Annotated in this window: 41 protein-coding genes and 1 other RNA gene (2 of these 42 cut by a window edge); 12 read left to right on the forward strand and 30 right to left on the reverse strand. The window is 72.7% G+C overall.

The annotated features are described in order from the left end of the window. The 9 genes from mycP to ACFYYB_RS12015 form a co-directional block, all read right to left on the reverse strand. Positions 1–967, reverse strand: partial view of a type VII secretion-associated serine protease mycosin gene (gene mycP, locus ACFYYB_RS11975; protein ID WP_389434855.1) — the 5' portion only. Its footprint begins 101 nt before the window's first position; 967 of the gene's 1,068 nt are visible here — the first part of the coding sequence; it begins with the start codon at positions 965–967; the stop codon falls past the left edge of the window. A gap of 132 nt (positions 968–1,099) precedes the next feature. Then, positions 1,100–2,584, reverse strand: a complete 1,485-nt coding sequence (locus ACFYYB_RS11980; RefSeq protein WP_389434856.1) for a WXG100 family type VII secretion target — start codon at positions 2,582–2,584, stop codon at positions 1,100–1,102. Then, positions 2,584–3,084, reverse strand: coding sequence for a hypothetical protein (locus tag ACFYYB_RS11985; protein WP_389434858.1), 501 nt, complete (start codon positions 3,082–3,084; stop codon positions 2,584–2,586). The genes ACFYYB_RS11980 and ACFYYB_RS11985 overlap by 1 nt, the downstream gene beginning before the upstream one ends. Before the next feature lie 146 nt (positions 3,085–3,230). Next, complete coding sequence (locus tag ACFYYB_RS11990) at positions 3,231–5,516, reverse strand: xanthine dehydrogenase family protein molybdopterin-binding subunit (protein ID WP_389435002.1); 2,286 nt, start codon at positions 5,514–5,516, stop codon at positions 3,231–3,233. A gap of 44 nt (positions 5,517–5,560) precedes the next feature. Continuing rightward, positions 5,561–7,513, reverse strand: coding sequence for a 2Fe-2S iron-sulfur cluster-binding protein (locus ACFYYB_RS11995; RefSeq protein WP_389434859.1), 1,953 nt, complete (start codon positions 7,511–7,513; stop codon positions 5,561–5,563). Continuing rightward, a complete protein-coding gene (locus ACFYYB_RS12000) occupies positions 7,510–8,442 on the reverse strand; it encodes an FAD binding domain-containing protein (protein ID WP_389434861.1) in 933 nt (310 codons plus the stop codon). Before ACFYYB_RS12000 ends, ACFYYB_RS11995 begins: the two co-directional genes overlap by 4 nt. A 388-nt stretch (positions 8,443–8,830) precedes the next feature. Further along, entirely contained in the window at positions 8,831–10,480 is a 1,650-nt protein-coding gene (locus ACFYYB_RS12005) for a beta-N-acetylhexosaminidase (RefSeq protein WP_389434862.1), read from the reverse strand. A gap of 153 nt (positions 10,481–10,633) precedes the next feature. Next, on the reverse strand, positions 10,634–10,921 hold the full coding sequence (locus tag ACFYYB_RS12010) for a DUF3039 domain-containing protein (RefSeq protein WP_243337322.1): 288 nt from the start codon (positions 10,919–10,921) through the stop codon (positions 10,634–10,636). A 72-nt stretch (positions 10,922–10,993) separates the two neighbouring features. Next, the gene (locus ACFYYB_RS12015; RefSeq protein ID WP_327306485.1) at positions 10,994–11,554 is read right to left on the reverse strand and encodes a YqgE/AlgH family protein; all 561 of its coding nucleotides are present in this window, start codon (positions 11,552–11,554) and stop codon (positions 10,994–10,996) included. Between the two features lie 273 nt (positions 11,555–11,827). On the opposite strand from ACFYYB_RS12015, the gene murA reads away from it, so the two are divergent. After that, a complete protein-coding gene (murA, locus tag ACFYYB_RS12020) occupies positions 11,828–13,171 on the forward strand; it encodes a UDP-N-acetylglucosamine 1-carboxyvinyltransferase (RefSeq protein WP_327252982.1) in 1,344 nt (447 codons plus the stop codon). Between the two features lie 214 nt (positions 13,172–13,385). On the opposite strand, the gene ACFYYB_RS12025 is transcribed toward murA, so the two are convergent. The 8 genes from ACFYYB_RS12025 to ACFYYB_RS12060 all read right to left on the reverse strand — a co-directional run bounded on the left by ACFYYB_RS12025 (position 13,386) and on the right by ACFYYB_RS12060 (position 23,456). Then, entirely contained in the window at positions 13,386–13,667 is a 282-nt protein-coding gene (locus ACFYYB_RS12025; protein ID WP_007264399.1) for an HU family DNA-binding protein, read from the reverse strand. Between the two features lie 321 nt (positions 13,668–13,988). Beyond that, a complete protein-coding gene (locus ACFYYB_RS12030) occupies positions 13,989–15,413 on the reverse strand; it encodes an NAD-dependent malic enzyme (RefSeq protein ID WP_389434863.1) in 1,425 nt (474 codons plus the stop codon). 480 nt (positions 15,414–15,893) lie between these two features. Then, positions 15,894–18,215, reverse strand: a complete 2,322-nt coding sequence (locus ACFYYB_RS12035; RefSeq protein ID WP_389434865.1) for a HelD family protein — start codon at positions 18,213–18,215, stop codon at positions 15,894–15,896. Between the two features lie 150 nt (positions 18,216–18,365). After that, on the reverse strand, positions 18,366–18,935 hold the full coding sequence (locus ACFYYB_RS12040) for a CGNR zinc finger domain-containing protein (protein ID WP_389435003.1): 570 nt from the start codon (positions 18,933–18,935) through the stop codon (positions 18,366–18,368). Between the two features lie 60 nt (positions 18,936–18,995). After that, positions 18,996–19,541: a GNAT family N-acetyltransferase gene (locus tag ACFYYB_RS12045; RefSeq protein ID WP_389434866.1), complete on the reverse strand. Its 546-nt coding sequence runs from the start codon at positions 19,539–19,541 to the stop codon at positions 18,996–18,998. Positions 19,542–19,588: 47 nt separating this feature from the next. Further along, the gene (locus ACFYYB_RS12050) at positions 19,589–20,785 is read right to left on the reverse strand and encodes a uroporphyrinogen-III synthase (protein ID WP_389434868.1); all 1,197 of its coding nucleotides are present in this window, start codon (positions 20,783–20,785) and stop codon (positions 19,589–19,591) included. Between the two features lie 168 nt (positions 20,786–20,953). After that, positions 20,954–22,324, reverse strand: coding sequence for a nitrate/nitrite transporter (locus ACFYYB_RS12055; RefSeq protein WP_389434869.1), 1,371 nt, complete (start codon positions 22,322–22,324; stop codon positions 20,954–20,956). A 169-nt stretch (positions 22,325–22,493) separates the two neighbouring features. Then, positions 22,494–23,456, reverse strand: a complete 963-nt coding sequence (locus ACFYYB_RS12060; protein WP_389434870.1) for a LysR family transcriptional regulator — start codon at positions 23,454–23,456, stop codon at positions 22,494–22,496. 103 nt (positions 23,457–23,559) lie between these two features. Here ACFYYB_RS12060 and ACFYYB_RS12065 point away from each other — a divergent pair, with 103 nt between their 5' ends. Then, complete coding sequence (locus tag ACFYYB_RS12065; protein ID WP_389434871.1) at positions 23,560–24,906, forward strand: MFS transporter; 1,347 nt, start codon at positions 23,560–23,562, stop codon at positions 24,904–24,906. A gap of 196 nt (positions 24,907–25,102) precedes the next feature. Here ACFYYB_RS12065 and ssrA read toward each other — a convergent pair. From ssrA to ftsE, 5 genes are all read right to left on the reverse strand, one after another. Beyond that, positions 25,103–25,491: a transfer-messenger RNA gene (ssrA, locus tag ACFYYB_RS12070) on the reverse strand. A 127-nt stretch (positions 25,492–25,618) separates the two neighbouring features. Beyond that, entirely contained in the window at positions 25,619–26,104 is a 486-nt protein-coding gene (smpB, locus tag ACFYYB_RS12075) for an SsrA-binding protein SmpB (RefSeq protein ID WP_266908355.1), read from the reverse strand. A gap of 18 nt (positions 26,105–26,122) precedes the next feature. Next, positions 26,123–27,352 carry a S41 family peptidase gene (locus ACFYYB_RS12080; RefSeq protein WP_389434874.1) on the reverse strand — a complete coding sequence of 410 codons (1,230 nt, stop codon included), beginning with the start codon at positions 27,350–27,352 and terminating at the stop codon, positions 26,123–26,125. Positions 27,353–27,419: 67 nt separating this feature from the next. Then, complete coding sequence (gene ftsX / locus ACFYYB_RS12085) at positions 27,420–28,343, reverse strand: permease-like cell division protein FtsX (protein WP_389434875.1); 924 nt, start codon at positions 28,341–28,343, stop codon at positions 27,420–27,422. 17 nt (positions 28,344–28,360) lie between these two features. Further along, on the reverse strand, positions 28,361–29,050 hold the full coding sequence (gene ftsE, locus ACFYYB_RS12090; RefSeq protein ID WP_243337359.1) for a cell division ATP-binding protein FtsE: 690 nt from the start codon (positions 29,048–29,050) through the stop codon (positions 28,361–28,363). Between the two features lie 225 nt (positions 29,051–29,275). Here ftsE and ACFYYB_RS12095 point away from each other — a divergent pair, with 225 nt between their 5' ends. Beyond that, entirely contained in the window at positions 29,276–29,470 is a 195-nt protein-coding gene (locus tag ACFYYB_RS12095; RefSeq protein WP_327306474.1) for a hypothetical protein, read from the forward strand. Between the two features lie 124 nt (positions 29,471–29,594). Here the strand turns inward: ACFYYB_RS12095 and prfB are convergent, their stop codons facing one another. Then, the gene (gene prfB, locus ACFYYB_RS12100) at positions 29,595–30,704 is read right to left on the reverse strand and encodes a peptide chain release factor 2 (protein WP_389434878.1); all 1,110 of its coding nucleotides are present in this window, start codon (positions 30,702–30,704) and stop codon (positions 29,595–29,597) included. A gap of 323 nt (positions 30,705–31,027) precedes the next feature. On the opposite strand from prfB, the gene ACFYYB_RS12105 reads away from it, so the two are divergent. After that, positions 31,028–32,089 (forward strand): isopenicillin N synthase family dioxygenase, encoded by a 1,062-nt coding sequence (locus tag ACFYYB_RS12105; RefSeq protein ID WP_389434879.1) that lies wholly within the window; start codon positions 31,028–31,030, stop codon positions 32,087–32,089. A gap of 64 nt (positions 32,090–32,153) precedes the next feature. Here the strand turns inward: ACFYYB_RS12105 and ACFYYB_RS12110 are convergent, their stop codons facing one another. Then, positions 32,154–33,401, reverse strand: a complete 1,248-nt coding sequence (locus ACFYYB_RS12110; RefSeq protein ID WP_389434881.1) for a serine/threonine-protein kinase — start codon at positions 33,399–33,401, stop codon at positions 32,154–32,156. Between the two features lie 167 nt (positions 33,402–33,568). Further along, on the reverse strand, positions 33,569–35,365 hold the full coding sequence (locus ACFYYB_RS12115; RefSeq protein WP_389434883.1) for a serine/threonine-protein kinase: 1,797 nt from the start codon (positions 35,363–35,365) through the stop codon (positions 33,569–33,571). Positions 35,366–35,871: 506 nt separating this feature from the next. On the opposite strand from ACFYYB_RS12115, the gene ACFYYB_RS12120 reads away from it, so the two are divergent. The 5 genes from ACFYYB_RS12120 to ACFYYB_RS12140 all read left to right on the forward strand — a co-directional run bounded on the left by ACFYYB_RS12120 (position 35,872) and on the right by ACFYYB_RS12140 (position 45,570). After that, positions 35,872–39,363, forward strand: coding sequence for an FtsK/SpoIIIE domain-containing protein (locus ACFYYB_RS12120; protein WP_389435004.1), 3,492 nt, complete (start codon positions 35,872–35,874; stop codon positions 39,361–39,363). A 184-nt stretch (positions 39,364–39,547) separates the two neighbouring features. Further along, a complete protein-coding gene (locus ACFYYB_RS12125; protein WP_389434884.1) occupies positions 39,548–40,927 on the forward strand; it encodes an ABC transporter substrate-binding protein in 1,380 nt (459 codons plus the stop codon). 4 nt (positions 40,928–40,931) lie between these two features. Further along, entirely contained in the window at positions 40,932–42,299 is a 1,368-nt protein-coding gene (locus ACFYYB_RS12130) for a carbohydrate ABC transporter permease (protein ID WP_389434886.1), read from the forward strand. After that, positions 42,296–43,192: a carbohydrate ABC transporter permease gene (locus tag ACFYYB_RS12135; protein ID WP_389434887.1), complete on the forward strand. Its 897-nt coding sequence runs from the start codon at positions 42,296–42,298 to the stop codon at positions 43,190–43,192. Before ACFYYB_RS12130 ends, ACFYYB_RS12135 begins: the two co-directional genes overlap by 4 nt. A 128-nt stretch (positions 43,193–43,320) precedes the next feature. Next, positions 43,321–45,570, forward strand: a complete 2,250-nt coding sequence (locus tag ACFYYB_RS12140) for a CDP-glycerol glycerophosphotransferase family protein (protein WP_389434889.1) — start codon at positions 43,321–43,323, stop codon at positions 45,568–45,570. Positions 45,571–45,828: 258 nt separating this feature from the next. On the opposite strand, the gene ACFYYB_RS12145 is transcribed toward ACFYYB_RS12140, so the two are convergent. Further along, a complete protein-coding gene (locus tag ACFYYB_RS12145) occupies positions 45,829–46,464 on the reverse strand; it encodes a TetR/AcrR family transcriptional regulator (protein WP_389434890.1) in 636 nt (211 codons plus the stop codon). A 148-nt stretch (positions 46,465–46,612) separates the two neighbouring features. Between ACFYYB_RS12145 and ACFYYB_RS12150 the strand changes: the two genes are divergently transcribed. Then, a complete protein-coding gene (locus ACFYYB_RS12150) occupies positions 46,613–47,572 on the forward strand; it encodes an ABC transporter permease (protein ID WP_389434891.1) in 960 nt (319 codons plus the stop codon). Next, positions 47,565–48,383 (forward strand): ABC transporter ATP-binding protein, encoded by an 819-nt coding sequence (locus ACFYYB_RS12155; RefSeq protein ID WP_389434893.1) that lies wholly within the window; start codon positions 47,565–47,567, stop codon positions 48,381–48,383. Before ACFYYB_RS12150 ends, ACFYYB_RS12155 begins: the two co-directional genes overlap by 8 nt. A gap of 92 nt (positions 48,384–48,475) precedes the next feature. On the opposite strand, the gene ACFYYB_RS12160 is transcribed toward ACFYYB_RS12155, so the two are convergent. The 3 genes from ACFYYB_RS12160 to ACFYYB_RS12170 form a co-directional block, all read right to left on the reverse strand. After that, on the reverse strand, positions 48,476–53,458 hold the full coding sequence (locus ACFYYB_RS12160; protein WP_389434894.1) for an NAD-glutamate dehydrogenase: 4,983 nt from the start codon (positions 53,456–53,458) through the stop codon (positions 48,476–48,478). A gap of 396 nt (positions 53,459–53,854) precedes the next feature. Further along, the gene (locus tag ACFYYB_RS12165) at positions 53,855–54,565 is read right to left on the reverse strand and encodes an HAD family hydrolase (protein ID WP_389435006.1); all 711 of its coding nucleotides are present in this window, start codon (positions 54,563–54,565) and stop codon (positions 53,855–53,857) included. A gap of 110 nt (positions 54,566–54,675) precedes the next feature. Next, a complete protein-coding gene (locus ACFYYB_RS12170) occupies positions 54,676–55,176 on the reverse strand; it encodes a DUF6912 family protein (RefSeq protein ID WP_389434896.1) in 501 nt (166 codons plus the stop codon). A gap of 376 nt (positions 55,177–55,552) precedes the next feature. Between ACFYYB_RS12170 and ACFYYB_RS12175 the strand changes: the two genes are divergently transcribed. Further along, positions 55,553–56,242, forward strand: coding sequence for an Rv3235 family protein (locus ACFYYB_RS12175; protein ID WP_389434898.1), 690 nt, complete (start codon positions 55,553–55,555; stop codon positions 56,240–56,242). 97 nt (positions 56,243–56,339) lie between these two features. On the opposite strand, the gene secA is transcribed toward ACFYYB_RS12175, so the two are convergent. Next, positions 56,340–57,671: the 3' end of a preprotein translocase subunit SecA gene (secA, locus tag ACFYYB_RS12180; RefSeq protein ID WP_389434900.1), read on the reverse strand. It continues 1,449 nt past the right edge of the window; 1,332 of the gene's 2,781 nt are visible here — the last part of the coding sequence; the start codon falls outside the window, past its right edge; its stop codon occupies positions 56,340–56,342.

Consider the following 57,671-nt stretch of genomic DNA (forward strand, 5'->3'; position numbering starts at 1 on the left):
CTTCCTTCGCCTCCGCCTGAGGGGCGGGGGCCGCCGCCTGGCCGGAGGGAGCGGTGGAGGACGGCGCCGAGGGGGCCTTGGTCCCGGCACCGCCGCCGGCTGCGGCGAGGTCGGGGAGCGGGTAGACGTCCGCGGGGCCGGGGTCGCCGGGGTTGGGCACGGCGATGCGGGGGCGGACGGTGCCGTACCCAATGAAGTCACTGCGCTCGGCGCCGTCGATGGGCTTGCCGGCGGTGTTCATCATGACCCGGAGTACCTGGTTGTTGGTCCACTCGGGGTGGGCGGACCAGATCAGCGCAGCGGAGGCGGAGGCGAGGGCGGTGGCATTGCTTGTTCCGCTGCCCTTGCAAACTCCAGTCTTGCCAGAACAACCCGTGACGATGTCAGCACCAGGTGCTGTCAGATCAACCTGTGATCCGTGCTCCGACTCCGCAGTCGCTTTGCCCTTGGAGTCGACAGCTCCTACGCCCACCACTCCCGGCGTTGCAGCGGGATAGAGGACTTCGTTCGATCCATCTCCGCGATTTCCTACACCAGCGAAAATCAGCTTCCCCTTGGAGAGGGCATACCTCACCGCATCAAGACGTGCCGGATCTTCTTCACCCGAAGCCAGAGAGATACTGATGATCTTTGCTTCCGAGTCTGCCGCATACCGGATCGCCTCCGTCCAGGCGGCGTTCTTAACGTCGACGCCCTCTGGCACGCGAATCGGAAGGATCTTGGCCCCAGGCGCAAGCCCAAACGCTCCGTCACCGCTCGAGTGCTTCCCGGTCCCAGCAATCAACGCAGCCATCGCTGTGCCGTGTTGATTAGAGTCCGTTCGCTCATCTCCGCTGTACGTCGTGGCAAAGTCCTTGCCTGGGACGACCTGCCCCTCCAGCTCAGGGATGGGTGCTACACCACCGTCGATGACAGCAACAGTGACCCCCGCTCCAGTACTGGTCTTCCAGATCTCTTCGGCCTTCATTGACGTGAGATGCCATTGCCGCGACCTGATGCTCTCCGCGTGCGCGGGAGTCGCAGCAACCCCGGCCAGCAGAAAACTCGCCAAGACCACGCCCGCCTTACGCATACGCATCCCGTGCAACGTCCGCTCCACTCAGTCGATCACCGGCGGAACGACACGACCATCGCCCTGCCACGTCTCTTCGTCCTCAGCCAGGTAGTCAGGGCGCTCCCCCTGCCGACCGTCACTCCGTCGGCCCGGAGCATGCGCACCAGCGCCGCCGTGGCCCATAGGACCGCCTGCCGGAGCAGCGCCAGATCCACCGCGCACCAGTCCAGAGCCGCCTTGGGTAAACGGCTGACCACCAGCGATGGAACGACCACCCGCACCCGTCTGCGCCCCGCCGAACACACCGCCCGGTTCGGTGGCGAGACGGCGACCCGCCATGGGACTACCGAGACCGCCGTGCGCTCCGCCGCCACCCATACCCATGCCGCCGCCCATGCCCATGCCGCGACCACCTGCCTGTCCACCCTCGCCGCCGATGACCGTGCCGCGGGGAAGACTTGTCCCCGGCCCCCCGGGCGTGACCGGCCTACCACCGCTGATCCCGTTGTCGCGCGGGGGCAGCCCGGCAACACCACCTAGTCCGCCGCCCTTCCCGCCAACCCCACCGAGGCCGGGAATGGTCCCGCCGGGACCCAGGCGGCCGGGACCGCCACCGCCGATCGGTTTCGACACACCACCGCTCGGCGGCAGCGTCAGGGGCGGAGCCAATCCACCGGGGACGAGACCCTGACCGCCCCCGCCCGGACTAACCGGATTCGGGCCTCCAGGCACGCCCGGGGCCGGGGGAAGGGTCGTACTGGGAACCGGGCCGACGGTGTCGAGACCAGTGCCGATATTCCGATCAGGAGGAACCGGAACGGGTCCAGGCTGCTGGGGAGCGGGCACAGAACCTGGGCCAGACGACGAACCACTCGGCCCCACCGGTGACGGGGAATTCGACGAGCTACCCGCCCCAATGACACCCTGAGCAGCCCCACCGCTTGCCCCTTGAGAACCCCCTCCATCTCGTTCGAGATCCCCATATCCAGCCACCGGCGGTGGAATGAACGGCTCCGGCAGCTTCGGAAACGTCGGGACCTCCGCCATCTCCATCCCGGTGGCCGAAGCCTCGTATCCCTGCGCCAGCTTCGTCATCTGCTGGATCGCCTGCTGCCGGTCGCCGCTCAGCTTCGAGTGGGCCTGCTGGCCGATCTGCTGCGCGTCCGGGTCGTTGTGGTACTCGCGGGCCGCTTCGAGGTTGGCCGCCGCCGTCGCGTCGTACGTCGGCATGTTGGCCTTGACTTCGATGACGACCTGGCTGGCCTGCGTCAGATGCTTGCCACCCTCGGCGCTGTACTCGCTCAGGCGCAGCGTCGCGTTGCCCGCGCGGCTGACCCAGTCCTGGAAGGCCGTACCCGATTCGCCTTCCCAGCCGGTCACCCGGTGGTCCTTGAGGCTCTCGCCGATCTCCTTGATGGTCGCCGCGGCGTCCGTCAGCTGCGCGCCGCGCTCCTTGAGGGTCTCCGCGTTGGCCGAGGCGAGCATGGCCAGCAACTGCTGGTGCGTGTGGCTCTCGAAGTTCGTCGCCATCAGAAGCCCTCTCCCTGAGTGCCTGCCGACGCACTTCCCTGCGAAGCCGAACTGTGCGGGGGCGGCGGAGCCAACGGGTCACGTTCCGGGACGTAGTTCGCGTCGGCCTGCTTGCTGATCGCCAGCATCCGTCGCTTCGTCTCCTCGTCGACGCCCTCGAAACCGCGGCCGCTCGTCCGGATCGCGATGCTGAGCCCCTCGATCTGCTCAGCCAGCCCCTTGGACAGCGCAAGCAACTGCGTGTGCACCGTCGAGTAGGCCGTGAACAGCCGCTTGGCCTCCGCGAAGCCCTCGCCCAGGGAGTTCTCCGGGAGGGTGCCGTCCGCCAGTTTCTTGTCGCTCGCCGGGGAGCCGTCCAGCTTCTCCAGCAGACCGTCGACCCGCTTCTTGTAGTCCGTCAGCGATTCGTATTCGACCTGGAGCGCGCCCAGAGCCGCCGGCGAGGCCACGCCCACACCGAAGTCCACTCCGAACACGCCTGGCCCATAGTCCACTGCCACGATGGCCTCCCCGACTCCCCGTCGTCCCCGTTCGCACCCGCTTCGCCCGCATTCGCACACGCACGTCGCCAGTGTCCACAAACACTGTATCGAGAGAGTCCGACAGGCCCAAGTTCCGAGTTGCAGGTGCAATCAGGGTCACAAGGTCACGAGTTGGGCGCCGCCACCGCCGCAGATGGCCGGATCGGGAGCCTGTTGACCGGGCGGCCCGTGGCCGCGCGGACCGCCGAGGCCACCGCCGCCGGGGCCGTGACCACCGGGACGGCGCTCGCCGGCTTGGCGCCGAACGGGGCCACCACGTCGCGTTCCTCGACGAGTTTGACGATGCGGACCGTCGGGGCGTCCAGGGAGGTGGGCAGGGCGTAGCCCGTCAGGTCCGGGTGGCGGATCAGGCCCGAGGCCGTGCGGAGGTTCTCCGTCAGGGCCGCGCCCACGCCCTGGATGACGCCCGCTTCGATACGGGCTTCCAGCTGGCGGGGGTTGAGGACGCGGCCGACGTCCTGGGCGACCGCGAGCTCCACGACGCGCACCGAGCCCAGCTCGATGTCCACGTCGACCACCGCGCGGATCGCGCAGAAGGCGAGGCCGACGAAGGCGTCGCCCTGGCCGTCGCCGTCCAGCGGCTCCGTCGGGTGCGGGCGGCACTGGGCCGTGGCCCAGAGTTCCTTGCCCTCCATCGCCTCCGCGACGGTCGTGGAGAACGCGCCGTCGTACGACGTGATCCGGCCATCAGCGATCTGGAGCAGTTCGGTGGACATGCCCAGTTTGTGCGCCATCGGCTGGAGGAGCTGGGTGCGGACCATCTTCGCGGCGCGTTCCACCGCGCCGCCCGAGACCCAGGTGTGGCGGCCGTGGGCCGAGGGGCCCGCCGGCGGCTGGTCAGTGTCGACCGGGGCCGTGACGACCTCGTCGACGCCCAGGGTCTCCTGGACGATCTGGCGGGCGAGCGTGGAGAAGCCCTGGCCGGTGTCGACGGCCGCGCAGATGACCGTCGCAGCGCCGCCGACGATCTTCACCGTGGCCGTGGACACCTCGTCGGTGCCCTCGGCGCCGAGCATGTGGACCATGCCGACCCCGTACCCGACCCCGCGCCGCACCGCGCCCGGCTCGCCCGCGCCCTCCAGGCCGCCGGGGAGCAGCCAGTCCTCCTCCGGGGTGTCCTTGGGGAGGGCGGGCAGCTCGTGGTCCCGGACCGCGCGCAGGAGTTCCGCCACGGGGGCGGGGCAGGTGACCGTCTGGCCGGTCGGGAGCAGGTCGCCGGTGGCCAGGACGTTGCGCAGGCGCAGTTCGGCGCCGTCGATGCCGAGGGCGGCCGCCAGCTTGTCCATCTGGCCCTCGTAGGCCGCGCAGACCTGCATGGCGCCTTCGCCGCGCACGTGGCCCGACGGGGGGTTGTTCGTACGGACCGCCCAGCCCTCCACGAAGGCGTGCGGGACGACGTACGGGCCGCAGGCGAAGGCCACGGCTGCCGCGAGGGACTCCGAGGAGGCGTCGGCGTAGGCGCCGGCGTCCATCAGGATCTGGGCCTCGACCTTGACCAGCCGGCCCTCCTGGTCCGCGTGGTGGCGGTAGCGCAGCAGCGTCGGGTGGCGGTGGGCGTGGCCGAGGAAGGACTCCTCGCGCGTGGCGGCCAGCTTCACGGGGCAGCCGGTGCGCAGGGCCAGCAGGCCGAGCGGGAGCTGGAACGCGGCGTCCTCGCGGTCCGCCGTCGCGCCCGGGACCCCGGTGACCACGACCCGTACGCGGTCCGGTTCGAGCCCGAAGCAGGCGGCGGCCAGGTCGCGGTCGGTGTGCGGGTCGGTGGAGGCGGTGTAGATCTCCACGCCGCCGTCCGGGCGCGGTACGGCCAGCCCGGCCTCGGCGCCGATGGGGGCGGGGTCCTGGCGGCCGATGCGGTAGAGGCCCTCGACCACGACGTCGCCGGTGGCTTCGGGGTCGCCGTAGCGCAGCGGGATGTGCCGGATCAGGTTGCCGTCGGGGTGCAGGTCGGGGGCGCCGAAGGCCTGTTCGGGGTCGGTGACCGGGTCGAGGAGCTCGTACTCGACGGCGATCGCGGCGGCCGCGAGGCGTGCTGTGTCGGGGTGGTCGGCGGCGACGGCGGCGATGGGCTCGCCGTGGTGGCGGACCACGTCGTGCGCGAAGACGGGCCGGTCGGCGATGCGGCGGCCGTGCGTGGTGGCGCCGGGGACGTCGGCGTGGGTGACGACGGCGCGCACGCCGGGCATCTCGGCGGCGGCGGAGGTGTCGATGGAGAGGATGCGGGCGTGGGCGTGCGGGGAGCGCAGCACGGCGGCCCAGAGGAGGCCCTCGGCCCACAGGTCGGCGGCGTAGGGGAAGGTGCCCTCGGTCTTGGCGCGGGTGTCGGTGGCCGGGACGGACGCGCCGATGCCGCGCGGGACCGCCGGCTCCGACGGCTCCGTGCCCTCGGGCAACGGTGTCGTGACGGATACCGGGACCGTCGCCGCGTCGTGGGCGCTCACGCCGTGCCTCCCTCGTGGTTGCCGTGGTTGCCCTGGTGACCCTCGTTGCCCTGCCGGCCCGCGTCGCCCTGCGTCCCGTGGAAGCCGCCCTCGCCCGGCGGGGCCTGGTGCGGGATCCGTGCCTCGGCCGAGGCCGCGGCGGCGGCTTCCGCCGCCGAGCCGCGCTCGGCCACGACCTCGCGGACGGCCTCGATGACGCCCGAGTACCCGGAGCAGCGGCAGAGGTTGCCGCACAGCGCCTGGCGGGTCTCCAGCTCGCTGGGGGCGTGGTTGCCTTCCAGCAGGTCGTGGATGGTCATGGCCATGCCGGGCACGCAGAACCCGCACTGCACCGCACCCGACCTGCACAACGCCTCTTGTACGTCCGACAGTTCCCCGTCGGTCGCGAGACCTTCCACGGTCCGGACCTCACTGCCCGCGGCGGTGGCGGCGGGAACCAGGCAGGAGGCGACGAGCCGGCCGTCGACCTGCACGGCGCAGGCGCCGCATTCGCCCTGCGAGCAGCCGTCCTTGGCGCCGGCGAGGCCGAGGCGCTCGCGCAGCACGTAGAGGAGGGACTCGCCGATCCAGGCGCCGGTGACGGGGCGGTCGGCCCCGTTGACGCGCAGGACGTAGGAGGCCGACGGGTGCTCGTGCTGGGCCACGGCCCCGGCGTCCGCTCCGGACGCCCCCTCGGCGAATTCCTCTTCGTACGTCTCCCCCTCGGCCGGAACCCCTTCGGCCGTCCCCGCCGGAGCCGTCTCGACAGCCAGGTCGGCGTCGTCCGTACTCGGCACGGGCCCGGCCCCGGCTCCGCCCGGGCCCGGCACGCCCGCGCCGAACCCCGGCTCCGCCTCGGCGGCCCCGGCCTCGCCCTCGGCCCCGGCTTCGCCGCCGGGTTCGCCGTCGCTCCCCGGATGCTGCCGCTCCCCCGAGTCCGGAACCTGCGCCGGGCCGTGGGCGGCTTCGATGTCGTGCGGGGCCGGGTGGACCGGCTCCCCCTCCAGCGGGGTCCCGACCCCCGGGCCGCCCAGCACGCGCGGTCCGCGTCCCAGGGCCGGGCCGAAGGGTCCGCCGGCCGGCGCGGAAGCCCCGGGAAGCACCCCGGATCCCAGCGGACCGGAACCCGGCGCATCGGAGCCCAACGGGCCGGAGCCCAGCGGGTCGGAACCCGCCCCGTCCCCGCCCGGCTGCTGCGCCACGTATCCGCGCGCACCCTCGAAGTCCGGATGCGTCGCCCACGGGGCCGCGGCCCCGCCCGGCAGCGTCGCGGGGGCCCGGCTCCAGTCGGCCGCGGCCGCGAGCTGCCCGAAGCTGCCGGTGTCGCCGGCGCCGCCCGGGGTCCACACGTCGCTCGCCGCCGCCTCGGGGAAGTGCCACTCGGCGGTCGACCCCGGCTCGTGCGCGCCGGCCGGGCTCCCCGCGAAGGACTCCCCGGCGGACCCGATGGAGTCCCCGGCGGAGCCCCCGAAGGAGTCCCCGTAGGGCCCCGCGAAGGGCTCGGCGAAAGGCTCCGCGAAGGGCTCGCCGAACGACTCCCCGTAGGGATCCGCGACGGGCTCGGCCACCGGCTCCGCCGCCGGATCCGCGAACGCCGCGGCCACCGAGGCCGGAATCGGCACCGACGCCGGGATCGGCGCCCGCACAGCGGCGCCCGAAGCGCCCGCGTCCGCACCCGTGTCCGCCGGAGCCGCCGCGCCCGCCTCGGGCCACTGCACCGGGATCGTCCAGGTACCCGTGGCCGCGGGGTCCGTGCTCCCCGTGCCCAGCGGCACGATCATCGGCGGCGGCACGTAGCCGTGCCCGGGGGCCGCGAGGGGCTCCCCGGTGCCGAGCGCGTCCAGCATGTCCTGCGGCAGTTTCACGAAGGCCGTGGCGTCGGAGTCGTACTCGCCGCCGTGCGGCACCGGTTCCCAGCCCCAGTGGGGTCCCGTGGAGCCCGCGGCACCCGTGTTGTCGTTCTCACTCATGAGCTCAGCGCCCTCCCCAGGGCCCTCCGTGCCAGCACGGCCACCGTCCGCCGCAAATGCAGTACTGCGGGAGCCACCGGCTCCCCCTGGTCGGGCACGCACGCCGCCGCGACGTACTCGCCGAAGGCCTCGAGCGCCTCGGGGGCCAGACTGCGGTCCCCGTCCCAGTCGATCAACGAAGCAACCCACTGCTCGGCTTCCAGCGGCCGCAGCGGCATCGGGGCGACCGCGCCGATCGCGCAGCGCACGCCCCGGCGCGCGGGGTCCAGTACGAGCCCTACGGACGCCATCGCGCGCCCCGGTCCCGTACGGCCCGTGGCCTTGAGGAACACCTGCGGCGCGTGCAGCAACGGCACCCGCACGAAGCCGATCAGCTCGCCGGGGCGAAGCATCTCCCGGCCGGCGAGCAGGTGCGAGACCGGGATCTCGCGCCGCGATCCGCCGGGTCCGACGATGACGAGCACGGCCTCCAGCGCGGCCAGCACGGGCAGCGCGTCGCCCGTGGGCGCGGCCGTGGCGATGTTGCCGCCGAGCGTGCCGGCGTTGCGGATCTGCGGCGGGCCCGCGGCGCGCGCGGCGGCGGCCAGGGCCGGGATCAGGGCGGCGAAGTCGGGTCGGCCCATGCGCGCGTGCGTGAGGCCGGCGCCGAGCAGCGCGTGGCCGTCCTGGTACTGCCAGCCGCGGATCTCGTTGATCCGGCCGAGGCCCACCAGGGCGGCGGGGCGCAGGAGTCCCGCGTTGACGGCGGCCATGAGGTCGGTGCCGCCCGCGACGGGGACGGCGGCGGGCATGGCCGCGAGCGCCGCCACGGCCTCGTCGAGCGAGGCCGGCAGCGTCACGGACTGCTCCGCGTTCCCCGCCCGCGGGTCGCTGCGGGGCCCCTGGGACGAGTCCCGTGCCTGCGGTGCGTGCGGTGCGTGCGTGGTCAACCCAGCTGCCCCTTCCCGATGTCCCGGTCCCGGCGCTCACGCCTGTCCGCCGTACGGTACGTGCTCACCGCCGGGACGTGGCAACTCTGGCACATCTTCCGGAGCACCGGACGCGAGGGTCCACCGCCCGCGCACCACCGGCGCACCACCCCCGCAAGACCCCGCCCCCGGCCGCGAACACGCCCCCCGCGGGGCCCCCGCACCACCCGCGGCGTTCACCGTGATCCGGCCGCGATCCGACTGCAATCCGACTGCGATCCGGCCGTGATCCGGCCCCGTCCCGGCCCCGCCCCGGGGGCCCTGTCCCGGGCCTCGGAGCGAGGCCGGGGACAGGGGTCGGGACTGCGGCCGGGACGGGGCGCGCTCCGGGGCCCGACCCGCGGGCCCGTCACACGTTCGGGGGCGCTCCCTCGATCGGGCGTCCGAGCACTCCGGGCCGGCGCTGCCACGGCAACGGGCCGCCCGGCGGCCGGTAGTCGACCCCGAGGGCGTCCAGCCGCCGGTAGTGGGCCGCCATCCGCGCCTCGAAGTCCGCGTAGTCCCGCTCCGCGGGCTCCGGCAGCCGGGACCACACCACCTCGGCGAAGGCCGCGAGGCGCGGGAACACCTGGTAGTCGACGCGGCTCTGGTCCTCCATCACCTCGGTCCACACGTTGGCCTGCGCGCCCAGCACGTGGGCGGCGGCCTCTTCGGACAACTTCGGTGGTACCGGCTCGAACCGGTACACATCCTCCAATGTCCGCACGTACCCGATGGGCATCGGCTCGTCCTCGCCGCCCGCCTGACGGTGGTCCAGGTACACCTGCTGCTCGGGGCACATCACCACGTCGTGGCCGGCCTCCGCGGCGGCGATGCCGCCCGCGTAGCCGCGCCAGGAGGACACGGCCGCTCCCGGGGCCAGTCCGCCCTCCAGGATCTCGTCCCAGCCGATGAGCCGGCGGCCGCGCTCCGCGAGCCAGCCGTCGAAGTGCCGGATGAACCAGGACTGCAGACCGTCCTCGCCGTCGACCCCCAGCTCCCGGATCCGCTCCTGCGCCGCCGCGGAGGCCTTCCACTGCGCCTTGGGGCACTCGTCGCCGCCCACGTGCACGAAGGGCGAGACCTCCGCCGGGAAGATCTCCAGCAGCTCCTCGAAGACCCCCTCGTAGAACCGCAGGACGGCCTCGGTGGGCGCGAGCACGTTCTCGTTGACGCCCCAGTCGTCCCACACCTCCAGTGCCGCCGTGTCCACCACGTCGGTGTTCCCGAGCTCCGGGTACGCGGCGATCGCGGCCTGCGAGTGCCCCGGCACGTCGATCTCCGGCACCACCCGCACGTGCCGCTCCGCCGCGTACGCGACGATCTCGCGCAGGTCGTCCTGGGTGTAGAAGCCGCCGTGCGGGGTCTCGTTCCACAGCGGCGAGGCCCGGTGGCCCCACCGGCTGCGGGCCCGCCAGGCGCCGACCTCGGTGAGCCGCGGGTAGCGCTTGATCTCGACCCGCCAGCCCTGGTCGTCCGTCAGGTGCAGGTGCAGCACGTTGAGCTTGTGAGCGGCGAGCAGGTCGATGTACCGCAGCACCCCGTCCTTGGGCATGAAGTGCCGGGCCACGTCGAGCATCAGCCCGCGCCAGCCGAAGCGCGGGCCGTCCAGGAGGTCGCCGACCGGCAGCCGCCACACCGCTCCGGGCAGCGGCGCCCGCCGGTGGGCGTCGGCCCCGAGGAGCTGACGCAGCGTCTGGGCGGCGTAGAAGAGGCCCGCCTCGTCGGCGCCCTCCAGGAGGACGAACCCGGGCGCGACATGGACCTCGTACGACTCGGCGCCGGTCCCCCGCGCGATCTCGGGGCGCAGCGCGAGCCGGATCACCGGGCGCTCGCCGTACGCCTCGCCGCGGACCGGGGACGGCAGCGCCCAGCCGGCGGCCGCGCCGAGTTCGCGGCGCAGCCAGCGGGCGGCGCCCTCGGTGCCGGGTCCGGCATCGAGGAGCGGGTCGGTGAGCTCGACCGTGCCTCCGTCGGGCAGGAATCGCGCGTACCGGGGCTGCGGGATCAACTCGGGCATGGGATCGGCTCCTCCACCGTTGCATCCTGTGCAACGCACGTTTCACATGGCGCTGATGCGGCGACCCTAACCCGCCCCCGGGGCACGGCAAAGGCCCCCGGGCGCACGTATGCGCACCGAGGGCCTTCGTCCCGTTTCAGGAGGGCCGCAGGACTACTTCCCGTCCTTGCCGCCCTTGTCCTTGTCCCCGCCGGGGCCCATGGACTCGTAGATCTCCTTGCACATGGGGCAGACCGGGTACTTCTTCGGGTCCCGGCCCGGCACCCAGACCTTGCCGCAGAGCGCGACGACGGGGGTGCCCCCGAGCGCGCTCTCCATGATCTTGTCCTTCTGGACGTAGTGGGCGAAGCGCTCGTGGTCGCCGTCGCCGTGGGACACCTGCGGCGTCGGCTCTACGAGGGTCCCCGTACCAGTCCCGCGATCGGGCTCAAGAGTGCTCATGACTGCCAGGGTACCGAGTCCCTCGCGCGCGAGGGATCCGCACCGGCCGCCGCGGCCGCCCAGGCCCCGGGGTCAGTTCAGCGACGGGTCGTCCGCGTACGTGGCCACCATGGCCAGCTCGCTGCGCTGGCGCCGCAGCACGGCTCGCCACAGCCGTTCCGGATCCGGGAAGGAGACGTCGCCCGGCTCGGAATCGACCACGTACCAGGCGCCCACGCCCAGTTCCTCCTCCAGCTGCCCCGGGCCCCAGCCCGAGTACCCGGCGAAGATGCGCAGGCCCCCCAGGGCCGCCGCGAGGAGTTCGGGCGGGGCCTCCAGGTCCACCAGACCGATCGCCCCGTGCACCCGGCGCCAGCCGAGCGGACCCTCCTCGCCCGGGATGACCGCCAGCCCCAGCGCCGAGTCCAGCGCCACCGGGCCGCCCTGGAAGACCACTCCGGGGTCCTTGGCCAGCGGAGCCCAGGGCAGCAGGACGTCGCCGACGCCCACCGGGGTGGGGCGGTTGAGGACGACGCCGAGCGAGCCCTGGTCGTCGTGGTCGAGCAGCAGGACGACCGCGCGGTCGAAATTCGGGTCCGCGAGGGCGGGGGTGGCCACGAGCAGCCGCCCTGTGAGGGAGGACACCTCGGTCATGGCCACATGGTCTCGCACATTCGCCCGTGAGGGGGAGTGAGCGGCGCACCGGGATCCTGCGCAGCTCAGGGCGCACGGCGGCAGTTCGGGGCGCGCGGGGCCCTGCGGCCGGCCCCCGGGCGGAAGGAGACACTCCGCCACCTGGCGGGCACCCAGGGTGTTGTGCCGAATTCATGACAGTCCTACGGCCCCGTCAGCCTTACGAACAAGGGGGGCATGCCCCTTACCCTTTTCACTGGCCCCCTGCCCACCCCTCTCCGGAACGCGAGATTCATGACCGGCATCAGTGACGATGTACTGCTTGTCCACGGCGGAACCCCGCTCGAGGGCGAGATCCGTGTCCGCGGCGCGAAGAACCTCGTACCCAAGGCGATGGTCGCCGCCCTGCTCGGCAGTGAGCCCAGCCGGCTGCGCAACGTCCCCGACATCCGGGACGTCCGGGTCGTGCGCGGGCTGCTCCAGCTGCACGGGGTGACCGTCAGGCCCGGCGACGAACCGGGCGAGCTGGTGCTCGACCCCTCGCACGTCGAGAGCGCGAACGTCGCCGACATCGACGCGCACGCGGGGTCCTCGCGGATCCCGATCCTCTTCTGCGGCCCGCTGCTGCACCGCCTCGGCCACGCCTTCATCCCGGGCCTGGGCGGCTGCGACATCGGCGGCCGGCCGATCGACTTCCACTTCGAGGTGCTCCGCCAGTTCGGCGCGACCATCGAGAAGCGCGAGGGCGGTCAGTACCTGGAGGCACCGCAGCGACTGCGCGGCTGCAAGATCCGCCTGCCCTACCCGTCGGTCGGCTCGACCGAGCAGGTGCTGCTGACGGCCGTCCTGGCCGAGGGCGTCACCGAGCTCAGCAACGCCGCCGTCGAACCGGAGATCGAAGACCTCATCTGCGTCCTGCAGAAGATGGGCGCGATCATCTCCGTCGACACCGACCGGACCATCCGGATCACCGGCGTGGACCGCCTCGGCGGCTACAACCACAAGGCGCTCCCGGACCGGCTGGAGGCCGCCTCCTGGGCGTCCGCGGCCCTCGCCACGGGCGGCAACATCTACGTGCGCGGCGCGCAGCAGCGTTCGATGATGACCTTCCTGAACACCTTCCGCCGGGTCGGCGGGGCGTTCGAGATCGACGACGACGGCATCCGCTTCTGGCACCCGGGCGGTCCGCTCAACGCCATCGCGCTGGAGACGGACGTCCACCCCGGCTTCCAGACCGACTGGCAGCAGCCGCTGGTCGTGGCGCTGACCCAGGCCGCCGGCCTGTCGATCGTCCACGAGACGGTCTACGAATCCCGTCTGGGCTTCACCTCCGCGCTCAACCAGATGGGTGCGCACATCCAGCTCTACCGGGAGTGCCTGGGCGGCAGCGCCTGCCGTTTCGGCCAGCGCAACTTCCTGCACTCGGCCGTCGTCTCGGGGCCCACCAAGCTCCAGGGCGCCGACCTGGTCATCCCCGACCTGCGCGGCGGGTTCTCGTACCTGATCGCGGCGCTCGCCGCCGAGGGCACCTCGCGGGTCCACGGCATCGACCTGATCAACCGGGGCTACGAGAACTTCATGGAGAAGCTCGTGGAACTGGGCGCCAAGGTCGAGCTCCCAGGCGGGGACCTCGTCTGACCCGGGCGTAGATCCACCCAGACCGTCCCAGAACGCCCCCACAGGCCCCGTACAGGGCCCGTGGGGGCGTTCTGGCTCCCGGAGGCCACACGCGCTCCGGAAGCGCCAGAGGCGGCCACCCGGTGCCGGGTGGCCGCCTCTGGCGTACTGCTTGATACGTACTACGTACTACTGCCGTCCCGAGGGCCGGTGCGGCCCTCGGCACAAGGGCGGACTACTTGCCCTTGGCGGCTTCCTTGAGCTTGGAGCCCGCGGAGACCTTCACGCTGTAGCCGGCCGGGATCTGGATGGGGTCGCCGGTCTGCGGGTTGCGCGCGGTGCGAGCGGCACGGTGGGTGCGCTCGAAGGTCAGGAAGCCGGGGATGGTGACCTTCTCGTCGCCCTTGGCGACAATCTCGCCGACGGTCTCGGCGAGCGCGGCCAGAACGGCGTCGGCGTCCTTGCGGGTCACCTCGGCGCGCTCGGACAGAGCGGCCACCAGCTCACTGCGGTTCATGTTGTACTCCCGTGTTCAACGTGCCTTAGAGGCGTGAGATCGAAGCCGATGCTGCCAGGGCCCTAGGACAGTCCCCGGACCCGGGTCTGACGTCAGACCCTCTCGCCCGGTTACGCATCCTGCCCCCACCACCGGCGGGAAAGCCAATCCGGCACCCGCCGGGGTCACACGAAAAGCGCCACAGTCACGCCGCGGTGACGCTCCGTCCGCGCCAGAAGGCGTCCGGACGGGTGTCCGGACGACGCGGACCGCGGGCCACGCGGGCATCCCCGCAACCCTATGGGCGGCCCGGGGGGCCCGCATCCCGCGACGCGCCGGGGATCAGACGGAGGTGGGCGCCGTCACCACCGCGGAGGCGGCCTTGCGGACGGCTCCGGCGACCGCGCCGGCGACCTTGTCGTTGAAGACCGACGGGATGATGTAGTTCGCGTTCAGCTCGTCCTCGCCGACCACGTCGGCCAGGGCGCTCGCGGCGGCCAGCATCATGTCGGTGTTCACGGTGCGGGACTGGGCGTCCAGCAGGCCGCGGAAGACGCCCGGGAAGACCAGGACGTTGTTGATCTGGTTCGGGAAGTCGGACCGGCCCGTGGCCACGACGGCCGCGGTCTGGCGGGCGATCGCCGGGTCCACCTCGGGGTCCGGGTTCGCGAGCGCGAACACGATCGCGCCTTCCGCCATGGCGGCCACGTCCTCGCCGGACAGGACGTTGGGGGCCGAGACGCCGATGAACACGTCGGCGCCGACCACGGCCTCCTTCAGAGTGCCCGTGTAGCCCTCGGGGTTGGTGTTGTCGGCGATCCAGCGCAGCGGGGAGTCCGCGGCCGCGTCGACGAGGTCGGGGCGGTCCGCGTGCACGACACCGTGGATGTCGGCGCTGACGGCGTTCTTGACGCCGGCGGCGAGGAGCAGCTTGAGGATCGCGGTACCGGCGGCGCCGGCGCCCGACATGACGACCTTGACGTCGCCAACGGCCTTGCCCACCACGCGCAGTGCGTTGGTGAGGGCGGCGAGGACCACGATGGCGGTGCCGTGCTGGTCGTCGTGGAAGACGGGGATGTCGAGGGCCTCGCGCAGCCGGGCTTCGATCTCGAAGCAGCGCGGCGCGGAGATGTCCTCCAGGTTGATGCCCGCGAAGCCCGGGGCGATGGCCTTGACGACGGCCACGATCTCGTCGGGGTCCTGGGTGTCCAGGCAGATCGGCCAGGCGTCGATGTCGGCGAAGCGCTTGAAGAGGGCCGCCTTGCCCTCCATGACCGGCATGGCGGCCATCGGGCCGATGTTGCCCAGGCCCAGCACGGCGGAGCCGTCCGTCACGACTGCGACGGTGTTGCGCTTGATGGTCAGACGGCGGGCGTCTTCGGGGTTCTCGGCGATCGCCATGCACACGCGGGCCACGCCCGGGGTGTAGATCATCGAGAGGTCGTCGCGGTTGCGGATGGGGTGCTTCGACTGCATCTCGATCTTGCCGCCGAGGTGCATCAGGAAGGTGCGGTCGGAGACCTTGCCGAGGCTGACGCCCTCGATCCCGCGGAGCTTCTCGACGATCTCGTCGGCGTGCGCCGTGGACGTCGCCGCGATGGTGACGTCGATGCGGAGCTTTTCGTGGCCGGATGCGGTCACGTCGAGGCCGGTGACCGAGCCACCGGAGGACTCCACGGCGGTGGTGAGCTGGGAGACCGCGGTTCCGCTCGCGGGCACTTCCAGGCGGACCGTCATCGAGTACGAGACGCTGGGCGCCGTTGCCATGGCCGTGTTCCTCTTCTGTCCCTGGTTCTTCTGTACACAGGGCCCAGCGCTGCTCCGGCCGAAACATGGCAGGTGCGGCAGGACCTGTTGTCCGATCGTCCCACCTACCAGCCGGTACAAGGTAACCAGCTACAAATTTCGGAAGAACTCTTCCACCATACGAGATAACCGGGGTCCGGGGAATGGGTGGCCCATACAAAAAAAGTCCGCGCCCTCCACTGAGTGGAGGACGCGGACCTGGTGCTTCCTACGTCTATGACACCGACCCGCCATGCTCGCCTCGCGGCAAGTGGTCGCTCTAGGCGACGAAGGTTGGGCCCGGGGGCTTGGATCGAGTCGGTGCCGTAACCCAGGCTAACAAAGGTTCGCCCGAAGTGATCCCCCTACCGGCGACCGGTTGTCGGGACCACGCCCTTGGCCGCCGACCAACCGGCCCTACGTCCGTCCCGGGCCCGTCCTGTGCCGGCCCCGGGCCCGCTCCTACGGCTTGAGCAGCGCGGCGACGCCCTCCGCATCCGGCTCGTCCTGGCCGGTGGAGATCACCGTCAGCTGCTGGGTCGCGCGGGTCAGGGCCACGTAGAGCACCCGCAGACCCGCCGGGGACTCGTTCGCGATCTCCGCCGGGGAGACCACGACCGTGGCGTCGTACTCCAAGCCCTTCGCCTCCAGGCTGCCCAGGGCGACCGCCCGCTCCCCCAGGTCCGCGAGCCATCCCGCGGCCTCCGCGCGCCGGTCCATGGCCACGACCACGCCGACCGTGCCGTCCACCTGCTCCAGCAGGCGCCGGGTCTCCTCCACGACGGTGGAGCGCAGGTCCTCGCGCACCGCCGTGAAGCGGGGCCGCAGGCCCGTGGAACGCACGGCCGTCGGCGGCTCCGTGCCCGGCGCCGCCAGCTTCAGCACCCGCGAAGCGACCTCGGCGACCTCGGCCGGGTTGCGGTAGTTCACCGTCAGGGTGAACTTGCGCCGCGGCCGCGTGCCCAGCGCCTCGTCGCGCGCGGCGGCGGCCTCCTCGGGATCGGTCCACGAGGACTGCGCCGGGTCACCGACCACCGTCCACGTGCCGCCCCGGCCGCGGCGGCCGACCATCCGCCACTGCATCGGCGTCAGGTCCTGCGCCTCGTCGACGATGACGTGCGCGTACTCGGTGCGCTCCGCCGCGAGCCGCTCGGCCCGCTCCCACTGGGTCTCCTCGCGGGTCGGCATCAGCTCCTCCAGCCCGCTCAGCTGGTCCAGCGGGTTCAGCTCGCGCTTCCGCTTGGGCCGCGCGGGCGCGCCCAGCAGCTGCTGGAGCTCGTCGAGCAGCGCCACGTCGTGCACCGACAGGGCGCCCTTGCCGTCCGGGCCGACCCGGCGCAGGGAGCGTGCCACCTGCCGGGTCTCGCGCGGGTTCAGGTCCCGGCGCGACCAGCGCGACAGGCGCCGCTCGTCCGCCATGGAGGCCAGCACCCCGCGCGGGGTGAGCTCGGGCCACCAGGCGTTCATGAACTCGATGAACGCGTCCTCCGTGGAGATGTCCTCGTCGAAGGCGGAGCGCAGCTCGGCGGCGAGCTCCGGGTCGCTGTGCCGGCCGGCCCCGCCGGACTTGGAGTACAGCGCGTCCAGCAGGAGCTTGCGGGCGCGCGGGCGCAGCAGGTTGACCGGGGCGGTGCCGGACAGGACGTTCTGCCGGATCCGGTCGAGGTCGGGGGCCTCCAGCTCCTGGCGGCGGCCGAAGGCCACCACCCGCAGCCGGTCGGGGGCGGGTGCCCCGCCGGGGCCGCCGAACTCCAGGGCGCCCCGTACGGCCTTGCGCAGCACCTTCAGCATCCGGGACGAGCCCTTGATGCGTGCCGTGGACGGATCGTCGTACGTGGTCGCCTCGGCGCCGTCGACGAGCGAGCCGAGCGCCCGGATGGCGACCTGGCCCTCCTCGCCGAGGGAGGGCAGGACGCCCTCGGTGTAGGCGACCAGGAGCGGGGTCGGGGAGACGATCAGGATGCCGCCCGAGTAGCGCCGGCGGTCCTGGTAAAGCAGGTAGGCGGCGCGGTGCAGGGCCACGGCGGTCTTGCCGGTGCCCGGTCCGCCCGCGACCTCGGCGACCGAGGCGGCGGGCGCCCGGATGACGAGGTCCTGCTCGGCCTGGATGGAGGAGACGATGTCGCGCATCGAGTGGGTACGGGCCCGCCCGAGGGCGGCCATCAGGGCGCCGTCGCCGATGACGGGCAGCTCGTTCCCGTCGAGGAAGGCGGTCACCTCGGGGCGCATCAGGTCGTCCTCGACGCCGAGCACCTTGCGGCCCTTGGAGCGGATGACCCGGCGGCGCACGACGCGGCCGGGCTCCTTGGGGGTGGAGCGGTAGAAGGGCGCGGCCGCGGGGGCCCGCCAGTCGATGACGAGCGGCGCGTAGTCGGAGTCGAGGACTCCTATGCGGCCGATGTGGAGCGTCTCGGCGATATCGGCCGTGAGGTCGGTGCGGATCGCGTCGTCGGCGGGCTCGACGGAGGTGAAGGCGCCGTCGGGGCCCCGCTCCCCGTCCTTGCCGAGGACCAGGTCGATGCGGCCGAACAGGAAGTCCTCGAACTCGTTGTTGAGACGGTTGAGGTGGATCCCGGCCCGGAACACCTGTGCGTCCCGCTCCGCGAGGGCGCCCGGCGTGCCGACCTGGCCACGCTTGGCGGCGTCGTTCATCAGGAACTCCGCCTCGTGGATCTTCTCCTCAAGGCGTCGGTACACGTGATCGAGATGCGTCTGCTCGACCGCGATCTCCCGATCGCGGACGGAATCCGCCGTGCTGTCGACAGCGGCATTCTGCGCGGCCACCAAGGCCCCTTTCTGACGTGCATGGGCAGCCGTCAACCGTACGCCAAGGGACCCGCCCGCGCACGCCCCTTCCGGGACGGCTCGCGGATCAGGACGAAGATCACGCCCCGCGGCCGCCCCCCGGCCGCCCCGCGACGGCCCGGGACCGGGTCAGCCGGGGCGGGATTCGAGGACGCGGCGCCGGTGCCGGGCCACGCGCTCGCGGTTGCCGCAGAGCTCGCTGGAGCACCAACGGCGGCGGTGTCCGCGCGAGGTGTCGAGGTAGACCCGGGCGCAGCCGTCGCCCTCGCAGGCCCGCAGCAGGTCCCGTTCGCCGGGGTCGGTGAGCAGTTCGACGGCGTCCCGGGCCACGGAGGCGAGCAGCCCGGCGCATTCGACTCCGCCGCACAACTCCCGTACGAGGTGACCTTCTTGGTCCTGTACTGCACACAGTCCCGGGGGTGGACCGGCGGCCGCCGCGTTGACCCGGGCCAGAGCGGCCTCGGGCGGCGAGGCTCCGGCCAGCTCGGCCCGTACGAGGCTCTCGACGTCGGCGCGCAGCACCCGGAAGGCGTGCACCCAGTCGTCCCCGACCAGGGCGAGCGGCGTCCGGTCGGGCACCAGCCCGGCTCCGGTGAGCCACAGCCGCAGCCCGTCGCCGTCCCGGATGCCCTCGGTGTGCGCGAGGGGAGAAAAAGTAGCCACCAGGTCCAGGCAGACCCGCCCGGAGTCGAACCACATACCCGTCACCGCCTCCCTCTCGGGGCGTGCCCCCAGAGTGCCCGTCGCGCGGGCACTCGGCTAGAGGGCGGGCGGCTCGTCGTTCAGGAGGAGCTGGAAGAGGCGGTGGTCCTGCCAGTCCCCGCCGACGTGCAGCAAGCGGGGCGCGAGCCCGTACGGCTCGAAGCCGGCCTTCTCCAGCACCCGCTGCGAGGGCAGGTTGTCGACCCTCGTGCCCGCCTCGACCCGGTGGAGCCGCTCCTCGTCGCGGGCGATCCGGCAGAGCTCCCGCAGCGCGGCGGTGGCCAGTCCCTTGCCGGTCCAGGCCTGGTCGATCCAGTAGCCGACGGAGGCGCTGAGCATCGGCCCGCGCACGATGTTCTGGAGGTTGATCCCCCCGACCTGCGTGCCGTCGGCGGCGACCAGCACGAAGGTCCGCGCGCGGCCGCCCTCCTGCTCCGCGAGGAGCCCTTGGAGCCGGGCCCGCTGGCCTGCCTCGGTGTAGAAGTCCTCGTCCCGCCAGGGCTCGTAGGGCGCCATGTACGCCCGGTTGCGCGCCAGTGTCTCGGCCCTCCCGGCGGCGTCTTCCAGCCGCAGGGCCCGCATCTCCACACCGTCAATGATCATCCGGGCACGCTAACGGACGGCCCGGCCCCCGGCCAGACCCGTGTTCCTCAGGTGTCCGCGTACTTCGTGTCGGCGGCCATGTCCAGGGACAGCCGGTAGCCGCGCTTGACGACGGTCTGGATGAGGTTCGGTGCGCCCAGGGCCACGCGCAGGCGGGCCATCGCCGTTTCCACCGCGTGCTCGTCGCGGCCCGCGCCCGGCAGGACGCGCAGGAGTTCGGAGCGGGCCACGACCCAGCCCGGGCGCCGGGACAAGGCCCTGAGCAGGGCCATGCCGGCCGGTGGGACGGGGCGCAGCTCGCTGTCGAGGAGGACCGCGTGGCCGCGCAGCTCCAGCCGGTGTCCGGCCACCGGGAGGACCCGGGCCCGGCCGGGGAGTTCCTGGCACAGGAGCTGCACGAGGGGTCCGAGCCGGAAGCGCTCGGGCTGCACCGTGGGCACGCCCTCCGCCTGCAGCGGCAGGGCCGTCACCGGCCCCACGCAGGCGGAGAGCACCGACCCGCCGGTCAGCGCCCCGAGCACCTGGTCCCGTACGCCCCGCTCCGCGGCCCGGGTCAGCAGCGAGGCCGCGGCCGGGGCGGAGGTGAAGCTCACGGCGTCCACCCCGCCCGCGGCCACCGCGTCGAGCAGCCGGTCCAGCGGCCCGAGGTCCTCCGGCGCCATCCACCGGTAGACGGGTACGCCGACCACCTCGGCCCCGCCGGCCCGCAGCGCCTCGATGAACCCGGGCAGCGGCTCCCCGTGCAGCTGGAGGGCGATGCGCCGGCCGGCCACCCCGGCCGTGAGCAGCCGGTCCAGTACCTCGGCGAGGGATTCCGACCGCGGGGACCAGGTCTCCACGAGCCCGGCGGCCCGGATCGCGCCCTTCACCTTCGGTCCGCGCGCGAGCAGTTCGGTCTCCCGCAGCCGCCCGAGCAGCTCCTCGCCGAGCCCCCATCCGTCGGCGGCCTCGATCCAGCCGCGGAAGCCGATGGCGGTGGTCGCCACCACCACGTCGGGCGCGCAGCCGATCAGCTCCTTGGTGGCGGACAGCAGTTCGGCGTCGTCGGCGAGCGGCACGATCCGCAGGGCGGGCGCGTGCAGCACGGTGGCCCCGCGGCGGCGCAGCAGGGCGATGAGCTCGTCGGCCCGGCGGGCGGCGGTGACTCCGACGGTGAATCCGGCGAGCGGACCGGCCGGAGGACCGGCGGGCGGACCGGCGGGCGGGCTGAGGGGCGGACCGGTGGGGGTGTCCTGGTCGTGCATGGTGACCTGCCTCGCGCAGTGGTCGGGTCCGGTGTCGGGGTCCGATATCGGGGTCCGGTGTCGCGGTCACACGCAGTCGTGACGCTCGCGTGAACCGAGCCTGCCCCCGTGGCGTATCAGGCTCGGTTCACGCGTATTTCGGTGCCGTTAACCGGCGTGTGCCCTGCGTTACACCGAGGTGAGCTGCGGCTTCGCCTCCGCCCCGGCCGTGGGGATCACCGCCTGGGCGGGCCGGCGAAGGTATACCGCCCAGGTGACGGCGCAGCACACCGCGTAGAAGCCGAGGAAAGTGACGAAGGCCGCCGTGCCCGAGCCGGAGCTCAGGAACGCCTCGCGGAAGACCAGGTTGATGGCGAGTCCGCCGAGCGCGCCGACCGCGCCGATGAGTCCCATGGAGGCGCCGGACAGTCGGCGCCCGTACGCGGCCGCGTCCTCGCCGCTCATCCCGCGGGCCAGCGCCTTCGCCTGGAAGATGCCGGGGATCATCTTGTAGGTGGAGCCGTTGCCGAGCCCGCTGAGGACGAACAGCCCCACGAAGCCGACCAGGAACACCGGCAGGGACTCCCGTACGGAGGCCAGGATCACCACTCCGGTGGCCGCGGCCATCGACACGAAGGTGCCCAGGGTGATCCAGGCGCCGCCGAAGCGGTCCGCGAGGGCCCCGCCGACCGGCCGGATCAGCGAGCCGAGCAGCGGTCCGATGAAGGTGAGCGAGGCCGCCTGGAGCGGGGTGCGGCCGAACTGCGTCTGGAGCACCAGGCCGAAGGCGAAGCTGTAGCCGATGAAGGAGCCGAAGGTGCCGATGTACAGGAACGCCATGATCCAGGTGTGCGCGTCGCGGGCCGCTTCCCGTACGGCTCCGGTGTCGTTGCGGACGGGCGCCAGGTTGTCCATGCGCAGCGCGGCGAGCGCCGCCGCGAGCACGATGAGCGGGATGTAGGCGCCGAGCAGCAGCCGCGGGTGGCCGGCCCCGGCCGTACCGATGACCAGCAGGGCGGCGAGCTGGACGACGGGGACGCCGATGTTGCCGCCGCCCGCGTTGAGGCCGAGCGCCCAGCCCTTCTTGCGCAGCGGGAAGAAGGCGTTGATGTTCGTCATCGACGAGGCGAAGTTGCCGCCGCCGACCCCGGTCAGCGCGGCCACCAGCAGGAAGGTGCCGTACGAGGTCCCGGGCTCCATCACGATCCAGGCGGCGACCGTCGGCGCGAGCAGCAGCAGGGCGCTGACGACCGTCCAGTTGCGGCCGCCGAAGCGGGCCACGGCGAAGGTGTACGGGACGCGGACCAGGGCGCCCACGCAGGTGGCGGTGGCGATGAGGAAGAACTTCCCGGCGGGGTCGATCCCGTACTTCGGGCCCATGAAGAGCACCATCACGGACCACAGGGACCAGATCGAGAACCCGATGTGCTCGGAGAGCACGGAGAAGACCAGGTTGCGGCGGGCGGTCTTCTCGCCCGTCTCCCGCCAGAAGGTCTCGTCCTCGGGTTCCCACCGCTCGATCCAGCGGCCACCCTTGCGCGGTGCGGTCGTACTGGTCATCACACGCCTCCACAGCTGCTGCGATCACGTCGCGCTCGTCGGCCGCCCCGGGCCTTGCCGGGTCTTGCCGGTCGTGCCGGGCTCGTCGCGTCCCGTCCGTGGTGACGACCCTAGGAAGGGCTCGTTTCGGCCCCGGTCCCCGCCGGATGACCGGCGGGAAACCTTGCACTCACCCGCCGCCGGGGCCCGGTGTGAGCGCGGGCAGCCAGCTGTCCGGGGGCACCTCCAGCCAGCCGCGCCCGGCTCCGAGCTCCGCGGCGGCGCGGCGCAGCGCGTCGAGCCCGGGATGGCTCATTCCCTTCCTCCACACCATGGAGAGCGGCGACAGCGGCACCGGGGCGGTCAGGGGCCGCTTGACGCAGCCGGGCATGTCGAGGAAGCCCACCGTGGCCAGGACCGGGCGGCCGGTCTTGACCATGACCCGGCGGAACTCCTCCTTGCCCACCGCCACCGGCGCGGGCGGCGCGGGTTCGATGCCCCGCCCGGCGAACAGCTCGCGCGCCAGCCCGGTCCACTCCGCCGTCCGCGGGTTCCCGGCCCCGGTGTACACCGACTCGCCGCGCAGCGCGTCCAGCGGTACGGCGTCCAGCGCGGCCAGCGCGTGCCCCTCGGGCAGCAGCACGGCGAGCGGCTCGTACCGTACGGGCGTCCGCACGAGGCGGGCCCGCAGCGCCGGGTCGAGGCCGTCGGCGTACCCGAAGGAGACGTCGAGGCGGCCCGCGGCGATCTCGGCGGCGGCATGGGTGAGCCCGGACTCGAAGCGGGCCATCAGCTCGCAGTCGGGGGCGAGTTCGCGGGCCCGGTCCAGGACGCTGCGGGCGGTGCCGGGGCCGTCGGTGTTGAGGTCGACGAGCAGCGGCCGGGGCCCCGCGAACGCCCCGGCCAGCTCCTCGTGCGCCCGCAGCACGCCCCGGGCCAGGGGCAGCAGCCGCTCCCCGTCCGGGGTCAGCTCCACGGCGCGGGTGGTGCGGAGGAACAGGGCCGTGCCCAGGGTCTGCTCGAGCCGGCGCACGTCCCGGCTGAGGGCCTGCTGGGCCACGTAGAGCCGGGCGGCGGCACGGGTGAAGTGCAGTTCCTCGGCCACGGCGAGGAAGGCGCGCAGCAGGCGGGGTTCCACGTCTCGGGGCGTCACCTGCGGAGACTAGACAACGGTGGGCGGACTGACAACGCAGAGCGGTGAATCGCTCCCGAACAGGTGTTGGACCGCTGACGGCCCCCGGCCCGAGCCTTGATCCATGCCCACCACCCCGCCGTCCGCTGCCCCTGCCCCGTCCGCTGCCCCTGCCATCGGCACCGCGCGCCGCGCCGCCGCCCCGGCCGCGAGCGGCCCGCTCATGGCCGTCTCCGGCAGCACGCTGGTGCTCGCCGCCGCCCCGGCGCGGCAGGAGCACCGGGCTCGCCCGGCGCGGCCGGCCCGCGCTCCGGGCCCGTACCGCCGGCTCTTCGCGCTCCCCGGCACCCGCGGGTTCACCACCGGGAACCTCATCGCCCGGCTCCCCATGGGCATGTTCGGGATCAGCGCCGTCATGATGATCGCGGGCCAGCGCGGTTCCTACGCCCTCGCCGGCGCGGTCGTCGCGGCCGGTCTGGCGGCCACCGCGGTCGTGGCCCCCTGGACGGCCCGGCTGGTCGACCGGCACGGGCAGGCCCGCGTCGCCGTCCCCGCCACCCTGATCGCCGTACTCGGCTCGCTCTCGCTCGTCGCGTGCGTCCGTACCGGGGCGCCCGACTGGACCCTCTTCGCCTCCTACGCCGCCACCGCGACCACCCCCAACATCGGCGGCATGTCGCGCGCCCGCTGGACGCACCTGCTGGAGGGAGAGCCCGCGGCGCACCACACCGCGATGTCCTTCGAACAGGCCGCGGACGAGCTGGCATTCATGCTCGGGCCGGTGGTCGCCGCGTTCCTCTGCACCACCGCCTTCCCGGAAGCGGGCACGCTCGCCGGCGCCGCACTGCTCCTGACCGGGATGCTGGTCTTCACGGCCCACCGCGCCACGGAGCCCCCGCCGACGGCGCCGGTCCGCGGCAAGTCCCCGCTGCGGAGCCTGGGACGGCTGCTGCCGCTCTTCTTCATCCTCGGCACGATGTTCGGCTCGTTGGAGATCACCTCCGTCGCCCACCTCGGCGGCCACGGCCTCGGCGCGCTCTCGGGCCCGGTCATCGCCCTCCAAGCGGCGGGCTCCTGCGTGGCCGGTCTGCTCTACGGCACCCTGCGCCCGCGCGGGTTGCCGGCCTGCCTGGCCGTCCTGGCCGGGGCGATGGCACTGCCCTGGGCGGCCGCGGCCACCGGCTCGGTCCCGGCCCTCGCGGCGGCGCTGCTCGCGGCCGGCATGGCCACGGCCCCGGTCATGGTCACCGCCATGTCCCGGATCCACGCGGTGATCCCGCCGGGCCGGCTCAACGAAGGAATGACCCTGGCCGTCACCGCGATCTTCGCGGGCATCTCGGTGGGCTCGGCAACCGCCGGCTCCGCGATCGACCACCTGGGCACGATCGCCCCGTACGCCCTCCCGGCAGCGGCAGCCCTGCTGGCCCTCCTGTCTAACTCCTCCGGTCGCCGGAGAACGCGAAGCGCCTGATGGAAGCGGTCGCCCGCGACCGCGAGGGCACAACCACCGTCGCCAGGCCACTGGACGAGCTGAAGGAGACGGCCGGGGGCGAGGAGTAGGGAGCGTCCACTTCGACCCCGCGGCCTGGGAGCCCGCTACCCCTACTGACGGGCACGGCAAAGGCCCCGCAGCCTGATGGCCGCGGGGCCTTCGCTCAACATGGGGGTTGTGGAGATGGCGGGAATCGAACCCGCGTCCAACGGTGCAGAAGTAGGGCTTCTCCGAGCGCATTCCGCTGCGCTTTTCTCAGCCCCGGAGATCACACGGACAAGTCTCCGACGGGCTCAGTCACTGTTTGATTTCCCTCTATCCCCCGTGACCGGAGTTAGAGGTTTAGATCCCTAATTGACGCCAGGATCCGGACCGGGACCACTTCCGGGCTGACGCTCCTCACAGAGGCTTCAGCTCACTGTTATTAGGCAGCGAGGGTGAAGCGGGAGTTATCGCTCTTGGAGTTGGCGATTATTGTTTGCGACATATGGTTAACGAGATCATTGCCGCTTTCTCGGCTCGCTTCCCCTACATCGACATCCGCTGTCGAAACCGATCATCCCCATGTTTCACGCTGTTCAGTTATGAAATCCAGCAGGCGCTCTCCATGCGTCCCGCTCGACCGGCGCCACCCGCAAGCGCGTGGTGCTGACGCCATCGTACGCGAAGTGGACCACCGTGTGCCAGGAGGTTAAAGCTGGCCGCGCTCCTTGCGCTTCACGGCCGAGATCACCCGGTTCGTCTCGCGCGTGTCCTGCTTCTCGCGCAGCGACTGCCGCTTGTCGTACTCCTTCTTGCCCTTCGCCAGCGCGATCTCGATCTTCGCCCGGCCGTCCTTGAAGTACAGGGCGAGCGGCACGATCGTGTTGCCGGTCTCCCCCGTCTTCGAGTCCAGCTTGTCGATCTCCTCGCGGTGCAGCAGGAGCTTGCGCTTGCGCCGCGCGCTGTGGTTGGTCCAGGTGCCCTGGCTGTACTCCGGCACGTGCACGTTGTAGAGCCAGGCCTCGCCGCTCTCCACCGACACGAAGCCGTCCACCAGCGAGGCACGGCCCTGACGCAGGGACTTGACCTCGGTACCCGTGAGCACGAGGCCGCACTCGTAGGTGTCGATGATCGTGTAGTCGTGCCGCGCCTTCTTGTTCTGGGCGATCAGCTTGCGCCCTGTTTCCTTAGCCATAGTGCGGTCATTTTCGCACTACGGACCCACCCCGATGCCACCCAATACCGTGCGGGCCCGTTCTTCGACCCCGTCCGCCGCCGCCAGGTCCGGGGTGATGCCCGTGCCGTCCAGACCGCGGCCCGCCGGAGTGCGGTACGTCCCCACCGTCAGCTCCGCCACCGATCCGTCCGGCAGCTCCGTGGGCATCTGCACCGAGCCCTTGCCGAAGGTGCGGGTGCCGACCACCACCGCGCGGCCGCGGTCCTGGAGGGCTCCGGTGACCAGTTCGGCCGCGCTCATCGTGCCGCCGTCGATCAGCGCCACCAGCGGGCGGGCCGTGTCGCCGCCCGGGGCCGCGTAGAGGGCCCGCTGCTCGCCGCGCACGTCGTACGTCGCCACCAGCCCGCCGTCCAGGAAGGCGGAGGCGGCCGTCACCGCCTCGGTGACCAGGCCTCCGGTGTTGCCGCGCAGGTCGAGCATGACCCCGCCGCCGGCCGGGGCGGCCCGGACCGCGGAGCGGACCCGGTCGCCGGACCCCCGGGTGAAGGAGGCGACCTTGATGACCGTGATCCCGCCGGCGAGCGACCGTACCGTCACCGGCTCGCTGCGCAGCTCCTCGCGCCGCACCGTCTGCGTGAGGTCGGTCCCGCCGCGGGTCAGCTTCAGCTCCACGGGGGTACCGGCCGCGCCGCGCAGCAGGGACACCACCTCGGCCACCCGGAGCCCGGTCACGCCCTGCCCGTCGATGCTGAGCAGCCGGTCCCCGGCCCGCATCCCGGCCCGCGCCGCGGGGCTGCCGGGCTGGACCCGGTCGATCTCGATGCGGCCGTCGCGCAGCCGCCCGGCCCACAGGCCCACGCCCGTCCAGTGGCCGTCCAGGTCGTCGGCGAAGGCCTCGTACTCGCCCTGGTCGTACACCACGGCCCAGCGGTCCCCGCTGCGGCTGACCACGTCCTGGGCCGCCGACTTGGCGGACTTGCCCTCGGCGACCGCCTCGGCGGCCGCGCGGGCCACCGCGTCCCGGTCGGCGGTGGCCGCCGCGCGGGGCGCCTGCGCGGGGACCCTCGGCCCGGGCGGGGCGGCGTCGGGTTCCGTACCCACCACCAGCGCGGCGGCCCCCGCGGAGTCGGCGGAGCCGCCGTGGCCCCAGCTCCCGGTGCCCGCTCCGACCCCCACGGCGGCGAGGAAGAGCAACGTCACAACAGCCCCGCGACGCACGTCGCGGGGCTGGAGACAGAAGGCGGGAATACTCGGCAGGCCCGGCATGGCGCCGAGTCTAGGACAAGGCCCCGCGCGGTACGGGTGGTTGGCCGTACCGCTCGCGGGGCGCTCGTCACACCTTGAGGTACTTGCGCAAGGCGATGAAGGCCGCCAGCGAGGGCATCAGCAGACCGATGACCAGGACGAGCGGCAGCTTGGTCAGGACCGAGTCCCAGCCGATGAAGTTGATGAGCTCCATCTTCTCGCGCAGCGCGGCACCGTGGTCGATCACGAAGTACTGGCCCGCGCCGAGCATCCCGCAGGCGAGCAGCGCGCCGATCAGGCCGGCGAAGGCCGCCTCCATGATGAACGGCACCTGGATGTAGAAGCTGGAGGCGCCCACCAGCCGCATGATCCCGGTTTCGCGCCGACGGCTGAAGGCCGAGACGCGCACCGTGTTGACGATCAGCAGCAGCGCCACGACCAGCATGATCAGCATGATGCCGAGGGCGGCCCAGTTGAGGTAGCCGAGGAGCTTGAAGAGGTTGTCCGTCACACTGCGCTGGTCCTCGACGGACTGGACCCCGTCACGGCCGGAGAAGGAGGTCGTGATGACCTTGTACTTCTCGGGCTGCTTCAGCTTCACCCGGAAGGATTCCTGCATCTGGTCCGGGGTGATGGAGGCGGCCAGGGCGGTCTTGCCGAACTGCTCCTGATAGTGCTTGAAGGCCTCGTCGGCGGACTCGTAGGTGACCCCCTTGACGAGGTCCATGCCCTTGAGCTCGGCCTCCAGGGCCGTCTTCTGCTCCGGGGTCACCGCCCCCTTGGAACAGGCGGATCCGCCCGTCGCCTCGGCATCGTTCTTGTTGCAGAGGTAGATGGAGACGTTGGCCTTGTCGTACCAGTACCCCTTCATCTTGCTCACCTGGTCGCGCATGAGCAGGGAACCGCCGAACAGGGCCAGCGACAAGGACACGGAAATGATGACCGCGAAGGTCATGGTCAGGTTACGGCGGAGACCGACCCCGATCTCCGACATGACGAACTGGGCGCGCATCGCGTCTCAGGAGCCTTTCAGTGCTGGTAGCCGTAGACGCCGCGCGACTGGTCGCGGACGAGACGGCCCTGCTCGAGTTCGATGACGCGCTTGCGCATCTGGTCGACGATCTGCTGGTCGTGGGTCGCCATGATCACGGTGGTGCCGGTCCGGTTGATCCGGTCCAGCAGCTTCATGATGCCGACGGAGGTCTGGGGGTCCAGGTTGCCGGTGGGCTCGTCCGCGATCAGCAGCGCCGGCCGGTTGACGAAGGCACGGGCGATGGCCACGCGCTGCTGCTCACCACCGGAGAGCTCGCCGGGCATCCGGTCCTCTTTGCCGCCGAGGCCGACGAGTTCCAGGACCTGGGGAACGGCCTTCTTGATCTCGCCGCGAGGTCTGCCGATGACCTCCTGGGCGAAGGCCACGTTGTCGGCCACCGACTTGTTGGGCAGGAGACGGAAGTCCTGGAAGACGGTCCCCAGCTGGCGCCGCATCTGCGGAACCTTCCAGTTGGAGAGCTTGGCGAGGTCCTTGCCCAGGACGTGCACCTGGCCGTGGCTCGCCCGCTCCTCGCGCAGGATGAGCCGCATGAAGGTGGACTTGCCGGAGCCGGAGGAGCCGACCAGGAAGACGAACTCGCCCTTCGCGATGTCCAGGGAGACATCCCTGAGTGCGGGGCGGCTCTGCTTCGGGTAGGACTTGGAGACGTTGTCGAATCGGATCACGGGTGCACCACGGTCGCCGGGAGTAGGTGTCCGTGACCATACGCGAACAGGCGCGAGGTGTGGACCCGGCGTCCGGAGTTGCCCGATATATCCCCTGGTCCGAGAGGTGCGCGACCGCGATTGCCCGGAGGGGCCGCGCCGAATGTCATCGAAGCTGGCACAGTGGGAGGGGGAACGGACCGGTTCCCGCGACCGTTGTAACCGAGGGGACGAGAGGAGGAGCGCATGACATATGACCGGCTCGTGTGCGCGAACTGCGCCGGACCCGTCAGCCAGGGCCGCTGCCGTGTGTGCCGGGCGAACCGGGAGCGCCTCCAGCAGGAGGGCCCCTTCTCCGGTGGTGTGAACCCGGTGGCGCTCGTCGCGCTGCTGGTGATCCTGGTGACCGCGCTGGCACTGGTGGCTCAGCAGACGGCGTAGCTCCTCAGCCGCCACGTCCCGATCAGACGTAGAAGACGCAGCATGAGCAAGAGCGGAAGGGCCCGGACACCGTAGAGGTGTCCGGGCCCTTCCGTGCGTACACGGGTACGCGCGTACGCGCCGACTAAGCGGTCTGCTCCTGCTGCTTGCGCCAGCGGATCCCGGCCTCCAGGAAGCCGTCGATCTCGCCGTCGAGCACCGCCTGCGGGTTGCCGACCTCGAACTCCGTCCGGAGGTCCTTGACCATCTGGTACGGGTGCAGGACGTAGGACCGCATCTGGTTGCCCCAGGAGCTTCCGCCGTCCTTGAGGGCGTCCATCTTGTCCTTCTCCTCCTGGCGGCGCCGCTCGAGCAGCTTGGCCTGGAGGACGTTCATCGCGCTGGCCTTGTTCTGGATCTGCGAGCGCTCGTTCTGGCACGAGACCACGATGCCGGTCGGCAGGTGCGTGATGCGCACCGCGGAGTCGGTCGTGTTGACGCCCTGGCCGCCGGGGCCCGAGGCGCGGTACACGTCCACGCGCAGCTCGCCCTCGTCGATCTCGACGTGGTCGCTGGACTCGACGACCGGCAGCACCTCGACGCCCGCGAAGGAGGTCTGGCGGCGGCCCTGGTTGTCGAAGGGCGAGATGCGGACGAGGCGGTGGGTGCCCTGCTCGACGGAGAGGGTGCCGTAGGCGTACGGGGCCTTGACCACGAAGGTGGTCGACTTGATGCCGGCCTCTTCCGCGTAGGAGGTCTCGTAGATCTCGGTCGGGTAGCCGTGCCGCTCGGCCCAGCGCAGGTACATGCGCTGCAGGCGCTCGGCGAAGTCGGAGGCGTCCACGCCGCCGGCCTCGGCACGGATGTTGACCAGCGCCTCGCGCTCGGCGTACTCGCCGGAGAGCAGGGTGCGGACCTCCATCTCGTCCAGGGCCTTGCGCACGGAGACCAGCTCGGTCTCCGCCTCGGCGAGGGTGTCCGCGTCGTCCATCTCCTGGGCGAGGTCGAACAGCACCGCCAGGTCGTCGATGCGCCCGCGCAGGTTCTCGGTCTTGCGGACCTCCGCCTGGAGGTGCGAAAGCTTGCTCGTGATCTTCTGAGCGGCCTCCGGGTCGTCCCACAGGGACGGCGCGGCGGCCTGCTCCTCGAGCACGGCGATTTCTGCCCTCAGCTTGTCGAGGTCCAGGACGGCCTCGATCGACCCCATGGTCGAGGAGAGGGACTTCAGCTCTTCGGAAACATCGACGACTGCCACGGGTCCAGCGTAGCCGGTCCCCGGGGGCCGCTCTCCGGCCGCTCTCCGGCCAGGCCGAATCCCCCGTACTAATGACGGGTCGTACGGGCGTACGCTCACGATATGACCGTCTTCCTCGTCAAGCGCCGCCATGTGGACCACATGCGTGTCACGACGACGAGCTGTCTGCCGCCGGACCATCCCCAAGCCTGATCCACCCCGATCCGACTTGGTCCTGTACGCGGCCCCGCGGCCCCGGCGCCAACCCTGCCGGCGGCCCTCCCCAGCCGCGGCCCCCGCCACCCCTGGGGACAGGACCCCGTGACATCCGAAACGGAGCCGTCATGCCGTCCGCGCACCCTTCTCCCGCTTCCCCCTCTTCTTCGCCTTCCCCCTCCGCTTCGCCCGAGGCGCACTCGCTTCCGGTCCTGGACCTGTCCCAGGCCGATGATCCGGCGCTGCGCGACGCCTTCCGCAAGGAACTGCACGCGGCCGCCCGGGACAGCGGTTTCCTGCACCTCACCGGGCACGGGATCACCGCCGCCGAGACCGCTCGCATCCTGGCCCTGACCAGGGCGTTCTTCGCCCTCCCGGAGGCGGACCGGCTGGCCGTGAGCAATCTCAACTCCCCGCACTTCCGGGGGTACACCCGCATCGGGCACGAGCTGACCGGCGGCGCTTCCGACTGGCGCGACCAGCTCGACGTGGGAGCGGAGCGTCCGGCGCGGGACGTGGGACCGCAGGACCCGGCGTACCTGTGGCTGGAGGGTCCCAACCAGTGGCCCGCGGCGCTTCCGGAACTGCGGGACGCGGTGCTGGAGTGGCAGTCCCGGCTGGCGGCGGTGGCCCACCGCCTGCTCCAGGAGCTGCTCGCCTCGATCGGCGCCCCGGCGGACTTCTTCGACGCGGCCTTCGCGGACCGGCCCCACCTGCACACGAAGCTGATCCGCTACCCGGGATCCGCCCCGACGGGCACCGACCAGGGGGTCGGGGCCCACAAGGACTACGGCTTCCTCACCCTGCTCCTCCAGGACTCGGTGGGCGGGCTCCAGGTGGTCCGGGACGGGGCCTTCCTGGACGTCCCCCCGATGCCGGGGGCCTTCGTGGTCAACCTGGGCGAGCTGCTGGAGATCGCCACGGAGGGGTACCTGACGGCCACGGACCACCGCGTGGTGAGCCCGGCGGGGGCCGTGGAGCGGTTCTCGGTGCCGTTCTTCTACAACCCGCGCCTGGACGCCGTCATCGAGACGGTCCCGGGCGCCTACCTGGACGCGGCGCCGGGGATAGCGCACGACGCGTCGAACCCGCTGCACGCGGAGTACGGCCGCAACGAGCTGAAGGGCTGGGTCCGGGCCCACCCCGCGGTGGCGCGGCGCTGGCACCCGGAGCTGGCCGGCGGCGCGTAGCCCGGCCCGGGAGCCCGGCGGGGCTGACCCAGCCCCGCGGGGCCGAGCCGACCGCACCCCCGTACTACGGGGCCGTGGAGCCCGACTGCTTGTTGTCCTGCGGCGGCGCCGAGTCGGAGGAGACGGCCAGCCAGCTGCCGACGCCCACCGCGGCGGCCAGCGCGACCGCGGCGGCCGACAGCGCGAGCCGGCGCTTGCGGACGGTCTCCGCCCGGTGCCGCGCGGAGCCCGGCCGGTGCCCGCCGGCGGGGCGCGGAACCCGGGCCGTGCCCAGCGCACCCCCCGCGAGCTCGTCCGGCCCCGGCACCCGCATCGAGGTGTGGGTGTCCCGGTTGGAGTCGGTGGAGGAGCCGGGGACCAGCGGAACCACACCCCGGCGCCGCACCGGATCGGCGGTGGCGGCCTCCGGTTCCGGGAAGTCCGCCTGCTCCGGCTCGTCCGGCTCGTCCACGTCCAGCGGCGGCATCCCCGCGAGCAGCGGCAGCAGGTCCCGCAGCCGCAGGGAGAGTTCCGAGGCCCGCAGCCGCGAGGCGGGGGCCTTGGCCAGGCACTGGACCATGAGCTGCCACAGCTCGTCGGGGATGCCCGGCAGCGGGACGACGGTCTCCGTCACGTGGCGCCGGAGCACCGCCCCGGGATGGCCGCCGCCGAACGGCGTGAAGCCGGCGAGCAGTTCGTACAGCACGGTGGCCAGGGCGTAGATGTCCACCGCCGCGCGCGGCGGCAGTCCCTCCACTATCTCCGGCGCCAGGTAGTCGGGCGTGCCGATGATCCGGGTGGTCGGGGCCGAGGCCCGTCCGCCGGTGGAGCGCCGCGGCGAGTCGATGAGTTTGGCCACGCCGAAGTCGGTGAGCAGCGCCGGGTGCGCGCCGCCCGGGCCGAGGGGGCCCTGCATGTCGAGCAGGACGTTCTCCGGCTTCACGTCCCGGTGTACGACCCCGGCCGCGTGCGCCGCGGCCAGCGCGTCGGCGACGTCGGCGACGATCGCGACGGCCGCCTCGGGGGCGAGCCGCCGCTCGCGGTCGAGGCGCGTGCGCAGGTCCGTACCGCGGACGAGGTCCATGACGAGGGCGAGGTCGTTGCCGTCCACGACGAGGTCACGGACGCAGACGACGTGCGGGTGCTCCAGGCCCAGGAGCGCGCTGCGCTCCTGGACGAACCGTCCGACGAGTTCCTGGTCGGACGCGAGGTCCTCGCGCAGCAGTTTGACGGCGACGGGGCCGTCAGGCCCCTCGCCCAGCCACACCGTGCCCGCGCTGCCGCGTCCCAGGATCTGGTGCGCGGTGTACCGGCTGCCGATCTTCCGTGCCACAACTGCTCCCTCAGCGGCTGGCGTACGCACCAAAGCTACGCGGCCGGATGGGTGTTGGAGTCCACGGATCGCGGCGACCTTCACTTCTGCGGGCGAAATCACGTCCCGGAAGTCGACAAATCCACGAAGTCACCGGTACAAGGCCCGGTTCGGGCGGATTGTGTCGATCAGGGGGTCGTGCCGCCGCCCGTGGAGTCTCCGATCGCGGTGACCCAGTCCACGGCGTCCGAGCCCCAGGTCCACACCTGGTCCCACCAGCCGCGGCCGGTGCCGACCCATTCCTGGAGGGGGGTCAACTCCCAGATCAGCCAGCCCGCGACGAAGAACACCAGGATCATCACCAGGCAGCCCTTGAGGCAGCCCAGCCCCGGGATCTTCACCGGATTCGCACTGCGGCGCGGCTCGCGGGGCTCGCGCCGCTCCGGCTGGCGGCCCGGCGGCGGACCCTGCGGGGGCTGCTGCTGGGGCTGCTGGGGCTGGCGGTACTGGGGCTGCCCCTGCGGCTGCTGGTACTGCTGGGGCTGCTGCGGCTGATAGTGCTGCGGCGGGGGCTGCGGCGCGTACTGCTGCTGCTGGTACTGCTGAGGCTGCTGGTACTGCTGCGGCGGCGGGGCCTGCCGGTACGGCTGCTGCTGCGGAGGCTGCTGCGGTCGCTGCGGCTGCTGCGGCTGCTGCCGGGGCGGCTGCTGGTACTGCTGCTGCGGCGGCGGCGCCTGACGCTGCGGCCGCCGGCGCAGGGGGTCCTCGCTCGGGTCCAGGTACTGCATCTGCGTCTGCTCGTTGCGGTCGCGGGCCGCCTGCAGCTGCGACTGCCACGGGTGCGGCTGGTCCGGCCGCTGCACGGGCGGCATCACGGAGGTCGCGTCGGCGCCGGGCGCCCCCGTGCTCGGGAGCACGGACGTGGCGTCGGCCCCGCCGACCGGCGGCATCACGCTGGTCATGGCGTTGGGGTCGTAGGCCCCCATCGGGGAGGCGCCGGCGGACCCGGCCGATCCCCCGGGCAGCATCTGCGTCGCGTCCGCGGCACCCGGGGTCGCGGGCACCGGCGCGGGCGAGGGGTCGGGCGCCAGGAGCGCGCCGACGCCGAGGGCGGCCTCGACCTCCGCGGCCGTGGAGTGCACGCCGATGCCGGAGGCGACCACGCGCAGGCCGCGCGCCAGGGTCTCCGCGCTCGGGCGCTCGTAGGGCTCCTTGCGCATGCAGCGCTCGATGACCGTCCACAGCGGCTCGGGCACGTTCGGCGGGCGCTGCGGCTCCTCGCTGAGGTGGCGGTGCAGCACCTCCAGCGCGGTGCCGCCGGCGAAGGGCGGCCGGCCGGTGAGGAGCTCGTAGAGCAGGATGCCGGCGCCGTAGATGTCGACGGCGGAGGTCTGCGGGCGGCCCTCGGCGGATTCGGGGGCCACGTAGGCCGGGGTGCCGACGAACTCGTGCGTGCGCGTCAGGCCCGGGGAGTCCGCCAGGCGCGCGATGCCGAAGTCGGTGAGCATCGGCTTCATCTGGCCGTCGCGCTCGTCGACCAGGACGTTGGCGGGCTTCAGGTCGCGGTGGACCACGCCGTCGGCGTGGCTGGCGGCGAGCGCGTCCGCGATCTGGGCGGTGAGCAGGCTCGCGGCGACCGGGCTGAAGGGGCCGTTCTCGCGGAGGTACCGGTGCAGGTCGGGACCGTCGATGAGGTCCATGACGAGGGCGAGGAGATCGCCCTCGACGACGAGGTCGCGGGTGCGGACGATGTTGGGGTGCGTCAGGCGCAGCAGGACCGAGCGCTCGCGCAGGAAGCGCATGACGATGTCCGGGTCCTGGGCCAGCTCCTCCTTGAGGACCTTGATGGCCACGGTCTCGCCGGGGTGGCCGGCCACCGCCGCCTCCGCACCGGCCGCCTCACGCTGGCGGGCGCGCCAGACGGTGCCCGTGGCGCCGCGCCCGAGCGGCTCCTCGAGCAGGTACTTGCTGCCGACTGGCCGCACGTCACGCGCTCCCTGCTGTCGTCGATTCCGGCGAGGTGGTCCCCGTGCCGCACACTCGATGCACGCTCGATCCACGCCTGATCTGCGCAATGGTTTTCCGGCCCACTCTAGGGCTTGTCCCGAAGGAAGACGCGGGGTGAGGGAGGTTGGTTGCCGCACATATGCGCGAAGGGTGATGTTTGCGGCGTATGCCGGGGGCGATTTTCCCGGCCATCCTGTCGATATCCGATCGGCCCGCCCGCAGGTCCGGTGCCGGTCCGCGACCGATCAAGATCAATTGCCGGTGGGTGGCGGGCGTGTCGATGACGACAGGTGCGAGGATGCACCCGTACGGAACGGCCGGGACGGGAGCCCCGCCTTCCGGGCAGACCTGACCGGACGACGCGTCCGTGCCGGGTGGGGGCGGACGGACGGGCACCGCGTGCGAACGGCACCGGGTGATCCGTCCCACAGGTCCCTGCCGGGCGCACGCACCGCGCACCGCGCAGAAGGGACCGCTGACGGCGATGCAGATCCGGCTGACCGTCCTCGGGTCGGGGTCGCGCAGCGGCCACCAGACCGCCACCGCGAGCGCCTCCGGCGGAGGTACCGGCGGGGGAGGCACCCCGGCGAGCTGTGACGTGCTCGTCACCGCACCCGCCGGAACGGCGCTGTCCGCGGTGGCCTCCGGGCTCGCGGCGACTGTCGGCGGCCCCGACACCGGTGGCACGGTCGTGCTGTACGCCGGTACGGAGCGCCTGGACCCCGCGCGGGCCGCGCTCGGCGAGCCGCCGCTGGTGGACGGGGCGGTGCTGTCGCTGAACGTGCCCGGCCCCGACGTCCGCACGGACGGGACCGCGGCGGCCCTCGGCGACGGGCCGCAGCTGCACGTCGTGGCCGGGCCGGACGCCGGCGGGGTGCACCTGCTGCACCCGGGGGCGATCCGGATCGGGCGCTCGGCCGACGCGGACGTCCCGCTGGACGATCCGGACGTCTCGCGCCTGCACTGCACCGTGACGGTGCTCCCCGACGGGCGGGTGGCGGTGGCCGACCTCGGGTCGACGAACGGTACGACGCTGGACGGCGCGGCGGTCGGCGCGGAGCGGGTGGCGCTCGCGCCCGGCGCGCTGCTGCGGGTCGGCGAGTCCACGCTCCGCCTGGCCGTGGGCCCTGCGTCCTCCCCCCTCCCCCTCACCCCGGACCTGGAGGGCCACCTCGCCGTCTCCCTCCCGGGCCACCCCGATGCCGACCCCCCAACGGGGTCGCACCCCGAAGGCGACGGATCCCGGGCAGCCGCTACGCCGGGCACCGCGGCCGGGTCGCACCCCGCCGGCGGAGCCTGGGCCGGAGCCGCGCCCGGCACCGCGGCCGGGTCGCACTCCGCGGGCGGAGCCTGGGCCGGAGGCGCCCATCCCGACGCGGGGAGCCGGGGCGCGCAAGCGCAGATCCCCCACCCCGCCCCTTCCCGGGACGGCGGTGCCGGAGCGGTGCCCGCCGCCCGGGGCTCCGAACACCACACCGGAGGCGGCCGGGCCGCGTCCGGCCCCGCTGCCGCGGCCCCCTGGCCGTACGGCGAGGCCGGCCAGGGCGGCGACGCCGACCCCCACCGCGCCGGCCTCATCGCCCGACCCGGGTCACCCGGCGCCGGACAGTACGGCGGAGCGTCCCACCAGGCCGGACCGGCGCACCCGGCCCCGCACCCGCACGGCGGAGCAGCGCACCTGGGCGGTACGTCGGACCCGTACGCGGAACCGCCGTACCCCGGCCGCCACGCGGGAGCACCCGCCGCGGACCCGTACTCCGGCCCCCACGGCCACGACGTCCCGGCGGCGGCGCAGCACACCGGGGTCGAGCATCACGGTGCCGGCGGCTGGGAGGAGTCCGAGGCGGCCCGTGAGTCCGAGCCCCGGCGTGCGGGGCGTCGCGGTATCGGGGCCTGGGCCCGCAAGTGGGTGCGCGGGGCGGAGGCCGCCGAGGTGGAGGTGGTCGCCGAGACGGCGGCCGCCGTCACCGTGCGGCCCGGCTCCGACGATCCCGCGGCCCTGCTGCTCACCGCCCTCGGGCCGGCCCCGCGGCTGTGGGCCGGGCCCGCCGGGCTGGACGTCACGCTCGGCGCGGGCAGCGAGGTCGCGCTCCGCGAGACCGGCGCGCTCGGCATCGCGGGGCCCCGGGCCCGGCTGACCGGTGTGGCCCGCTCCGTCATCGCACGGCTGGCGGCGCTGCACGCCCCCGGCCAGCGTCTGGAGATCGTGCTGGTCTCCACCGACCGGGCCCGCCCGCTCGCCGAACGCCGCCGCGACTGGGGCTGGCTCGGCTGGCTGCCCCACGTGCGCCCCGCGCACGGGCAGGACTGCCGGCTGCTGCTCGCGTACGACCGCGATCAGGCGGCCGCCCGCGCCGGGGAGCTGACCCGGCGGCTCGACGACGGCCCCCTGGGCACCCACTGGGCCGCCGCGGGCCCGGACGCGGTGCGCGAGGCCTCGTACGCCTATCGGGGCCCCTACACCCTCCTGGTGCTCGACGGGGACCCCGGTCCCGGGGCGCTGCGGGACATCACCAGCCGGCTGGCCTCGCACGGGCCGGCCGCCGGGATCCACGTGCTGGCCCTGGCCGAGGCTCCGGCGGCGACGCCCGCCTCGCCCGTCGCCGAGACCTACGAGGCGGCCTGCGCGGCCGCCCCCGCCTTCCGCGACTGTTCGACCGCCGCCCTGCTCAGCGGTGACGTGGCCACGACCGTACGGACCTTCGCGGTCTCCGGCGGCAAACCGGCCGCCTCCGGCGGGACGGCGACGGCGGACGCCGTTTCGGCGGCCTGGGCGGAGCGTTTCGCCCGTGCCCTGGCCCCCCTCAAGGCCGACTCCCCCGCGACCGAGGGCGGTTACCGCCCGGCCGCCGCACAGCTGCCCCAGACCGCCCGGCTGCTGGACGAGTTGGGGCTCGCCCGGGCCACCCCGGCCTCCCTGATGGCCCGTTGGGCCGCCGCCACCGACCAGGGCCAGCGCGTCGGCGGGCTCGCGGAGATAGTCCTCGGCACCGGGCGGCGCGGGCCGGTGGGCGCCGAACTGGTCACCGACGGGCCGCACATGCTGATCGAGGGGCCCGCCGGCAGCGGCCGTACCGAACTGCTGCGTTCCGTGGCGGCCTCCCTGGCGGCGGCCGCCCGGCCCGACCGGCTCGGCCTGGTCCTGCTGGACGGGGCCGGCGGCGAGCGCGGCGACGGCCTGCTGCCCTGTACGGAGCTGCCGCACGTCTCGGCGCACCTGGTCGCCTCGGACCCGCTGCGGATGCGGGAGTTCGCTCAGGCGCTGGGCGCGGAGCTCAAGCGGCGGGCCGAGCTGCTGGACGGGGTGCCGTTCTCCGAGTGGCACGCCGTGCGCGAGGTCTCCGACCGGATGGTCTCCCCCCGCCAGCCCACCCCGGGCGAGCTGCGCGGCGATCTCGAACCCCAGCGGTCCGGCACCCTGCGGCTGCGTTCCTCGGCCACCCGGACCGATCCGGCGGCCGGGCCCAGCCCGCTGCCGCGCCTGGTCGTGCTCGTGGACGACTTCGACGCGCTGGTCGCGCCGGGCCTGGGCAGCACGGGCCGGCCCGCCGCCGGTTCGGTGGTCCGCGCGCTGGAGGCGGTGGCCCGCGAGGGAGCCCGGCTCGGGGTGCACCTGGTGGCCACCACCGCCCGCCCGGACCGGACGGCCGACACCGAGCTGGCCCGCCTCACGACCCTGCGCGTGGAGCTCGACGCCCCCGACCAGCCGGGTCCCGGCCGGGGCGTACTCCGGTACGCCGACGGGCGCGCGGTCCCGTTCCAGGGCGGCCGGGTCACCGGACGGATCCCCCGGACGGCGACGCTGCGGCCGACGGTGGTGCCGGTGGAGTGGGAGCGGATGGGCGATCCGCCGGCCCGTCGCCCGGTCCGCGAGCTGGGCAACGGCCCGACCGACCTGGCGCTGCTGGCCAGCGCCCTGGACCGGGCCTCGCACCTGGTGTCGGCGGTACCGGTGCTGTTCCCGCCGGCCCCGTGACCGCCGCTCGACCGGCCCCTTGAACGCCCCTCGACAGGCCCCGCCACCGCTACTCGAGCGGCCCGCCGAGTAGCCCTCCGCGCACCCCCGTACCCCGCGAGGCGGTATTGCGGGGGTGCCCGGGGCGGCGTAGACCTTGTGGCACGGGACACACCATCGCCAGCGAGGCATCGGGGGCACCGCCATGCGCAAGCAGGGAACGAGCCGCACGACAGCTCTTCGTACGCACCACACGTGGGCCGCTCTGGCCGTGGCCGGCGCGCTCGCGCTCAGCGCGTGCGGCGGCGACGGCAAGGAGCCGGCGAAGGGCCCGGACGGCCCCGACGCCTCGGGCGGGCCGTCCGTCGCGTTACCCCGACTCGACGGGGAGAAGCTGGAGGTCGCCGCCGTCTGGACGGGGGCGGAGCAGGCGAACTTCGTCAAGGTGCTCAAGGAGTTCGAGCGGCGGACGGGCGCCACCGTCACCTTCGTCCCCGCGCAGGACCCGATCGTCACCTTCCTCGGCTCGAAGATCGCGGGCGGCGCCCCGCCGGACGTGGCGCTGCTCCCGCAGGTCGGGGCGCTGGTCTCGGCGGTGAAGAACAAGTGGGCGCAGCCGGTCGGCGCCGAGGCGAAGGCCCAGCTCGACAAGAACTACTCGCCCGGCTGGAAGACGCTGGGCGCGGTCGACGGCACCCAGTACGGCGTCTACTACAAGGCCGCCAACAAGTCGCTGATCTGGTACAACGCGAAGGCCTTCGAGGCGGCGGGCGTGACGCCCCCGAAGACCTGGAAGGAACTGCTCACCGCGGCCGACACCCTGTCCGCGTCCGGCACTCCGGCGGTTTCGGTGGCCGGGGCCGACGGCTGGACCCTGACCGACTGGTTCGAGAACGTCTACCTCTCGCAGGCGGGCCCGGAGAAGTACGACCAGTTGGCGAAGCACGAGATCAAGTGGACGGACGACAGCGTCAAGCAGGCGCTGACCTCCCTCGCCGAACTGTTCGGCCGCAAGGACTTCCTGGCGGGCGGCCAGAGCGGGGCGCTGGCGACCGAGTTCCCGAAGTCGGTGACGCAGACCTTCACCGGCGGCGACCGGCCGGCGGCCGCGATGGTCTACGAGGGCGACTTCGTGGCGGTGAACATCGCGCAGACCGAGGCGAAGGTGGGCACGGACGCGCTGGTCTTCCCCTTCCCGGCGGTCGGCGCCACGGCCCCGGTGGTCTCGGGCGGGGACGTGGCGGTCGCGCTGAAGGCCTCCAAGGGCGCGCAGGCGCTGCTGACGTTCCTGGCCTCGCCGGACTCGGCGCGGATCCAGGCCCGTGAGGGCGGATTCCTCTCCCCGAACAAGGCCTTGGAGCCGGACGCGTACCCGAACGACATCCAGCGCGGCATGGCCGAGGCCCTGATCGCGGCGGGCGACCGCTTCCGCTTCGACATGTCGGACCAGGCCCCGGCGGCCTTCGGCGGCACGCCGGGCGCGGGCGAGTGGAAGGCGCTCCAGGACTTCCTGGCGAACCCGGCCGACGTGGCGGGAACCCAGGCGAGGCTGGAGGCGGACGCGGCCAAGGCCTACGGGAACTGACCCCGTGCCCGCCGCAGCCTCCCCCACGGGATCGCCCGCCTCCCCCACCGAACCAACCGCCCCGCCCACCAGCTCCCCCAAGAACAGGGAGACCCGGCGCCGCCGGCTGACGGCCGCGGCGTTCCTCCTGCCCTCCCTCGTCCTGCTCGGCGCGCTCGTCGTGCACCCCATCGGCTACTCGCTGTACCGCAGCTTCTTCGACCGCTCCGGCGAGGAGTTCGTGGGCGCCGGGAACTACGGGGAGATCCTGCGCGACGACACGATCCGCACCGCGCTGGGCAATACGGCGCTCTGGGTGGTGCTGGCCCCGGTCAGCGCCACCGCGCTCGGTCTGCTCTTCGCCGTGCTGACCGAACGGGTGCGCTGGGGAACGGCGTTCAAGCTGATCGTCTTCATGCCGATGGCCATTTCGATGCTCGCGGCGGGCATCATCTTCCGGCTCGTCTACGACGCCGACCCCGACCGGGGCGTCGCCAACGCCGTCTGGGTCGGCGTCCACGACACCTTCGCCGAGTCCTCCGCCTTCCCCAAGGCCCGCCCCGGCCGGGATTCGCCGCTGGTCCCGGCCGACGGGGGCGCGTACGTGACCCGCGATCCGGTACGGGCGGGCGTGCCCGCGCCGCTCCCGCTGGTCGGCATCGCGCCCGACGCCCTTCCCCCGGGGACGGGGACGGCGCGGCCGGCCGCCGGGGAGCCCGGGAAGGTCACCGGCACCGCCTGGCAGGACTTCACCCGGGGCGGGGGCGGTACGACGAACACCGTCGACCCCACCGAGTCCGCACTGTCGGGGCTGCGCGTCGAGGCGGTCAAGGACGGCCGGGTGGTCGACTCGGCGCGGACCCGGGCCGACGGCACCTTCACCCTGTCCGCCGCCGCGGACGGCGCGCTGCTGCGGCTGCCCGCCTCGAACTTCCGGGAGGCGTACGCGGGCGTCGAGTGGCTCGGCCCGACCCTGGTGACCCCGGCGGTGATCGGGGCCTACGTGTGGATGTGGGCCGGGTTCGCGATGGTGCTGATCGGGGCCGGGCTGGCCGCCGTACCGCGCGAGCTGCTGGAGGCGGCGCGGGTGGACGGGGCGAGCGAGTGGCAGGTGCTGCGGCGGATCACGGTGCCGCTGCTGGCGCCCGTCCTGGCCGTCGTGCTGGTGACCCTCGTCATCAACGTGATGAAGGTCTTCGACCTGGTCTTCGTGATCGCGCCGGGCGCGGTGCAGGACGACGCGAACGTCCTGGCGCTCCAGCTGTACCGGACCTCCTTCGGCACGGACGCCGATCCGGGGCTGGGCAGCGCCATCGCGGTGCTGCTGCTGGTGCTGGTGGCTCCCGTCATGGCCTACAACATCCGCCGGATGCGCCGGGAGGCCCGCCGATGAGCACACCGCCGCGCACACGGTCCCGTACGCCGTCCCCGACCGCGGCCGCCTCCGCGCGGTCCCTGGCCGCCCGGGCCGCCGGCGGGGCGCTGCGCGTCTTCCTGGTCCTCGCGGGTCTGTTCTGGCTGCTGCCCACGCTCGGACTGCTGGTCTCCTCCTTCCTCTCGCCCACCGCGCTGAACGACGGCGGCTGGTGGCGGGCGCTGACGGCGCCCTCCCGGCTGACGGCCGGCAACTACGAGCGGCTGCTGGCCAACGAGACCGTCACGGGCTCGCTGATCGACACGGCGGCCATCGCGATCCCGGCGACCCTGCTCGTCCTGGCGCTGGGCTCCTTCGCCGGATACGCCTTCGCCTGGCTGGAGTTCCCCGGCCGCGACTGGCTGTTCCTGCTCGTGGTCGCGCTGCTCGTCGTCCCCGTCCAGGTGGCGCTGATCCCGGTCTCCGAACTCTTCGGCTCCATCGGCCTGTTCGAGACAACGGCGGGCGTGGTCCTCTTCCACACCGCCTTCGGGCTGCCGTTCGCCGTGTTCCTGCTGCGCAACTTCTTCGCGGAGATCCCGCGCGAGCTGCTGGAGGCGGCCCGGCTCGACGGGGCGGGCGAACTGCGGCTGTTCGCACGGGTGGTGCTGCCGCTGGGCGGTCCGGCGATCGCCTCGCTCGGCATCTTCCAGTTCCTGTGGGTGTGGAACGACATGCTGGTCGCCCTGGTCTTCGCGGACTCGGCGCACCCGCCCGTCACGGTCGCGCTCCAGCAGCAGGTACGGCAGTTCGGGAACAACATCGACGTGCTGGCGCCCGGCGCCTTCCTGTCGATGGTGGTGCCGCTCGTCGTCTTCTTCGCCTTCCAGCGGCAGTTCGTCTCGGGGGTGATGGCGGGAGCGATCAAGTAGAGCGGTGTGGATCACGGTGTTGACGTGCGTGGTTGACGCTCCGTAACCCGAATGCCGCACCCTGCGTAACCCGATCACCACGCCGGGGGTTCCTGGGCCATATGTCCGCGCCGACCCCTGGATGTGCCGTGCCCCGGTTCAGCGTCATCGTGCCCGCGTACAAGGTCCAGGCGTACCTCCAGGAGAGTCTGGACTCGGTCCTGACCCAGTCGTACCCGGATCTCGAACTGATCGCGGTCGACGACGCCTCCCCGGACGCCTGCGGTTCGATCATTGACGACTACGCGGCCCGGGACCCCCGGGTCACCGCCGTGCACCTGGCGCACAACCTCGGCCTGGGACCGGCCCGCAACGCGGGCCTGTCCCGGGCCACCGGCGACTACGTCCTCTTCCTCGACGGCGACGACACCCTGGCCCCCGGCGCCCTCCAGGCCGTCACCGACCGGCTGAAGGCCACCGGCTCCCCGGACGTGCTCGTCTACGACTACGCGCGCACCTACTGGACCGGTGAACTGGTCCGCAACAGCCAGTCCTACCGCCTCTCCGAGGAGGGCCCGGCCAGCTTCCGCCTCGCCGACCGCCCCGCCCTCCTCGGCATGCTGATGGTCGTGTGGAACAAGGCCTACCGCCGCGAGTACGTGGAGCGCGAGGGCCTCTCCTTCCCGCCCGGCTTCTACGAGGACACCCCCTGGACCTACCCGGCGCTCCTGGCGGCGGAGTCGGTCGCCGTCCTCGACCGGGTCTGCGTGCACTACCGCCAGCGCCGCACGGGCTCGATCCTGACCACGTCCACCCGACGCCACCTGGACGTCTTCGACCAGTACGACCGCGTCTTCGGCTACCTCGCCACCCGCCCCGAGCTGGAGCGCTGGCGGCCCGCCGTGCACCGGCGGATGGCCGAGCACTTCTGCGCCCTGTACGCCGACCCGCGCCGGCTCCCGCGCGCCGCCCGGGCCGAGTTCTTCGCCCGGGCCTCGGCCCTGCTGCGCCGCTACCGGGTGCCGGGCCCCCGGCCGCTGTCCCTGAGCCGGACGGACCGCACCCGCCACCTCCTGATGCGGCTGGGCACCAGGCGCGCGTACCGCGTCCTGTCCGTGCTCCGCTCGGCCTCGCTCGCGGCGGGCCGCGCCGGGATCACCCTGGGCCGGGGCCTCGGCGAAACCGCCCTGCGCCTGCACTACCGCGCCCAGCGCATGCTCCCGCTCCGGCCGGAGCTGGCGGTCTTCTCCGCGTACTGGCACGGGGGTTACGCCTGCAACCCGGCGGCGATCGAGGCCAAGCTGCGCGAACTCGCCCCGCGCATGCGGACGGCGTGGATCTGCGACCCGGCGCACGCCTCGACCGTGCCCCGCGGCACCACCCCGCTCCGCCCGGGCTCGGCGGCGTACTGGACGGCCCTGGCCCGCGCCACGTACCTCGTCACGAACGTCAACTTCGACCGCACCCTCGTCAAGCGCCCGGGCCAGATCCTCCTCCAGACCCAGCACGGCACCCCGCTCAAGCGCGTCGGCCTCGACCTCCAGGACCGCCCGGCGGCCACCCCCACGACGGACTTCGCGGGGCTGCTGCGCGGCGCGGACCAGTGGGACTACCTGCTCTCCTCCAACCGCCACTCCACCCTGGTCTGGGAGAAGGCGGTCCCGTCCTCCTACACGACGCTCGAGTACGGCTACCCCCGCAACGACGTGTTCCACCGGGCCACCCAGGCGGAGGTCCTGGAACTGCGCGAACGCCTCGGCATCCCGCCGGGCTCCACGGCGATCCTGTACGCGCCGACCCACCGCGACTACCGCCGCAGCCGCCCCGCGCAGCCGGACTTCGACCGCATCCTGCGCGACCTGGGCCCGCGCTACACGATCCTGACCCGCACCCACCTCACGTACGCGGGCTCACCCGCCCCCGACCCCCACCCGCGCCTCCTCGACGTCTCCTCGCACCCCTCCGTCGAGGAACTCTGCCTGGCCTCGGACGCGTTGGTGACGGACTACTCGTCCCTGATGTTCGACTACGCGTCCCTGGACCGCCCGATCGTCATCCACGCGGACGACTGGGAGGCGTACGAGGCCTCCCGCGGCACGTACTTCGACCTGCGGGCCTTCCCCCCGGGAGCGATCGCCCGCACGGAGGACGAGCTGGTGGACATCTTCGCGACCGGCCACTGGCAGGGCTCCCGCTCGGCGCAGCTCCGCGCGTCCTTCCGGACCCGGTTCTGCACGCACGACGACGGCCAGGCGGCGGAACGCGTGGTCCGCCGCGTCTTCCTGAGCCAGCCGACCGCCCCCATCACCCCCCTGGAAGACCGCCGCCCCACCCCGGCGGCCCCCTCCGCCACCCCGGAACCCACCCTGGCCCACCTGACCACGGGCCGCTGGCCGTAGTCCTTCGCAGCCGCTTTCAGCCGTCCGGCACTTGAGGACCGGTCTGGGGCGGAGCCCCAGGAGCGGTCCGGGCGCAGCCCGGTACCCCTGCCCTTCAGCCCGTCCGGCGCTTGAGGACCGGGGTCCGGGGCGGAGCCCCAGGAGGGGTCCGGGCCCAGCCCGGGGAACGATGGAAGGGCGGGTAGGGGACTTCGCCCCGCAGGGCAGCCCAGCCGCACCCGGGGCGCAGAGGGACGGGCCCGCGCGCAGCGCATGCCCTCAGGCGGCCGGCCCGGCCGTGAGCCCGGCCACGACGGACCGCGCGAGGTCGTCCAGGTAGCCCCGCGACACCGCGTCCCGTACGACCACCTGCCGCCAGTACAACGGCCCGATCGCCAGATCGAGCGCCCTCCCCGCGTCAACCCCCACGGGCAGCTCGCCCCGCGAGACCGCCTCGGAGATGATCCCCTCCGCCATCCGCCGCTGCCCCTCCAGCAGCGCGCCCCGCACCGCGTCCGCGATCTCCGGGTTCCGCGCCGCCTCCACCAGTAGGTCGGGGATCACCGCCGAGGCCACCGGATGCCGCAGCACGTGTGACATCACCTCCAGCAGCGCCCGTACGTCCCCGTAGAGGGACCCCGTCGACGGCACCGGCAGGCCGTCCGTGGCGAAGGCGCCCACCAGGTCGAGCACCAAGTGCAGCTTCGACTTCCACCGGCGGTACACGGCCGTCTTCCCGACGCCCGCCCGCCGCGCGATGCCCTCGATCGACATCCGCGCGAACCCGACCGTCGCCAGCTCCTCCACGACGGCCGTCCGGATCGCCTCGGTCACGTCCTCGCGGAGGACGGCGGCCCCCGCGGGGGCTCTGCGGGCGGCGGAGGGAGCGGTGGCGGCAGGGGGCTCAGGCGTCATAAGCAGAGCATAACCCGCGACGACGATACGGTTGCGTTTCGACGATGCACGACCTAACCTCACCGTAGCGACGATACGGACCCGTCCCATCGATACGGACCCGTCCCACCGATCGCCCGACGCCCCGCCCCCGTCGAAAGCGACCCTCGTGACAGTGACCACCGCGCCACCGCCCGCCCCCTCGCACCGCAAGGGCCGCACCACGGGCAAGGGCAAGGACAAGGACAGGACCCAGGCTCCGGACCCCGTCGCCGAGCTGGCGGCGGCCCACGACCTGACCCTCAGCGGAGCCCGCCCCAGCCTCCCCCGCTACATCGCGCAGCTCTGGGGCCGGCGTCACTTCGTGACCGCGTACGCCACCGCCCGGATGCACGCCCAGTACAGCCAGGCCAGCCTCGGCCAGGTCTGGCACCTGATGACCCCGCTGCTCAACGCGGCCGTCTACTACTTCATCTTCGGCGTCGTGATGCACGCCCAGAAGGCCGTACCGGACTACATCGCGTTCCTGATCACGGGCGTCTTCGTCTGGGACTTCATCGGAAGCTGCTTCAACGCCTCCACGCGCGCCGTCCAGGCCAACCTGGGCCTGGTCCGCGCCCTGCACTTCCCGCGCGCCTCGCTGCCGCTGTCCACCGTCGTCCAGCTCTTCCAGCAGCTCATGATCACCATGGGCGCGCTGGTCATCCTGCTGCTCATCTACGGCCAGACCCCGGACCTGAGCTGGCTGCTCGCCGCGCCCACCCTGGTCCTCATGGCCGTCTTCTGCGCCGGCTGCGCCATGTTCATGGCGCGGATCGGCGCGAAGAGCCCCGACATCAGCCAGCTGATGCCGTTCATCCTGCGGACCTGGATGTACGGCTCGGGCGTCATGTGGTCGATCGACGCGATGCTGAAGTCGGACCACCTGCCGACCTGGGTCTCGATGGCCCTCAAGCTGAACCCCGCCGCCGTCTTCATCGACCTGATGCGCTTCGCGCTCATCGACTCGTACAAGGCGAGCCAGCTCCCGCCGCACGTCTGGCTGGTCGCCCTGGGCTGGGCCCTGCTCGCCGGCATCGGCGGGTTCGTTTTCTTCTGGAAGGCAGAGGAGGAGTACGGCCGTGGCTAAGACCGCACACGCACCCACACCCGCGCCCACACGCGCACCCGCACCCGAGACCCGCACCCCGACCGTCATCGCCGACGACGTCCACGTGATCTACAAGGTCCAGGGCTCGGGCGGCCGCAAGGGCGGCGCGACCGCGGCCCTGAGCCGGATCTTCTCCCGCAAGCCCGCCCCCGGCATCCGCGAGGTGCACGCCGTCAAGGGCGTCAGCTTCACCGCGTACAAGGGCGAGGCCATCGGCCTGATCGGCACCAACGGCTCGGGCAAGTCCACGCTGCTGTCCGCCATCGCCGGCCTCCAGCCGGTCGCGCGCGGCCGGATCTTCTCGCACGGCCAGCCGTCGCTGCTCGGCGTGAACGCCGCCCTGATGAACGACCTGACCGGCGAGCGCAACGTGGTCCTCGGCGGCCTCGCCATGGGGATGACCAAGCAGCAGATCCGCCAGCGCTACCAGGAGATCGTCGACTTCTCGGGCATCAACGAGAAGGGCGACTTCATCAACCTGCCCATGCGCACCTACTCCTCCGGCATGGGCGCCCGGCTGCGGTTCTCCATCGCCGCCGCCAAGGACCACGACGTCCTGATGATCGACGAGGCCCTGGCCACCGGCGACGCCGCCTTCCAGCGCCGCAGCCAGGCCCGCATCGAAGAACTCCGCGAACACGCCGGCACCGTCTTCCTCGTCAGCCACGGCATCGGCACGGTCCGCGAGACCTGCGACCGCGCGATCTGGCTCGAATCGGGCGTCCTGCGCATGGACGGCCCCTCCGACGAGGTATGCGACGCGTACGAGGCGTTCACCAAGAAGCGCTGACCACCAGGCACCACGAACGCGGGCCGGGCCCGGAACCCCCAGAGGGTCCCGGGCCCGGCCCGTACGCGTACGCGTACCGCTGCCCGTCAGGGCTACGCGTGCGCCCTCAGCAGCGAGCGCATCGTCCGCATGGCGACGGACAGGTTCGCCAGATCGAAGTCGTCCGACCCCTGGATCTCGTCCAGGGTCGTCCGCGCACGCCCGATGATCGCCGCGTTCTTCTCCTCCCACGCCTTGAAGCGCTCCTCGGGAGTCGAAGTGCCGTTCCCGACCGCCAGCACGTCCGCGGTCAGCGCCGCGTGCGCCGAGAACAGGTCCTCGCGGATGGACGCGCGGGCCATCGACTGCCAGCGGTCGGCCCGCGGCAGCTCGATGATCCGGTCCATCAGCTGGGTGATGTCCAGCCGGTCGGCGAGGTCGTAGTACACCTCGGCGACGGCCAGCGGCTCGACACCCGTGCGGTCCGCGATGGCGACGATGTCCAGCGTCGGGAAGGCGGAGGAGAACCCGGCCACCTTGGCCGCCAGTTCCTCCGGGACGCCCTCGCCGATCAGCTCGGCCATGACCGCCTCGTACCACTCCAGGTCCGCGCCGCGCACCAGCTTCGGCAGGTCCGACCAGACCCGCTCCACCCGCTCGGTGAAGAGCTCGATGGTCTCGGTGATCTGGAGCGGCTGCGGCCGGTTGTTCAGCAGCCAGCGCGTACCGCGCTCGACCAGGCGCCGCGAGTGCAGCCGGATCCGGGTCTGGACGTCGGCGGCGACCTCGTTGTCGAGGGCCTCGACCCTGTCCCACACCTCGGCCAGGCCGAAGATCTCGCGGGCCGCGAGCTGCGCCCGGACGATCTCCTCCAGGGAGGCTCCGGTCTCCTCGCGCAGGCGGTGCAGGAAGGTCGAGCCACCGCTGTTGACGGTGTCGTTGACCAGCACCGTGGTGATGATCTCGCGGCGCAGCGCGTGCCCGTCGACCTGCTCGGGGAACTTCGCGAGCAGCGCGCCCGGGAAGTAGGCGTGCAGCAGGCGGGCCAGGTACGGGTCGTCCGGCAGCTCGGTGTGGATGAGCTCGTCCGCCACCGTGATCTTGGTGTAGGCGAACAGGACGGCCAGCTCCGGCTGGGTCAGGCCCTTGCCGTTGTTCAGCAGCTCGCGGATCTGCCGGTCGTTGGGCAGGAACTCCAGCTCCCGGTTGAGCAGGCCCTCACGGCCCAGGCGGCGCATGAAGCGCTGCTGGGCGTGGAGCAGGCTGGGGGCCTGGGCGGCGCCGTTGGCCAGCGCCACGTTCTGCGCGTAGTTGTTGCGCAGCACCAGCCGGCCGACCTCGTCGGTCATCTCGGCGAGGAACTTGTTGCGCTGCTTGACGGTCAGGTCCCCGTCGGCGACCACCGAGTTCAGCAGGATCTTGATGTTCACCTCGTGGTCGGAGGTGTCCACGCCCGCACTGTTGTCGATGGCGTCGGTGTTGACCTTGCCGCCCTCGCCGCCCGCGCCGATACGGGCGAACTCGATGCGGCCGAGCTGGGTCAGGCCCAGGTTGCCGCCCTCGCCGATGACCCTGGCCCGCACGTCGGCGCCGTCGACGCGGATCGCGTCGTTGGCCTTGTCGCCGACGTCCGCGTGCGTCTCGGCCGTCGCCTTGACGTACGTACCGATGCCGCCGTTCCACAGCAGGTCCACCGGGGAGTGGAGGATCGCCTTCATCAGGTCGGCCGGGGTCATCTTCGTGACGCCCGCCTCGATGCCGAGGGCCTCGCGGACCTGCGCGTTGACCGGGATGGCCTTCGCGCTGCGCGGGTGGATCCCGCCGCCGGCGGACAGCAGGGAGCTGTCGTAGTCCGCCCACGAGGAGCGCGGCAGCTCGAACAGGCGCCGGCGCTCGGCGTAGGAGGTCGCCGCGTCCGGGTTCGGGTCGATGAAGATGTGCCGGTGATCGAAGGCCGCCACCAGGCGGATGTGCTCGGAGAGCAGCATGCCGTTGCCGAAGACGTCACCGGACATGTCGCCGACGCCGACGACCGTGAAGTCCTGCGTCTGGGTATCGTGCCCGAGCTCGCGGAAGTGCCGCTTGACGGACTCCCAGGCGCCGCGGGCGGTGATGCCCATGCCCTTGTGGTCGTAGCCGGCCGAGCCGCCGGAGGCGAAGGCGTCGCCGAGCCAGAACCCGTAGGACTCCGCGACCCCGTTGGCGATGTCGGAGAAGGTCGCGGTGCCCTTGTCGGCGGCGACGACGAGGTAGGTGTCGTCCTCGTCGTGGCGGACCACGCCCTTGGGCCGCACGACCTCGCCGCCGACCATGTTGTCGGTGATGTCGAGCAGCGCCGAGATGAAGATCTTGTACGAGGCGATGCCCTCGGCGAGCCAGGCGTCGCGGTCCACCGACGGGTCGGGGAGGTTCTTGGCGACGAAGCCGCCCTTGGCGCCGACGGGCACGATGACGGTGTTCTTGACCATCTGCGCCTTGACCAGGCCGAGGATCTCCGTACGGAAGTCCTCGCGGCGGTCGGACCAGCGCAGGCCGCCGCGGGCGACCTTGCCGAAGCGCAGGTGGACGCCCTCGACGCGCGGGGAGTAGACCCAGATCTCGAAGGCCGGACGCGGCGCCGGCAGATCGGGGATGGCCTGCGGGTCGAACTTCATCGACACGTAGGAGTGCTGCTCGCCCGCGGAGTTGAGCTGGAAGAAGTTCGTCCGCAGCGTCGCCTTGATGAGGGTGAGGAAGGAGCGCAGGATGCGGTCCTCGTCCAGCGAGGCGACCTGGTCCAGGGCCCCGTCCAGCTCCTCCAGCATCGCGTCGACGAGCTCGGTGCCCGCGGACTGGCGGCCGGGCGACATCCGGGCCTCGAAGAGGGAGACCAGCAGCCGGGTGGTGTGGACGTTGTTGCGGAGGGTGTCCTCCATGTAGTCCTGGCTGAAGGTGGCACCGGCCTGGCGCAGGTACTTGGCGTACGCGCGCAGGACCACGGCCTGGCGCCAGGTCAGTCCGGCGCCCAGCACCAGGGTGTTGAAGTTGTCGTTCTCGGCGTCGCCCCGCCAGACCGCGGAGAAGGCGTCCTGGAACCGCTCGCGGGCGTCGTCGCCGAGGTAGTTCGCGTTCCCGGCGGCGTCCGCGCCACCGCTGGGGAGCGGCATCCGCAGACCGAAGTCGTAGATCCACGCGTTGGTGCGGTCGGTGCAGCGCAGCTCGTACGGCCGCTCGTCGGTGACCTCGACGCCCAGGCGCTGCAGGACCGGCAGGACCGCGGAGAGCGAGACCTGCTCGCCCGTGCGGTAGATCTTGAACCGGCGTTCGCCGGGGCCCGCGCCGACCGGCTCGTACAGCGACAGCGCGAACTCGCGGTCGCTGGCGTTCAGCCGCTCCAGGTGGCACAGGTCCGCCACGGCCGAGCGCGGCGAGTGGTCGGCCTTGTAGCCCTCGGGGAAGGAGTTGGAGTACTTGCGCAGCAGCTCGGCGGCGCGCTCCTCGCCCAGCTCCGCGACGAGCGCCTCGCCGAAGCCGTCGGCCCAGGAGCGGGCGGCCTCCACCAGGCGGCCCTCGATCCGCTCGACGTCGGCGTCGGTCAGCACGGGCAGCTCGGTGCCCTGCGGGACGCGGACGACGAAGTGGATGCGGGAGAGGATCGACTCGGTGTTCCAGGCGGTGAAGTCGACGCTGATGCCGTCGAGCTCCTCCTGCAGGATCGCGATCAGCCGCAGCCGCACGCCGGTGGTGTAGCGGTCGCGCGGGAGGTAGACCAGCGCGGAGTAGTAGCGCCCGTACTCGTCCTGGCGCAGGTACAGCCGCAGCCGGCGGCGCTCCTGGAGGTAGAGCACGGAGGTGGCGATGGCCTGGAGCTGGTCGACCGGGGTCTGGAACAGCTCGTCGCGCGGGTACGTCTCCAGGATCTGGAGCAGGTCGCGGCCGTCGTGGCTGGACGGGGCGAAGCCCGCGCCTTCCAGGACCTCGGCGACCTTGCGGCGGATGACCGGGACCCGGCGGACCGACTCGGTGTACGCGGCGGAGGAGAACAGGCCGAGGAAGCGGCGCTCGCCGACGACGTTGCCCTCGGCGTCGAACTTCTTCACGCCGACGTAGTCGAGGTACGACGGGCGGTGGACGGTGGAGCGGCTGTTGGCCTTGGTCAGCACCAGCAGGCGGTGCTCGCGGGCCTTGGCGCGGGCGTCGGCCGGCAGCCGGTTGAAGGACGGGGAGACGGGGTGCGCCTCGTCCTGGCCGAGGTGCAGCGGGTCGGAGCGCAGGATGCCGAGGCCGGTGCCGGGCACGGCGGACAGGGAGTCGCCGTCGACGAGGTTGTACTCGCGGTAGCCGAGGAAGGTGAAGTGGTCGTCGGCGAGCCAGCGCAGCAGCTCGCGGGCCTCTTCGAGCTCGTACTCGCGCAGGTCCGGGGCGGTCGGCTCCTCGGGCAGCTCCTGCGCGATGCGCAGCGCCGCGTCGCGCATCTTCTCCCAGTCCTCGACGGACTCGCGCACGTCGGACAGGACGCGCTGCAGATCGGCGGTGATCTGCTTGAGGTCGGCCTTGTCGGTCTCGCGGTCGATCTCGACGTGGATCCAGGACTCGACGAGCGAGTCGTGGGGGCGCGCGGTGCGGGGACCGTGCGCGTCGCAGTCGGGGCCGAGGATCTCGATCAGCTTGCCGGTGACGTCGCGGCGGACGACGACCTGCGGGTGGATCACGACGTGGATGCCGCGCCCGTGGCGGGACAGCTCGTTCGTCACCGAGTCCACGAGGAAGGGCATGTCGTCGGTGACCACCTCGACGACGGAGTGGCTGGAGGTCCAGCCGTTCTCCTCCACCGTGGGCGTGTGCACCCGCACGTTCGCCTTGCCCTGCGGACGCTTCTCCGCGAGCCGGTAGTGCGAGAGCGCGGCCCCGAACACGTCCACCGGGTCCCGGTCGAGCAGGTCCTCCGGGGCCGTGTGCAGGTAGTACCGCTGGAGGTAGGCGAGGGTCGTGTCCCGGTCGGGACGCTCCCCCGGTTCGGACCCAGTCGGAAGTAGCCCCCCGGCCGGGCTGTTCTCAGCTACCCGTGCCGCCCGCGCGAGCAGCTCGGCCTTTGCTTCGTCCAGCTTGGTCTGCATGTCCTCTGGCTCCTGTCGCGCGCCATTGCGTGACGTAGGTGAAGGAAGGAATGGCATAGCACCGCGAGGCGGGGATTCGTTGTCCGTCCGGGATCGACGCTATGCCGTCGAGAGAGCCCACCGGGAGGAAATCGGCCAAGATCGGCTGGACGTCCCGGGGGCGGAGATCAGCGACGGCCCGGGCACGTATGTGCGCCGGGCGCCGGGCGGAGGCTTCAGTGCCTCCGAGAACTATCGCGCTGATCACGGGTACCAGGCTATCTCGCTCCACCCCCGGCTCGTCATGAGCTGTATGTGTACAAAAGAGGGGGGGTAACTTTGACACTCTGGACAGGGCCCGGCCCGGCCGGGCGTGCCAGACCGGTGCGCGGTCGCTCTCCGCTCATGCGCCGGTCGCTATCCGGCCAGCTCGCGAGCAGTGCGGACGGCCTCCGCCAGGCTGTCCACGACGGGGACACCGGCTGATTCCAGACTGCCCCGGCTGTGCGAACCGCCCGTATAGAGCACGGCCCGCGCGCCCACGTGCGCGGCGGCCAGCGCGTCGTCCACGGCGTCTCCGATGAGGACCGTACGCCCGGCCGTCACTCCCGTCCCGTCCAGAGCCGCCAAGTGACGTACGAGGTGTCCCGCCTTGGTGGTGTGGGAGGGCCCGGTACGGCCGTCGACGCGCAGGAAGTGCGTGTCGATCCCGTGCGCCCGGACGAGCGGCACGAGCTTGTCGTGGGGCGCGAGGGACAGCAGGGACTGCGTGAGCCCGCCCTCCTGCCAGTCCCGCAGGAGCTCGCGGGCCCCCTCGGCGAGCCCGGCGTCCTCGGCGGCCGCCCAGTAGTGGCGGTGGAAGGCCTCGTCCATGACCAGCCACTCGGCGTCCGTGGGGAGCCGGCCCATGAGGCGCTCGTAGAACTTCGGCACCGGTACGACGTACAGCTCGCGGTACCGCTCCAGGGTGATCGGAGCGAGGCCGAGCTCGGCGAAGGAGGCGTTGGTGGCGGCTATCACGGCGTCGATGTCGTGGAGCAGCGTGCCGTTCCAGTCCCAGACGATGTGCGGGGCCGCGGACGCCGGGCCCGGGGCTGCCGGGCGCGCGGACGCGGTGGCCGCGGGCACGGCGGCAGCCCGGGCCGGCACCGCGAGCGCGGGGCCCTCGGGCGTCGGGACCACGGCTGCGGGGGCCTCGGGTGCGGGGGCCTCGGGTGCGGGGTTCCGGGGTGCGGCGCTCACTTCAGCAGCCCCGGAATCTCCTGGACCCCGAACCACAGCAGCTCGTGCTCCTCGGCATCGTCCACGGTGGAGCGCGCGGCCTCGTCGCCCCCGTCCGCGGCCGCGACGGCCGCCACGGCGGCGCTCACGTCCTCCAGGGCCTCTTCGGCGTCCACGTGCACCGCGGCCGCCACGGAGAGCCGTACGGCCCCGGCGAGCGCCACCTGGCCGAGCGCGGCCTCGTCGGTGCCGGGGACGGCGGTGGCGGCCTTGTCGTCCACGTCGACGGCCACCACGACCCGCTTGCGGGGCGCGGCCCCGTCCTCGGCGATCATCCGCAGCGAGGCGGCGGCGGCCCGGGTCAGGGCGGCGTACTCCAGCTCCTCGATGTCGTCCGACACGAACCACTCGCGCAGCCCGGGCGTGACGGCGTACGCCGTCAGCGGAGCCGGGCCCAGCTCACCCGCCTGGTGCGCCTCGGCGAGCCCGGGCAGGGTCAGGGGGACGTACACGCGCATGGCCGGCTGCTTTCGGTAGTCGGAAACGCCCCCAGGATACGACCGGGACCCGCCCCGCATCCCCCGCCGCCCCCCCCTCACACGCATCGGCCCCAGGGCCCTCCGCGACTCCGCCGGACCACACCGGACTCCGTCCGGTGACGGCCCGCGTCCCCCTTCGGGGTGCGGCGCCGGGGCCGTGCGGCGTCCACCTTCCGCCCCGCGGAACCGGGGGCCGGGCCCGGGGGCGGCCGGGGACCGACCCGGATAGGTGAAGGCGGGCCGGAGGCGGGGCACCCCCGCGGCGTCGTTGCGGAGCGTGTTCGCGGCCCCGTAGAAGTCCCCTACCAAGTTACCGCCCGGTACCACGCCGGGCCCGACCCCGGGGACGACCGCCATGACCACCAGCACACCCCGCACCACGGGAACCACCCCCGGAACCACCGCCATGGAGCCCACCGGAAACCTCCGCGTGCCCGTGCCCACCGGTATCCCCCGCGCCCCCGGGCCCACCGGGAGCACCGGACCCAAGACCGCGCGGCCGAACCGCAGCGCCGAAACGACCCCGCCCACCGGGACCGGGACCGGGCCCGCCCGGCGCCCCGGGAGCGGCGGCCCCCGCACCGCTGCCGGGGGCGGCGCCGGCACCGGTCCCGGCCGGGGCTCCGACCGGCCGGCCGGGACCGGCCCCCGCACCGCGCGGCCCGGCCGCCACGACCGGCGCCGACCGCCCACCACCGTCCACCGCGGCAGCGGCCCGCACCACTGGTTCGCCGAACGGCTGCTCGCCGTCCTCAGCGGACGCCGCCCCGTGCACTCCCTGATCGGCCACACCATCGGCCCGGCCTACGACCAGCTGATCACCCTCGCCCCCGCCGACCCCCCGCAGGAGCGCGCGTACGACGCCCGCCGGCTCAGCCCCGTCCTCCACGGATGCGGCCGCTTCACCCCCGGCCCGGGGGTCATCGAGGCCTTCGCCCGCATCGCGACGGGCGAGCGCCTCACCGCGCTGGCCTTCCGCCTGGAACAGGGCCCCGACCTGCGCTGGCGCTGCGCCGCCGTGGAACTCCAAGGCCCCCGCCCGTGACCCCGCGCACACGCACACACAACAACGCCGCCGGGGCCGGACCCCACGCACAGCGTGGTGTCCGGCCCCGGCGGCCATCCCGCGAGCAGCCCGCGGGTTACTTCTTGCGGCGACGGCCGCCCGTGGCCTTCGCGGCCTTGCGGCGCTCCGCGCGCGTCATCCCGGAATCGGCGTCGTCACCGGAATCCGATTCGAAGTCACCCTCGACGACGCCGCCCTCACCGTCCACGGTGGGCGCGGAGAAGTGCAGGCGGTCCGGCCGCTGCGGGGCGTCCAGACCCTTCGCCCGGATCTCCGGCTTGGTCAGCGACGGACCGGAGTCCGACACCAGGACCTCCTCGACCTGCTGCTCGACCTGGACCTCCAGGTTGAACAGGTAGCCGACGGACTCCTCCTTGATGCCCTCCTGCATGGCGTTGAACATGTCGAAGCCCTCGCGCTGGTACTCGACCAGCGGGTCCTTCTGGGCCATCGCCCGCAGGCCGATGCCCTCCTGCAGGTAGTCCATCTCGTACAGGTGCTCGCGCCACTTGCGGTCCAGCACCGACAGCACCACGCGCCGCTCCAGCTCGCGCATGATGTCGGAGCCGAGCGTGGCCTCGCGGGCCTCGTACTGCTCGTGAATGTCGTCCTTGACGGACTCCGCGATGAACTCGGCGGTGATGCCGGCGCGGTCGCCCGCGGCGTCCTCCAGCTCCTCCACCGTGACCTTGATCGGGTAGAGCTGCCGGAAGGCGTTCCACAGCCGGTCCAGGTCCCACTCCTCCGCGAACCCCTCGACCGTCTCGGCCGTGATGTACGCGTCGATGGTGTCGTCCATCATGTGACGGATCTGGTCCTGGAGGTCCTCGCCCTCCAGGACGCGGCGGCGCTCCTTGTAGATGACCGTGCGCTGGTTGTTGAGGACCTCGTCGTACTTCAGGACGTTCTTGCGCGTCTCGAAGTTCTGGGTCTCGACCTGCGACTGGGCCGAAGCGATGGCCCGCGTGACCATCTTGTTCTCGATCGGCACGTCGTCCGGCACGTTGGCCATCGACATGACGCGCTCGACCATCTGCGCCTTGAACAGCCGCATCAGGTCGTCGCCGAGCGACAGGTAGAAGCGGGACTCGCCCGGGTCGCCCTGTCGGCCGGAGCGGCCGCGCAGCTGGTTGTCGATGCGGCGCGACTCGTGGCGCTCGGTGCCCAGCACGTACAGGCCGCCGAGCTCCTTGACCTCCTCGAACTCCGCCTTCACGGCCGCCTCGGCCCGCGTGAGCGCCTCGGGAAGGGCGTGCGCCCACTCCTCGATGTGCTCCTCCGGGTCCAGGCCGCGCTGGCGCAGCTCGGCCTCGGCGAGGTCGTCCGGGTTGCCGCCGAGCTTGATGTCGGTACCACGGCCGGCCATGTTCGTGGCGACCGTGACGGCGCCGCGACGGCCCGCCTGGGC

Source organism: Streptomyces sp. NPDC002886, from assembly GCF_042888445.1.
Taxonomy (GTDB): Bacteria; Actinomycetota; Actinomycetes; order Streptomycetales; family Streptomycetaceae; genus Streptomyces.

Coding starts and splice junctions, on each gene's coding strand:
- ACFYYB_RS11980 (WP_389434856.1), bottom strand. CDS start 2,584: ATGGCGACGAACTTCGAGAGCCACACGCACCAGCAGTTGCTGGCCATG.
- ACFYYB_RS11995 (WP_389434859.1), bottom strand. CDS start 7,513: ATGAGTGAGAACGACAACACGGGTGCCGCGGGCTCCACGGGACCCCAC.
- ACFYYB_RS12005 (WP_389434862.1), bottom strand. CDS start 10,480: ATGCCCGAGTTGATCCCGCAGCCCCGGTACGCGCGATTCCTGCCCGAC.
- ACFYYB_RS12010 (WP_243337322.1), bottom strand. CDS start 10,921: ATGAGCACTCTTGAGCCCGATCGCGGGACTGGTACGGGGACCCTCGTA.
- ACFYYB_RS12015 (WP_327306485.1), bottom strand. CDS start 11,554: ATGACCGAGGTGTCCTCCCTCACAGGGCGGCTGCTCGTGGCCACCCCC.
- murA (WP_327252982.1), top strand. CDS start 11,828: ATGACCGGCATCAGTGACGATGTACTGCTTGTCCACGGCGGAACCCCG.
- ACFYYB_RS12025 (WP_007264399.1), bottom strand. CDS start 13,667: ATGAACCGCAGTGAGCTGGTGGCCGCTCTGTCCGAGCGCGCCGAGGTG.
- ACFYYB_RS12030 (WP_389434863.1), bottom strand. CDS start 15,413: ATGGCAACGGCGCCCAGCGTCTCGTACTCGATGACGGTCCGCCTGGAA.
- ACFYYB_RS12040 (WP_389435003.1), bottom strand. CDS start 18,935: ATGTGGTTCGACTCCGGGCGGGTCTGCCTGGACCTGGTGGCTACTTTT.
- ACFYYB_RS12045 (WP_389434866.1), bottom strand. CDS start 19,541: ATGATCATTGACGGTGTGGAGATGCGGGCCCTGCGGCTGGAAGACGCC.
- ACFYYB_RS12050 (WP_389434868.1), bottom strand. CDS start 20,785: ATGCACGACCAGGACACCCCCACCGGTCCGCCCCTCAGCCCGCCCGCC.
- ACFYYB_RS12055 (WP_389434869.1), bottom strand. CDS start 22,324: ATGACCAGTACGACCGCACCGCGCAAGGGTGGCCGCTGGATCGAGCGG.
- ACFYYB_RS12065 (WP_389434871.1), top strand. CDS start 23,560: ATGCCCACCACCCCGCCGTCCGCTGCCCCTGCCCCGTCCGCTGCCCCT.
- smpB (WP_266908355.1), bottom strand. CDS start 26,104: ATGGCTAAGGAAACAGGGCGCAAGCTGATCGCCCAGAACAAGAAGGCG.
- ACFYYB_RS12080 (WP_389434874.1), bottom strand. CDS start 27,352: ATGCCGGGCCTGCCGAGTATTCCCGCCTTCTGTCTCCAGCCCCGCGAC.
- ftsX (WP_389434875.1), bottom strand. CDS start 28,343: ATGCGCGCCCAGTTCGTCATGTCGGAGATCGGGGTCGGTCTCCGCCGT.
- ACFYYB_RS12095 (WP_327306474.1), top strand. CDS start 29,276: ATGACATATGACCGGCTCGTGTGCGCGAACTGCGCCGGACCCGTCAGC.
- ACFYYB_RS12105 (WP_389434879.1), top strand. CDS start 31,028: ATGCCGTCCGCGCACCCTTCTCCCGCTTCCCCCTCTTCTTCGCCTTCC.
- ACFYYB_RS12120 (WP_389435004.1), top strand. CDS start 35,872: ATGCAGATCCGGCTGACCGTCCTCGGGTCGGGGTCGCGCAGCGGCCAC.
- ACFYYB_RS12125 (WP_389434884.1), top strand. CDS start 39,548: ATGCGCAAGCAGGGAACGAGCCGCACGACAGCTCTTCGTACGCACCAC.
- ACFYYB_RS12135 (WP_389434887.1), top strand. CDS start 42,296: ATGAGCACACCGCCGCGCACACGGTCCCGTACGCCGTCCCCGACCGCG.
- ACFYYB_RS12145 (WP_389434890.1), bottom strand. CDS start 46,464: ATGACGCCTGAGCCCCCTGCCGCCACCGCTCCCTCCGCCGCCCGCAGA.
- ACFYYB_RS12160 (WP_389434894.1), bottom strand. CDS start 53,458: ATGCAGACCAAGCTGGACGAAGCAAAGGCCGAGCTGCTCGCGCGGGCG.
- ACFYYB_RS12170 (WP_389434896.1), bottom strand. CDS start 55,176: ATGCGCGTGTACGTCCCCCTGACCCTGCCCGGGCTCGCCGAGGCGCAC.
- ACFYYB_RS12175 (WP_389434898.1), top strand. CDS start 55,553: ATGACCACCAGCACACCCCGCACCACGGGAACCACCCCCGGAACCACC.